This window comes from Leuconostoc litchii, assembly GCF_008107645.1.
Lineage (GTDB): Bacteria > Bacillota > Bacilli > Lactobacillales > Lactobacillaceae > Leuconostoc > Leuconostoc litchii.
On the sequence record NZ_SDGY01000002.1, the window covers coordinates 42,719 to 100,389 of the forward strand.

60 protein-coding genes and 2 other annotated features (1 of these 62 cut by a window edge) are annotated in these 57,671 nt (G+C 36.1%); of the genes, 8 read left to right on the plus strand and 52 right to left on the minus strand.

What is annotated here, in order from left to right; all coding sequences use genetic code 11:
• On the minus strand, positions 1–177 hold a 177-nt coding region (locus ESZ47_RS09610; RefSeq protein ID WP_148605971.1), incomplete at its 3' end, for a KxYKxGKxW signal peptide domain-containing protein.
• A 296-nt stretch (positions 178–473) separates the two neighbouring features.
• Between ESZ47_RS09610 and ESZ47_RS06410 the strand changes: the two genes are divergently transcribed.
• Positions 474–704, plus strand: coding sequence for a helix-turn-helix transcriptional regulator (locus ESZ47_RS06410; RefSeq protein WP_148605836.1), 231 nt, complete (start codon positions 474–476; stop codon positions 702–704).
• Positions 701–1,360: an Rgg family transcriptional regulator gene (locus ESZ47_RS06415; protein WP_280114211.1), complete on the plus strand. Its 660-nt coding sequence runs from the start codon at positions 701–703 to the stop codon at positions 1,358–1,360. The genes ESZ47_RS06410 and ESZ47_RS06415 overlap by 4 nt, the downstream gene beginning before the upstream one ends.
• A 26-nt stretch (positions 1,361–1,386) precedes the next feature.
• Here ESZ47_RS06415 and ESZ47_RS06420 read toward each other — a convergent pair whose 3' ends face one another.
• The 14 genes from ESZ47_RS06420 to ESZ47_RS06485 form a co-directional block, all read right to left on the minus strand.
• Positions 1,387–2,625 (minus strand): PTS sugar transporter subunit IIC, encoded by a 1,239-nt coding sequence (locus ESZ47_RS06420; RefSeq protein ID WP_148605840.1) that lies wholly within the window; start codon positions 2,623–2,625, stop codon positions 1,387–1,389.
• Between the two features lie 143 nt (positions 2,626–2,768).
• A complete protein-coding gene (locus ESZ47_RS06425) occupies positions 2,769–3,764 on the minus strand; it encodes a D-2-hydroxyacid dehydrogenase (RefSeq protein WP_148605842.1) in 996 nt (331 codons plus the stop codon).
• A 177-nt stretch (positions 3,765–3,941) separates the two neighbouring features.
• Positions 3,942–4,829, minus strand: coding sequence for a prenyltransferase (locus ESZ47_RS06430; protein ID WP_148605973.1), 888 nt, complete (start codon positions 4,827–4,829; stop codon positions 3,942–3,944).
• A gap of 74 nt (positions 4,830–4,903) precedes the next feature.
• Positions 4,904–5,542 carry a DUF421 domain-containing protein gene (locus tag ESZ47_RS06435; RefSeq protein WP_148605844.1) on the minus strand — a complete coding sequence of 213 codons (639 nt, stop codon included), beginning with the start codon at positions 5,540–5,542 and terminating at the stop codon, positions 4,904–4,906.
• Positions 5,539–5,982, minus strand: a complete 444-nt coding sequence (locus ESZ47_RS06440) for a DUF3290 domain-containing protein (RefSeq protein WP_148605845.1) — start codon at positions 5,980–5,982, stop codon at positions 5,539–5,541. Before ESZ47_RS06440 ends, ESZ47_RS06435 begins: the two co-directional genes overlap by 4 nt.
• Before the next feature lie 264 nt (positions 5,983–6,246).
• Entirely contained in the window at positions 6,247–7,866 is a 1,620-nt protein-coding gene (gene groL / locus ESZ47_RS06445) for a chaperonin GroEL (RefSeq protein ID WP_148605847.1), read from the minus strand.
• Between the two features lie 28 nt (positions 7,867–7,894).
• Positions 7,895–8,179: a co-chaperone GroES gene (gene groES / locus ESZ47_RS06450; RefSeq protein WP_146956329.1), complete on the minus strand. Its 285-nt coding sequence runs from the start codon at positions 8,177–8,179 to the stop codon at positions 7,895–7,897.
• Between the two features lie 123 nt (positions 8,180–8,302).
• On the minus strand, positions 8,303–9,136 hold the full coding sequence (locus ESZ47_RS06455) for a YitT family protein (RefSeq protein ID WP_148605849.1): 834 nt from the start codon (positions 9,134–9,136) through the stop codon (positions 8,303–8,305).
• Between the two features lie 12 nt (positions 9,137–9,148).
• Positions 9,149–9,508 (minus strand): DUF956 family protein, encoded by a 360-nt coding sequence (locus ESZ47_RS06460; protein WP_148605851.1) that lies wholly within the window; start codon positions 9,506–9,508, stop codon positions 9,149–9,151.
• Positions 9,509–9,582: 74 nt separating this feature from the next.
• A complete protein-coding gene (locus ESZ47_RS06465) occupies positions 9,583–10,497 on the minus strand; it encodes a PTS system mannose/fructose/sorbose family transporter subunit IID (RefSeq protein WP_148605853.1) in 915 nt (304 codons plus the stop codon).
• Positions 10,498–10,511: 14 nt separating this feature from the next.
• The gene (locus tag ESZ47_RS06470) at positions 10,512–11,318 is read right to left on the minus strand and encodes a PTS mannose/fructose/sorbose transporter subunit IIC (RefSeq protein ID WP_148605855.1); all 807 of its coding nucleotides are present in this window, start codon (positions 11,316–11,318) and stop codon (positions 10,512–10,514) included.
• Between the two features lie 39 nt (positions 11,319–11,357).
• Positions 11,358–12,302 (minus strand): mannose/fructose/sorbose PTS transporter subunit IIA, encoded by a 945-nt coding sequence (locus ESZ47_RS06475; RefSeq protein ID WP_148605857.1) that lies wholly within the window; start codon positions 12,300–12,302, stop codon positions 11,358–11,360.
• A 237-nt stretch (positions 12,303–12,539) separates the two neighbouring features.
• Positions 12,540–13,499 carry a type I phosphomannose isomerase catalytic subunit gene (locus tag ESZ47_RS06480; RefSeq protein WP_148605859.1) on the minus strand — a complete coding sequence of 320 codons (960 nt, stop codon included), beginning with the start codon at positions 13,497–13,499 and terminating at the stop codon, positions 12,540–12,542.
• 33 nt (positions 13,500–13,532) lie between these two features.
• Entirely contained in the window at positions 13,533–14,276 is a 744-nt protein-coding gene (locus tag ESZ47_RS06485) for a nitroreductase family protein (RefSeq protein ID WP_148605861.1), read from the minus strand.
• Positions 14,277–14,368: 92 nt separating this feature from the next.
• Here ESZ47_RS06485 and ESZ47_RS06490 point away from each other — a divergent pair, with 92 nt between their 5' ends.
• Entirely contained in the window at positions 14,369–14,851 is a 483-nt protein-coding gene (locus tag ESZ47_RS06490) for an FUSC family protein (RefSeq protein WP_148605863.1), read from the plus strand.
• A gap of 12 nt (positions 14,852–14,863) precedes the next feature.
• Here the strand turns inward: ESZ47_RS06490 and ESZ47_RS06495 are convergent, their stop codons facing one another.
• The 20 genes from ESZ47_RS06495 to folB all read right to left on the minus strand — a co-directional run bounded on the left by ESZ47_RS06495 (position 14,864) and on the right by folB (position 32,404).
• Entirely contained in the window at positions 14,864–15,682 is an 819-nt protein-coding gene (locus ESZ47_RS06495; RefSeq protein ID WP_148605865.1) for an HAD-IIB family hydrolase, read from the minus strand.
• A gap of 66 nt (positions 15,683–15,748) precedes the next feature.
• On the minus strand, positions 15,749–16,786 hold the full coding sequence (locus tag ESZ47_RS06500; protein ID WP_148605867.1) for a lipid II:glycine glycyltransferase FemX: 1,038 nt from the start codon (positions 16,784–16,786) through the stop codon (positions 15,749–15,751).
• A gap of 6 nt (positions 16,787–16,792) precedes the next feature.
• Entirely contained in the window at positions 16,793–17,443 is a 651-nt protein-coding gene (locus ESZ47_RS06505; RefSeq protein ID WP_148605868.1) for a redox-sensing transcriptional repressor Rex, read from the minus strand.
• A gap of 97 nt (positions 17,444–17,540) precedes the next feature.
• Complete coding sequence (tsaD, locus tag ESZ47_RS06510) at positions 17,541–18,557, minus strand: tRNA (adenosine(37)-N6)-threonylcarbamoyltransferase complex transferase subunit TsaD (protein ID WP_148605870.1); 1,017 nt, start codon at positions 18,555–18,557, stop codon at positions 17,541–17,543.
• On the minus strand, positions 18,550–18,960 hold the full coding sequence (rimI, locus tag ESZ47_RS06515) for a ribosomal protein S18-alanine N-acetyltransferase (RefSeq protein WP_148605872.1): 411 nt from the start codon (positions 18,958–18,960) through the stop codon (positions 18,550–18,552). The genes tsaD and rimI (ESZ47_RS06515) overlap by 8 nt, the downstream gene beginning before the upstream one ends.
• On the minus strand, positions 18,938–19,495 hold the full coding sequence (gene rimI / locus ESZ47_RS06520) for a ribosomal protein S18-alanine N-acetyltransferase (RefSeq protein ID WP_148605874.1): 558 nt from the start codon (positions 19,493–19,495) through the stop codon (positions 18,938–18,940). Before rimI (ESZ47_RS06520) ends, rimI (ESZ47_RS06515) begins: the two co-directional genes overlap by 23 nt.
• Positions 19,479–20,189 carry a tRNA (adenosine(37)-N6)-threonylcarbamoyltransferase complex dimerization subunit type 1 TsaB gene (gene tsaB / locus ESZ47_RS06525; protein WP_148605876.1) on the minus strand — a complete coding sequence of 237 codons (711 nt, stop codon included), beginning with the start codon at positions 20,187–20,189 and terminating at the stop codon, positions 19,479–19,481. Before tsaB ends, rimI (ESZ47_RS06520) begins: the two co-directional genes overlap by 17 nt.
• A gap of 118 nt (positions 20,190–20,307) precedes the next feature.
• On the minus strand, positions 20,308–22,023 hold the full coding sequence (gene ptsP, locus ESZ47_RS06530) for a phosphoenolpyruvate--protein phosphotransferase (RefSeq protein WP_148605878.1): 1,716 nt from the start codon (positions 22,021–22,023) through the stop codon (positions 20,308–20,310).
• Between the two features lies 1 nt (position 22,024).
• Positions 22,025–22,294, minus strand: coding sequence for a phosphocarrier protein HPr (locus tag ESZ47_RS06535; RefSeq protein ID WP_148605879.1), 270 nt, complete (start codon positions 22,292–22,294; stop codon positions 22,025–22,027).
• A 257-nt stretch (positions 22,295–22,551) separates the two neighbouring features.
• Complete coding sequence (locus tag ESZ47_RS06540; RefSeq protein WP_148605882.1) at positions 22,552–24,042, minus strand: carboxypeptidase M32; 1,491 nt, start codon at positions 24,040–24,042, stop codon at positions 22,552–22,554.
• A gap of 131 nt (positions 24,043–24,173) precedes the next feature.
• Positions 24,174–25,187: an L-threonylcarbamoyladenylate synthase gene (locus ESZ47_RS06545; protein WP_148605884.1), complete on the minus strand. Its 1,014-nt coding sequence runs from the start codon at positions 25,185–25,187 to the stop codon at positions 24,174–24,176.
• Positions 25,184–26,176 carry a peptide chain release factor N(5)-glutamine methyltransferase gene (gene prmC, locus ESZ47_RS06550; protein ID WP_148605886.1) on the minus strand — a complete coding sequence of 331 codons (993 nt, stop codon included), beginning with the start codon at positions 26,174–26,176 and terminating at the stop codon, positions 25,184–25,186. Before prmC ends, ESZ47_RS06545 begins: the two co-directional genes overlap by 4 nt.
• The gene (prfA, locus tag ESZ47_RS06555; protein ID WP_148605888.1) at positions 26,173–27,243 is read right to left on the minus strand and encodes a peptide chain release factor 1; all 1,071 of its coding nucleotides are present in this window, start codon (positions 27,241–27,243) and stop codon (positions 26,173–26,175) included. Before prfA ends, prmC begins: the two co-directional genes overlap by 4 nt.
• Positions 27,244–27,325: 82 nt before the next feature.
• Entirely contained in the window at positions 27,326–27,934 is a 609-nt protein-coding gene (locus ESZ47_RS06560; protein WP_148605889.1) for a thymidine kinase, read from the minus strand.
• A 193-nt stretch (positions 27,935–28,127) separates the two neighbouring features.
• Positions 28,128–29,048 carry an NlpC/P60 family protein gene (locus ESZ47_RS06565; protein ID WP_148605891.1) on the minus strand — a complete coding sequence of 307 codons (921 nt, stop codon included), beginning with the start codon at positions 29,046–29,048 and terminating at the stop codon, positions 28,128–28,130.
• A 196-nt stretch (positions 29,049–29,244) separates the two neighbouring features.
• A complete protein-coding gene (folP, locus tag ESZ47_RS06570) occupies positions 29,245–30,324 on the minus strand; it encodes a dihydropteroate synthase (protein ID WP_148605893.1) in 1,080 nt (359 codons plus the stop codon).
• Entirely contained in the window at positions 30,311–30,916 is a 606-nt protein-coding gene (locus ESZ47_RS06575) for a non-canonical purine NTP pyrophosphatase (RefSeq protein WP_148605895.1), read from the minus strand. Before ESZ47_RS06575 ends, folP begins: the two co-directional genes overlap by 14 nt.
• 39 nt (positions 30,917–30,955) lie before the next feature.
• Positions 30,956–31,528 carry a GTP cyclohydrolase I FolE gene (gene folE / locus ESZ47_RS06580; protein WP_148605897.1) on the minus strand — a complete coding sequence of 191 codons (573 nt, stop codon included), beginning with the start codon at positions 31,526–31,528 and terminating at the stop codon, positions 30,956–30,958.
• A 13-nt stretch (positions 31,529–31,541) separates the two neighbouring features.
• On the minus strand, positions 31,542–32,021 hold the full coding sequence (gene folK / locus ESZ47_RS06585; RefSeq protein WP_148605898.1) for a 2-amino-4-hydroxy-6-hydroxymethyldihydropteridine diphosphokinase: 480 nt from the start codon (positions 32,019–32,021) through the stop codon (positions 31,542–31,544).
• On the minus strand, positions 32,018–32,404 hold the full coding sequence (folB, locus tag ESZ47_RS06590) for a dihydroneopterin aldolase (RefSeq protein ID WP_148605900.1): 387 nt from the start codon (positions 32,402–32,404) through the stop codon (positions 32,018–32,020). The genes folK and folB overlap by 4 nt, the downstream gene beginning before the upstream one ends.
• A gap of 172 nt (positions 32,405–32,576) precedes the next feature.
• Here folB and ESZ47_RS06595 point away from each other — a divergent pair, with 172 nt between their 5' ends.
• A complete protein-coding gene (locus tag ESZ47_RS06595; protein WP_148605902.1) occupies positions 32,577–33,935 on the plus strand; it encodes a Mur ligase family protein in 1,359 nt (452 codons plus the stop codon).
• Positions 33,935–34,666 (plus strand): type 1 glutamine amidotransferase, encoded by a 732-nt coding sequence (locus ESZ47_RS06600; RefSeq protein ID WP_148605904.1) that lies wholly within the window; start codon positions 33,935–33,937, stop codon positions 34,664–34,666. The genes ESZ47_RS06595 and ESZ47_RS06600 overlap by 1 nt, the downstream gene beginning before the upstream one ends.
• 93 nt (positions 34,667–34,759) lie before the next feature.
• On the opposite strand, the gene ESZ47_RS06605 is transcribed toward ESZ47_RS06600, so the two are convergent.
• Complete coding sequence (locus ESZ47_RS06605) at positions 34,760–35,341, minus strand: TetR/AcrR family transcriptional regulator (protein ID WP_148605906.1); 582 nt, start codon at positions 35,339–35,341, stop codon at positions 34,760–34,762.
• A gap of 169 nt (positions 35,342–35,510) precedes the next feature.
• On the opposite strand from ESZ47_RS06605, the gene ESZ47_RS06610 reads away from it, so the two are divergent.
• Positions 35,511–37,271 carry a DHA2 family efflux MFS transporter permease subunit gene (locus ESZ47_RS06610; RefSeq protein WP_148605908.1) on the plus strand — a complete coding sequence of 587 codons (1,761 nt, stop codon included), beginning with the start codon at positions 35,511–35,513 and terminating at the stop codon, positions 37,269–37,271.
• Between the two features lie 85 nt (positions 37,272–37,356).
• Here ESZ47_RS06610 and ESZ47_RS09385 read toward each other — a convergent pair whose 3' ends face one another.
• From ESZ47_RS09385 to ESZ47_RS06620, 3 genes are all read right to left on the minus strand, one after another.
• Positions 37,357–37,515: a hypothetical protein gene (locus ESZ47_RS09385; RefSeq protein WP_167497054.1), complete on the minus strand. Its 159-nt coding sequence runs from the start codon at positions 37,513–37,515 to the stop codon at positions 37,357–37,359.
• Between the two features lie 54 nt (positions 37,516–37,569).
• Positions 37,570–39,414 (minus strand): APC family permease, encoded by a 1,845-nt coding sequence (locus tag ESZ47_RS06615; protein ID WP_148605910.1) that lies wholly within the window; start codon positions 39,412–39,414, stop codon positions 37,570–37,572.
• Between the two features lie 99 nt (positions 39,415–39,513).
• The gene (locus tag ESZ47_RS06620; protein WP_148605912.1) at positions 39,514–40,644 is read right to left on the minus strand and encodes a PTS sugar transporter subunit IIC; all 1,131 of its coding nucleotides are present in this window, start codon (positions 40,642–40,644) and stop codon (positions 39,514–39,516) included.
• A 419-nt stretch (positions 40,645–41,063) separates the two neighbouring features.
• Between ESZ47_RS06620 and ESZ47_RS06625 the strand changes: the two genes are divergently transcribed.
• Positions 41,064–42,059, plus strand: a complete 996-nt coding sequence (locus ESZ47_RS06625; protein WP_148605914.1) for an AI-2E family transporter — start codon at positions 41,064–41,066, stop codon at positions 42,057–42,059.
• A 34-nt stretch (positions 42,060–42,093) separates the two neighbouring features.
• Here the strand turns inward: ESZ47_RS06625 and metE are convergent, their stop codons facing one another.
• The 12 genes from metE to ESZ47_RS06680 form a co-directional block, all read right to left on the minus strand.
• The gene (metE, locus tag ESZ47_RS06630; protein ID WP_148605916.1) at positions 42,094–44,382 is read right to left on the minus strand and encodes a 5-methyltetrahydropteroyltriglutamate--homocysteine S-methyltransferase; all 2,289 of its coding nucleotides are present in this window, start codon (positions 44,380–44,382) and stop codon (positions 42,094–42,096) included.
• A gap of 172 nt (positions 44,383–44,554) precedes the next feature.
• A complete protein-coding gene (locus tag ESZ47_RS06635) occupies positions 44,555–45,448 on the minus strand; it encodes a methylenetetrahydrofolate reductase (protein ID WP_148605918.1) in 894 nt (297 codons plus the stop codon).
• A 16-nt stretch (positions 45,449–45,464) separates the two neighbouring features.
• Positions 45,465–45,587 carry a hypothetical protein gene (locus ESZ47_RS09575; protein ID WP_280114210.1) on the minus strand — a complete coding sequence of 41 codons (123 nt, stop codon included), beginning with the start codon at positions 45,585–45,587 and terminating at the stop codon, positions 45,465–45,467.
• Positions 45,588–45,660: 73 nt separating this feature from the next.
• Positions 45,661–45,914, minus strand: a binding site (T-box leader).
• A 10-nt stretch (positions 45,915–45,924) separates the two neighbouring features.
• Complete coding sequence (locus ESZ47_RS06640; protein ID WP_148605979.1) at positions 45,925–46,638, minus strand: gamma-glutamyl-gamma-aminobutyrate hydrolase family protein; 714 nt, start codon at positions 46,636–46,638, stop codon at positions 45,925–45,927.
• An 8-nt stretch (positions 46,639–46,646) separates the two neighbouring features.
• Positions 46,647–48,242: a peptide ABC transporter substrate-binding protein gene (locus ESZ47_RS06645; protein WP_148605920.1), complete on the minus strand. Its 1,596-nt coding sequence runs from the start codon at positions 48,240–48,242 to the stop codon at positions 46,647–46,649.
• A 116-nt stretch (positions 48,243–48,358) separates the two neighbouring features.
• Positions 48,359–49,651 (minus strand): O-acetylhomoserine aminocarboxypropyltransferase/cysteine synthase family protein, encoded by a 1,293-nt coding sequence (locus tag ESZ47_RS06650; protein ID WP_148605922.1) that lies wholly within the window; start codon positions 49,649–49,651, stop codon positions 48,359–48,361.
• Between the two features lie 185 nt (positions 49,652–49,836).
• Positions 49,837–50,964, minus strand: a complete 1,128-nt coding sequence (locus ESZ47_RS06655; RefSeq protein WP_148605924.1) for a 5-methyltetrahydropteroyltriglutamate--homocysteine S-methyltransferase — start codon at positions 50,962–50,964, stop codon at positions 49,837–49,839.
• A gap of 424 nt (positions 50,965–51,388) precedes the next feature.
• Positions 51,389–51,865 (minus strand): S-ribosylhomocysteine lyase, encoded by a 477-nt coding sequence (locus ESZ47_RS06660; RefSeq protein ID WP_148605926.1) that lies wholly within the window; start codon positions 51,863–51,865, stop codon positions 51,389–51,391.
• 125 nt (positions 51,866–51,990) lie between these two features.
• Positions 51,991–53,112 carry a vitamin B12 independent methionine synthase gene (locus tag ESZ47_RS06665; protein ID WP_148605927.1) on the minus strand — a complete coding sequence of 374 codons (1,122 nt, stop codon included), beginning with the start codon at positions 53,110–53,112 and terminating at the stop codon, positions 51,991–51,993.
• Between the two features lie 46 nt (positions 53,113–53,158).
• Entirely contained in the window at positions 53,159–54,298 is a 1,140-nt protein-coding gene (locus ESZ47_RS06670) for a trans-sulfuration enzyme family protein (RefSeq protein WP_148605929.1), read from the minus strand.
• Complete coding sequence (locus ESZ47_RS06675) at positions 54,295–55,404, minus strand: trans-sulfuration enzyme family protein (protein WP_148605931.1); 1,110 nt, start codon at positions 55,402–55,404, stop codon at positions 54,295–54,297. Before ESZ47_RS06675 ends, ESZ47_RS06670 begins: the two co-directional genes overlap by 4 nt.
• 21 nt (positions 55,405–55,425) lie before the next feature.
• Positions 55,426–56,325, minus strand: a complete 900-nt coding sequence (locus ESZ47_RS06680) for a homoserine O-acetyltransferase/O-succinyltransferase family protein (RefSeq protein ID WP_148605933.1) — start codon at positions 56,323–56,325, stop codon at positions 55,426–55,428.
• Positions 56,326–56,377: 52 nt separating this feature from the next.
• Positions 56,378–56,679 (minus strand) — a binding site (T-box leader).
• Positions 56,680–56,836: 157 nt separating this feature from the next.
• Here ESZ47_RS06680 and ESZ47_RS06685 point away from each other — a divergent pair.
• Complete coding sequence (locus ESZ47_RS06685; RefSeq protein WP_148605935.1) at positions 56,837–57,163, plus strand: thioredoxin family protein; 327 nt, start codon at positions 56,837–56,839, stop codon at positions 57,161–57,163.
• An 80-nt stretch (positions 57,164–57,243) separates the two neighbouring features.
• On the opposite strand, the gene ESZ47_RS06690 is transcribed toward ESZ47_RS06685, so the two are convergent.
• Positions 57,244–57,671 carry the 3' portion of a S1C family serine protease gene (locus ESZ47_RS06690; protein ID WP_148605981.1) on the minus strand. 439 nt of this gene lie beyond the right edge of the window, so 428 of the gene's 867 nt are visible here — the last part of the coding sequence; its start codon lies beyond the right edge, outside the window; the stop codon is at positions 57,244–57,246.

Consider the following 57,671-nt stretch of genomic DNA (forward strand, 5'->3'; position numbering starts at 1 on the left):
TTTGTCCGCAGTTGCTGCTGCCACAATAACAGCTTGATCACCAGATGTTACATCAGCATGTGCTTGTTGCAAAAAGCTTGTCGTACCGATAATCGAAAGACTTCCAGCTATGACTAACATTTTCCCCGACTTATACATTTTTTTTCGAAAAATGCTTTTTTCACTTCTGAATCTCATACTCTACTTCCCTTCATTTCTTCCCGCTTTAGCATAAATAAATGTTCGTTCTCTCTACATAAAATATTATTTATACTGGTAACCTCATAAAACGACTATGACTACACAACATTGTCACTAACCAGTTTTATAACGTTAATCAATAAGACTAACTATTTTAATATATAATGAAACAAATATTTAAAATAAAATATGCAGAATTGAATAATTAGAAAAAGTTTATTATGTATTAATATATAATAAATAATTACTTTCATAAAAAATATAAATTCAAATAATTACAGGTTATTAACGACATGAACAATAAAAAAGGAACTGCTATAAAAGAAATTCGCAAAACCAGAGGCGTATCTCAACAAACATTGGGTACGCTCATCGGTTCTCAATCAACGGTCTCTCGTATAGAAAACAATAAAACTGAGCCTACAGACCATACTGTTTTACTGCTATGTAACACATTAAACATCTCATTTGAAGAATACTTCAATACTGTTTTTGGGAAAAAAAAAATAATCTACAGATACTGACGGAGACACTTCATCAATACTATGTGGATCGTAACCGAAAAAAATTAAAACATCTTAAAATATCAATCGAAAAAGATATCTCGCAAAATCCCAATTATCCGTTCACGCGTCACTATTTTTTTATGACACTATCCACCTTGTACCACTTAGATTTTTTTCTAGCAACACCTGAACAACAAAATGAATTAATCGATTATTTTTTTAATGTTAATTATTGGCAATTTTATGATTTATGTTTAATGGAGCATGTTGTCAACATGCTCCATGTCGAGAAAATGAGACCCTATTTATCAGATATTCTCAAACAGTACGCCACTGAATCTATGCCTAAAGCTTCTACTGAAATTGTAAACAGAATATTGATTAATACTTTAGAAACAAGCATTATACAAAAAAAATACAGTTTTACAAAATACTTATTAAACAAAATTGCAGAATATCACTTTAATAGCGAAGACTTTTGGTTTCAAACATGGTTATTATTTTGGACTGGTGTATACGAAAAAAATCATAATAAAATTCGTCATGCATATAGTATCCCTACATATTTACATCAAAATAGTACATTACAAAGCTTTGATAATTTTTTAAAGATTACCCACACAGATAATCCATTTATAGAAAATGACAAAAAAAAAACACATGATATCAACTAATGTGTATCATGTGTTTGATTTATATACTATAAGTCTTGTTGAAAATCCATTGGTGTATATAGTTTCAATAATTTACTAAATACAAATTGCGCAATAAACCCAGCAATAACAGGAATAATCAGCCAAGCAAGGATAGCAATAGCTGGATTAATAAAGTGATTCATAACAGTTGTAGGTACTGTTGGATCTTTTACCATTGATTGGATTGGTGAAACTAGACCAATGTAACCAAACCCCGCAGTTGTTGGTGTTCCTTGAATATTAAACAAGGCAACGGGAATACCAGAAATAGCGGATGCTAACAAGAATGATAACATAGTTGCTGGCTTTGCAAATACAGACGGCATCATACCTTTCATAGCCCCCAAGGCTATGGCGACAGTAACACCAGGCTTATTTACCTTCCATGAATTAATCAATAATACGACAGTTGTTGCAACCACACCCATGGCTGCAGCACCTGAACCTATACCTGATAAACTAATGGCCAATGCAATACCAACAGTTGACACCGGCGTAATAATAATAATGGCAAAAGCCATCGCAATTAACATTGCCATAGGAATAGGTGCTAACTTGGTAAATGTCTCAACCAATTGACCAATCCAAGTCGTAACATCGCCAACATATGGCGCAATTGTTTTACCAAACAAACCAACACCGCCACCAACAAGTATTGGGCTCAAAATAATAGCAACTGAACCAAATCCTTTAAGATAACGAGCTACTAACCATGTAACCAAAACAGCAACAGCTGATACAATCATTGCATTAATCACATCACCCGCACCAGAAGCGATATACACATTAGCAGGCGCAACAGAGTGAATACCTGTTACTGGATTCAACCAACCTTTAGGCGCTACTGCCCACTTAATTGATCCTGAAGCAGCAGCTGTTGCTATAGCAACAACACCAACATCTAGGCTCTTCATTTTGAACTGCAAAGCGACAGCCATACCAATCAAAAATGGGATTAATGATGTAAATAACGTTAAAATGGCACTCAAATTAGTACCAAAAGCTGTTGTACCCAAGCCTGAGTACTGAATAATGTATTTCATCACAGCTGATGGTAGAACACCAATTAAAATTCCTTGTGCTGAACCTGATAAAACTTTGAAGAAAAAGTCCTTCAAATGTAAATCAGTTTGACCACTGAAAACAACGGGGGCATTTTCTTTAGCCTTACGTGCGTACTCTTCATTACGCAATTCTTGCGACTCTCGGGCAGACCACTTTTCGCCTTCTGCTTTGATAGACATACTATTGTCTCCTCTTTTCAATTCTTATTTGTCACACAAACACCCCTCATTGTATGACACCCTCCCAGATACTATTTGCTTGTTACTTCACAAATACTCCGGATAAAAAATTCCCAAATAAGTAATCTGGGAATTCCATAAAATTAATATTCAACAGCAATCGCTGGCTTCTCACCTTTAGCAAAAGCAACTGCGGCATCAAATGATTGATGAACCATTTCCAACACGGCTTTTGTTGTATAGAAAGCTGTATGAGGTGTAACCAGTACATTTTCACGTGAAATCAAATCGGCAATCTTAGCATCTGGGAATTCTTTACCAGACCAATCTTCGTTGAACAAACCAACTTCATTTTCATATACATCCATACCAAAATCAGAAATCTTACCAGAATTTAAGCCATCAATAATAGCATCAATATCCATCAAGTTTCCACGAGCAGCGTTCATAATAACCACGCCGTCCTTCATTTTAGCAATAGCTTCTGCATTGATTAAATGATGGTTTTCAGGAACACCTGGAACATACAATGAAATAGCATCAGCTTGTGCGTATAATTCATCTAATGTGTCGACATACAAACCTTCAGCTTGTAATTCAGCATTTGGGTATTTGTCATAAGCGATGACTTTTGCGCCAAATCCTTTTAAGATATTAATTGCTACACGTCCAATATGTCCTGTACCAATAACACCAACTGTTTGCATACGCATTTCGCGACCAATTGTCGGTGCCCAACGCAAGTCATGTTTAGCAATCTTAGCATCCAATGCCTTAGTACGACGGAGCAAACGTGATAGTTGAATCATTGAGTGCTCTGCAATGGCATTTGGTGAATAAACAGGAACATTTGAAATATTGAAGTTAAATTCACGCGCTGCGTCAAAATCAATATTATCTGTACCAACATTACGTAAAGACAAGTTAGTTACACCAACATTAGCTAATGCTGTCAATGTTTCGCGAGTGTAATCTAATTGTTGATAAACAACAGCTGAATCTGAACCTTCAGCTAATTTAGCTGTATCAGGTGTTAACAACTCTTGTGTATAATCTACTTCAATCTCTGGGTTCGCCGCTTTCCACTCTTCTAGTGATGGCTTTTCATCATCACGAATGCCGTAAGCAAAAATCTTCATAAGATCCTCCAAAATTTTATTTCACCTACCATTGTACCCTATTTCACGAGCTAACGCACGCTCTTAACCCTATATATCACACGGATTTAGAAAAAATTTTATATTGCTAGAATGCCAATCGTTGAGCAATCTGGAAAGCATTCATATTTTTTGAACATAACCTATTCTTAAATATTTTTACAAAAATATTCCTACAAAAATCGTAATCATCATCCCCAAAAAAACAATTAATAAATTTTTAATTGCTAGAATAAATGTCGTTTTTTTGTCGGGATAATTAACAAATTTATGCGCATTTGAAAGTACGATTGGTAACAAAATAATTAGCGCAAAAGAGGTTAGCGGTAGCCATCCTACTAAAGTAACAATAATAATTTCCACAAAACTCAAAATGATAGCAAGTATGTATATTTTTTTTGCATTTTCTAAACCAGTGTAATGTACCAAGGTATGTCGCTTGTTTTCTTGATCTTCATCATAATCAGCGATATTATTGGCTAACATTATTTCTGCTATAAAAAAAGTTAGCGGTAAACTAACAATAAACCATTGAAATAATACATTAGTATTTGGTAATAAAGAAGTATTCACATAAACTTGAGCAACAAAAATAAAATATCCCATTGTTATGCCTGACACAATTTCACCAAAAGGAGTGTTCGTAATTGGCTTTGGACCGGCTGAATAAAAATAACCAATTAAAAAACTAACAATACCAATAATCCATGTTATATAACTTGTACGTATAGCTACTGAAATACCAGCGATGATTGCAATAACTGCTAATACTTCGGCAACATGGAGAACTTGCTTATCAGTAATTATTTCGTTATCAGAATAATCTCGCAAAAACTTATTTTCTTTTTGTCGTTTGTCATCTTCATAACGATTAAATGTATTCACTGCTAAATGAATCGCTACTGTAGCAATAATAAGCAGTAAAGCATTAATCCAATTGATTCGATTATATTGCCATTGACTATATGCTAATGCTACTAATAATGGTGCAACACTTGGTACTACAACACGAATTTCTACTAAATCTAAAAACTGCTTGAATGTCATCATCTATAAATCCTCTGTCATTTATTGTATCAAAAAATTAGACTGACACGTCTAAGTATCAGTCTAATAATTTATTATTTACTTTCATAGGGAGTTAAACGCACTTTACCGTCAATGTATTCACCAACAAATATATCATTTACACCCTCAAATCCCTGTTTTTTTACAATGTTCGTTAACCAAAATTCGTCATGATCAATAACATCAAGCACATCCATATTAATTTGACCATCAAAAATAATAGGATATTTCATATTTTCTTCGCCATTTAAAATAACAGTTAACTGTCCATTTTGCTCAAGAACTGCTCTTTTGACTTCTGCTAAATTATAAACACCTTGCGAACGTAATTTAAACATCAAATCATTGGCTGATAAACCAGCCGATAAAGTATTTTGAATATCAACCTTTCCTCGTTCAATGACTACTTTGGGTTGCCCATCAATAAGCGCTTTGACGTAACGATTATGTTCTTTCAAGAATTTAAAGGTCATCACTAACATGGTCCAAATAATTAAAACAATCGTAAATTGAAATACTGTAATGGTATCAGAATAAATCACAGCGCCAATAATACCACCAAGCACATAGTTTTGTACTTGATCTAATGCATTAGTTGGTGCTAAATTTCCTTTCCCCATAATGTTGATTTGAATAATTAAAGCCACTAAGCCAATAGCAAGCTTAGTTAATATGGGTAGATAGATACTCATTTAACCACCTTCACTTCCGAATTAATAAGATATGCACGTGTCAAGCTATATGATTGCTGGTCAGTACTAATTGTAAGCTTATAATATTTTTGCTCGATTTTCACTAACATACCATCACTTACCGTTGTCGAGTTAAAGTATATTTTATCTTTTGTTACCCCTTGGTTTTTAGCAAATTTTGTCGCAAAAGCTGCCATTTGAGTTTTTTGATCATCTTGTGACTTAGCTTGCTTATAATCCGTATATCTTGCACCAGCTAGAAACAAAAATAGTAACAACGCTATAATACTCAACTCACGATAACGTGTTTGTAAACGATTTCTTACTGAAGCAACAGCTCCAATAGCCATCAGTACGAAAACAATAACCATCAAATACTTACCAATTGTGTCATTAATATTGGTTTGTTTGACTAAGTAGTCAATAGAATAAAAATTCATTCAATAATCACCTCGTTAATCATCATACCATATCTCAAAAACGCATTTTCCCCCTTGATACTATAATAAACAACAGATTAAACTAATTAATCTGTTGTTTATAAGATTTTATGATTTAAATATCGACTGTTATTTTTGATAAGTACTTTATTACCTTATTTTGTCCTTTATCAAGCAAACAATAACAAAACTAGATTTTAAATTTATGCTTAATATTTTCACCACAAAAAAACAAGCTAACATTAGCTTGTTTTTCCCATGATCTTACATCATACCTGGCATACCACCTTGTGGCATAGCAGCTGGTGCATCATCTTTTGGTTCTTCAGCAACGACAGCTTCTGTTGTCAACAACAATGCTGAAACAGAGGCGGCATTTTGCAATGCTGAACGTGTTACCTTAGTAGGATCCACAATACCAGCGGCAATCATGTCTACCCACTCATCAGTAGCAGCGTTATAACCAAATCCTTCTTTTTGTTCTTTCAACTTGTTAACAATCACTGATCCTTCTAAGCCAGCATTTTCAACAATTTGACGAACCGGTGCTTCCAATGCCTTAATAACAGTATTGATACCAGTTTGAACATCACCTTCTTCTGACAAAGCTGAAACAGCAGCAATAACATTAACCAAGGCTGTACCACCACCAGCAACGAAACCTTCTTCGACAGCAGCACGCGTTGCATTCAAAGCATCTTCAATGCGGTACTTACGTTCCTTCAATTCAGTTTCTGTGGCTGCGCCAACGTTAATAACAGCGACACCACCAGCCAACTTTGCAAGACGTTCTTGCAACTTTTCACGATCAAAATCAGAGGTTGTTTCGGCAATTTGTTGCTTGATTGTGTCAACACGTGTTGCAACAGCAGCTTTGTCACCAGAGCCCTCAACAATAGTCGTATTGTCCTTAGTGATATTAACCTTTGAAGCCTGACCTAGTTGTTCAATCGTAACATCCTTCAAGTTCAAGCCAAGATCTTCAGTAATTACTGTACCACCAGTTAAAATAGCGATATCTTCCAATTGTGCCTTACGACGATCACCAAATCCTGGTGCCTTAACCGCAACAACATTGAATGTACCACGCATCTTGTTCAAAACTAATGTTGGCAAGGCTTCACCGGTAATATCATCAGCAATGATCAACAAAGCACGTCCTTGTTCAACAACACTTTGCAATACTGGCAAAATATCTTGAATATTACCAATCTTCTTATCGGTAATCAAAATATATGGATTATCTAGGTTAGCTTCCATTTTGTCATTGTCAGTCACCATATATTGTGACATGTAACCACGATCGAATTGCATACCTTCAACAACATCAAGTGTTGTTTCAATACCCTTTGATTCTTCAATGGTGATCACACCGTCATTACCAACTTTATCCATTGCTTCAGCAATCAATTCACCTACTTCTTCATTGGCAGCTGAAATTGATGCAATTTGAGCAATTTCATCTTTAGTATTAACTGTGTGTGACATTTCATGCAACTTTGCAACAGCTGCTGCAGTTGCTTTTTCAATACCTGTTCGGATGCCAACAGGATTAGCACCAGCTGTCACGTTTTTCAAGCCTTCACCAACAATAGCTTGAGTCAAAACAGTAGCAGTGGTTGTGCCATCACCCGCGATATCATTTGTCTTTGAAGCAACTTCAGCTACAAGCTTAGCACCCATATTTTCAAAATGATCTTCTAATTCAATTGCTTTAGCAATTGTTACACCATCATTTGTAATGGTTGGTGCACCGTATGATTGTTCCAAAACAACATTACGACCTTTGGGCCCAATAGTCGTTTTAACTGTATCAGCTAACTTATCAACGCCAGCCTTCATTTTTGCGCGTGCGTCTTCTGAAAACTTTAATTCTTTAGCCATGATTTAAATATCTCCTTTGATTTGATAATTATTCGACAACTGCAACTATGTCTTTTTCGTGCAATGCTAAGTAATCTTGCCCTTCAAATGACACTTCTTGTCCTGCATACTTATCAAACAAGACTTCATCACCGACTTTAACTGTCAAATCACGGATTGCGCCATCATTCAAGACATAACCCGTTCCCGCAGCTACAACTTTACCAGTAACAGGCTTGTCTTTGGCATTACTTGCCAAAACAATCCCACCGACAGTTTCTTCTGCAGCTTCCGTTACTTCAATAATCACACGATCACCCAATGGCTTCAACATGGATTCATACCTCCGAGATTTTCTTTTTAGCACTCTTTAAACATGAGTGCTAATTACAACTATAAGTATAACACTATCGCATAAAATGTCAATAAAAAAGACATGATATTTGCTATCATATCTTTAAAAAAAGGTGCCCCCATGGGCTTCCGAAATGTCATACGCAATTGTAAAAGCTTCAGGGTCTACTTGATGTATACCACGCAAAAAATGATTATATTCATGATTGTCAAGAACTACCATTAGCATTTCACGGCCATCCCCCATATAACCACCACGAACATCCATAATTGTAAATCCTTTATCGCCTTCACTTAAATACTGCTTCAAATCATCAATACGGTCATTAGTAGTAATATAAACCATTTTTCGACGATCTAAACCAGTCTCAATGTAGTTCATGACAACTGCAGTAATCACTAACGAAAACAATGCTAAAATTAATGCTTCTAGTCCTTCAGTAGCTAAGTTTCCTAGTGAAACTACAGTATCAATTGCCAACAAAGATATCGCCGGGGAAATACGAAAATATTTTTTTAAAATCATCGGTGGCACTGCTGTACCACCACTAGAAGCGTCAATTCGATATAATAATGCAACACCAACTGCAAAAATACTGCCACCAACTAAAACTGAAAACGTTCTATCGTGTAACACTTGAAAACTCGGTGTCATTTTCAATAAAATCGGTAAAACTATACTACCGAATGCAATTCGAGCCGTTGTTCCCCTGTCTAAAAAGATACTTGCTAAGATAATCATAATCAGATTAACAATTAAAACGGTTACAGCACGATCAAAGCCGATCAATTCGTTCATTAAAATCGCTATACCCGTTGCCCCGCCTGCTGCAACTTTCGCGGGTGCGTAAAAAAAATTGATACTTATTGCCACGATTTCAAGTGCCATGACAATAATGATATATCGAAGTGCTTGATAATTCTTAAGTAATTTCATTCAGTCTCCTCATTATTTATATTTGAAACGTGAACGTATTTTATCCCACAAAGAAGAGCTTCGTAATATTTTGTCATTGCCCAAATGTTCACGCATGATTTTTAGTAATTTACCAGATGATTTCGAAGAAAAATTTAAATCAATCTTATCTGTTTTAATTTTAAAACGGCGGCTAACTTTATCCCCAGATATATGTGTGTAAACAGCTATAACATTGGTCCAAGGAATTTGAATGTAGTCTTCAATATTATTATCATTGAAGAATTCAAAAGCTTTATCTCCAACCAAAATTTTTCCGTACTTCGCCCCCATGCCAAGATAAGAAATACCCTGTGTTGCAAGTTCGGCTTTCGTGTTCAAAGATTGAACCATAATTTTCCCCTGACTTCTTATGTATTAACAAAAATGCTTGCCCTTATCGACAAGCACTTTTATCATAAAATTTGTTACATTATCTTCAATGCATGCATTACGATACCAAAGATAAAGATACCGATAATCATAGTGATAGGTGAAACCTTCTTTTTCAAAAGCCACATTGCCAAGAATGTTAACAAGAGTCCCATCAATCCTGGAATCAAGCTATCCAAATTACTTTGTAGTGTATTTGGTGCTAACTTTGTTAATGACAATCCAGAGGCTTGTTCACTTAAAATTCTTTGTAACTCTGTACCACTAACATTACCATTTGGGAACTTAATATAAGCACCCTCAGACAACTTTTTAGCGGGCAATCCAAGAATAAACTTAATAGATACCCAGCGTTCAACCAAAACAGCCAAGATAAACATACCAAGAATTGAAGCGCCTTTGGTGATATCTTTTAGCAATCCACCCGACAAATCTTGCGTAATTGCACTACCTGCCTTGTATCCGAATTCTTGTGTATACCATATAAACGCCATACGAATAATGTTCCAAAGAACGAAGAACAAAATAGGTCCAAGAATATTACCACTCATTGCTAACGACGCACCAAGTGCCCCAAGGATTGGACGAACAGTGAACCAGAAGACCGGATCACCAATTCCAGCCAACGGCCCCATCATTCCAATTTTAACTCCTTGAATAGCGGTATCATCAATAGCTGCACCATTGGCACGTTCTTCTTCTAAGGCCAAAGTAACACCCAGAATTGGTGAAGCAACATAGGGATGCGTATTAAAGAATTCCAAGTGCCTTTGCAACGCTGCTGAACGATCTTCTTTTGATTTGTATAACTTTTTTATCGCTGGAATCATGGCATACGCCCATCCAACGTTTTGCATACGTTCGTAGTTCCATGATCCTTGCAAGAATTGCGAACGCCAAGCAACTGACATACGATCTTTACGTGTTAGTTCAAGTTTTGTTTCAGCCATCATCTTGCCCCTTTCTAATACTTGTTCAAAATGTCGCCGACAGGATCGCCGCCACCATTTGAACCGCCGCCATTATTGTTACCACCCATTTTTGACAAGTTGATATAAATCAAAGCAAGTGCAAGACCAATTGCACCTAATGCAATCAATGTCAACTGACTGACAGCAGCAAGAGCAAATCCAATAGCGAAGAATGGCCATACTTCTCGAGTAGCCATCATATTAATAACCAAAGCATAACCAACTGCAACAACCATACCACCACCAATGGCCATACCACCAGTTAACCATTCTGGCATAGCAGTCAAAGCAGACCTTACTGCTGAAGCTGGTACTGCTATCAACAATGCAGCCGGAATAGCTATACGCAGTCCTTGCAACAATAAAGCAAATAAGTGTAATCGTTCTATCGTACTAATTTTACCTTCCTTAGCAGCTGCATCGGCACCATGTGTTAGTCCAACGGCAATGGTACGAACCAACATAGTTAAAAAGAGACCAGCAACAGCTAATGGTATAGCAGATGCGTAAGCCACTGCTATACCTGTACCAGAGAAATCACCACCCTTAACCATGATAATGGAAGAAGCTACTGAAGCCAAGGCCACATCAGGAGCAACAGCCGCACCAATATTAGCCCAACCTAAGGCAACCATTTGTAGCGTACCACCTAAAATGATTCCTGCTGTAAGATGACCAGTTACTAAACCAATCAGCGTAGCTGATACTAGTGGTTGATGAATTTGAAATTCATCCAGAATACCTTCCATACCTGCAAAGAAGGCAATAATTACGACTAAAACTATCGCAATAACAGACATATTAGACACCTTTCTTAATTAAACATTTCGCATGTAAAATTATTTAACATTTGCTTTCTTAATTAACTCAAACAAGTTAGCCTTACTATCATTAGGAACTTTTCGAACATCAAATTCAACACCTAAATCACGCAATTTTTCAAAAGCTGCAACATCAGTTTTATCCATTGACAAAACTTTGTTCACCATTGTTTTCCCTTCAGAGTGCGCCATTGAACCAACATTCAAAGTTTTAATTGGCACACCACCTTCAACAGCTCTCAAAACATCTTCAACTGTTTCAAATAATAAGAATGCATCTACACCGCCAAAGCGATTGTCTTTTGCAACTTCAATCATTTTACTGATCGGCACGATGTTTGCTTTGACATTATTTGGAGCAGCTTGCTGAATTAAACTTTTACGCAATTCATCCTTAGCTACAGCATCTGAAACCACAATAATACGGTTAGCCTTTGAGTCCGGTGTCCATGCAGTAGCTACTTGACCATGAAGCAAGCGTGTATCCAAACGTGCCAACTTGATATTGACATGCCCCTCTTTCAATCCAGCACTCGTTTGAGTGGCTTTAACTGTCGCCTCTTCTTTAGCTTCAGGTACAGATTTGACGCCATCCTTGGAAACGGGTACCAAATATGTTGCTAATCCTGCCGCAGTATCCTGACTAAGACGTCCGGCGTAGGCTTCAATTAACATTGGTAAATTCAATCCAGCAACAATCGCCATTTTTTCTGGGTTTTGCTTTTGAATCAAGCTAGCGCGATTAAAAGGTGAACCACCCCATAAGTCTACTAAAAACAAAACTTGATCATCATTGTCAAATTTGGCTAGTGCTTCTTGATAATGTTTATCTAAATCATCTGGACCTTCATTAGGTAAAAATGTAACAACTTCAACATTTTCTTGTTCACCGAAAATCATCGAACCTGACATCAGTATCCCTTTTGCAAAGTCTCCGTGACTGGCAATAATTAGATTAACCATCCGGTTATCTCCTTCTCAATAAAATACTTACTATATGATTATAACGGAACACGAATATTTTGTAAACGCTTTCAGATAACATTTTTGTTACCGTTTACATATATAATTATAATCCTAGTTTCGTTAAAAAAACAAGTTTTCACTCTTTCTTACATAAAATATTGTTTCTTTTCATAAAACGACATTTCTTAGTTGGCAATTTGATGTAAAAAATCACAGTATCGAACCAACTAGGCTTTACCGAACCAACAAATTCTGATTTAAATTTTTCGAAGTCACAAAGCTACGCATGATAGTCATATCACCATTTAATTGATATTTTTTGACATCGTCTAGTAAGATAAAGCTATCACCTTTTTTAATTTTATCATCATTAATTTCCCCTTTCCCAGCAATAACGGTAAATAATTCGTAATGATTTATCTTTTTAAATACTGAAAGCCCTCTAACAAGTAGTTTATCAATAGTGAATTGTCTTGACACTACTAGCTGCTCAATTACTGTTTGATCATTAATAGTCGTATTTTGAACTAAAATAGGGTCTGTATGTGGAACCGTGGTAACCGCCAATGCCTCTTTAATTTGTAATGGGCGTTTTTCACCTGTATGAACATCAACACGATCAAAATCATAAAAGCGATAGGTTGTATCAGAACTTTGTTGAATCTCAAGAGCAACAATACCTGCTCCTAGTGCATGAAATGTACCAGATGGCACATAAAAGAAATCACCAGACTGCACAGGAATTGTACGTAGCAGTTGTTGCCAATCTTTTTGTTCTACCATCTTTTCAAGTTCTTGTCTTGTCTTTGCATGATGCCCATAATATATTTTTGAATCTGATTTTGCATCTAAAATATACCAGCTTTCTGTTTTACCAAACTTTTCGTGTGATTGTTTATCATTTGGATGGACTTGAATGGACAAATTTTCATGTGCATCCAAAATTTTCACCAATAACGGAAAAGATTCATTATTTTCATGTCCACCAAATAATTCTGGTTGTTTTTTCCAAATGTCGTCTAACCCTTGACCTTCAAATTGACCATTGGTTATGATTGAACGACCATTTTTATGAGCCGCAATCGCCCAAGCTTCTCCGGTATGGTTATTTTTAATTGGATAATTATATTGTTTTAAAGCGCTGCCGCCCCACATTTTATCATGTAACTCTGCTTTTAAATGTAATATAGTCATAATGTAATCGCTTTCATTTATATTTAAAAAAATTTACTCTAAGTTAAAGCCCTTATCTTTAGCATATTTAGTTAGTAACGAAGAATTTTTTCGTTGTGCAGTCAGCATTCTAGCATTATTTTCCGTCCAAGAACGCCGAATACCACGATTAGCATAATACCCAACCATAACTTGATTATAATCTGCAACAGCTTCTTCTAACTGTGATTGATTGTAGTTATCAGTCATCAAGCATCCTTTTTCACCTAATTTAGGCTTAATCCCTGGATTATCCGCTGGATACCCAATTGAAAATCCCATCACAGCCTTAACATAACGTGGTAAATTAAGGTATTCTTCATAGATTTCAAAAGCACCTAACGCACCTGCCATTGTAACGCTACCAAGTCCTAAGGACTCAGCTGCAACTTGAGCACGTCCAAGAGCAATGCCAGCACTGATTATACCACCCTCAAGTAAAGCATAACTCTGTATATTCTTTTCTGCAAGTTTCTGTTGTTCACTGTCTAAACCAATTAAATCTTTATTATAATCAACAGTAACAACGAAGTACCTAGCTGCTGTTTCAATATATTTCATCCCCACTTTATCAGAAATATCTGCCTTGATTTTCTGTGAGGTAATTTCTATAAACGTGACAGGTTGATAATTATTCATATTTGGTCCGGCAGTGGCCGCATGAATAATTTCTGAAACTTGTTGATCTGAAACAGTTTCGTTAGTGAAAGCACGGATGGACATATGCTGATTGAGAATATCTAAAGTTTGATTCGACATAAGAGAACCCCTTCATGAAGATAATTATTGTTCATATCTAGATAGTACCATAAAATTATGATAAAATAATAAAATATTCATTGGAGAAAATTATGCAACTCGGGAGATTCCGATTAGGATTACGTACATTAAAAACAGCATTAGCTGTTATGTTAATTATCACATCTTTTTATTTTTTTCATCGACCGCCATTTGTCGCTTGTTTAGCAGCTGTTTTTGCTTTGCGAGAGAGCTGGGATAAAACATTAAACTTCGCTAAAGTTCGTTTAATTTCTAATACCGTTGGTGGTATATTTTCATTGTTTTACTTTCTTGTTCATCAAGCAACACACCAAGCGGCTTGGGTTTCAATGATTCTTCTTCCTTTGCTTGTTATTATTGTGATTGTGCTATTAGACGGATTTAATTATAATAGCGGTGTTATTGGTGCTATGGCGGCCTTACTGATGATTTCTCTTAATATTCCAGCAGGAGCAACTATCATCTACGTTATTGACCGCATTATTGATACTTTTATCGGTGTTGTAACAGCTATCATCATTAATAGATTTTGGTCACCAAAAAAAGCGACTTAAGTCGCTTTTTTTTTAAATGCCTAAATACTGCTCAATAGTTTTTAAAACACCATCATTAGTATTTACATCCACAGCTTTTTTATGAACTCGTTCTTGCATAAACGCCTCTGCATTAGGCATCACAAAACCATGTTCATATTTAGTCAGCATTTCCAAGTCATTACCGTTATCACCAAACACCATCACTTCACTATCTAAAACATTATAATAGTCTTGTAAAACCTGTAATCCAGCAGCCTTATCAACACCTTTTCCAAGAACATCAACTGATCCGAACCCTGACCCAGTAGCATGTAATTCATCACCAAAAATATTTCTAAGTGCTGCTACGTGTTGTTGCACTTCGTTATTAGGCCACACAAAAGTGATACCTAAAATACGATCATCAACCTGCATCAGTTTTTCAACTTGTTTAACATTGGGATAAAATTGGAATACCATCTCTGCAACTTGCCCAGTAGCATGATTAGAAACATATGTTCCTTTGTCTCCGGTCATAATAATAATGTTCTCGGCAGATTCTGGATTTTTAGCATTCCATTCAATTACTTTTGATAATTGTTCAGCAGATAAGTGAACAGAATATAATTGTTCTTCAAATGTAGAAACAACTGCACCGTTAGAACCAACGTAGTCTAGTGTGAACCCATTATTAATTGTTGGTGCAAACAACTGTTGTAAATTTTTAACTTGACGTCCTGAAGCTGCTACAAAACGCATCTCACGTTCTTTCATCACTGATAAAACACGTTCAAATCTTGCTTGACTATACTCATCATTTGCGGTTAAAAACGTACCATCCATGTCTGACGCAATTAATTTAATTGACATTATTTGTCTCCTACTCGTAAGTAATATCTTTCAATTGTACCAAAAAAGCGCTGCTAAGCGCTAATTTCATTCAAATTGTTTAAGATATTCTTGATAACCAGATTCGTCAACCACCCAATCTAGTTCGCCAATATATTCCGCATGCGGATCATGATAAGCAAATTCATGTTTAAACTTATACAATCCATCTGAATTATCAAATTCCCCAATACCACCAAAGTCGTATTCGACTTTTCCTAGTTCAAGTCCCCATTTGAGCATTTCATATTGAATAGCAGCCGGTGCATTATGCTTACCGAATTCACGATATGATCCAGCATACATGTACCAAATTTCATCACCATAAGAGAAACCTAATCCACTTGCAATGACCTGACCTTCAAAATGTGCTAGATAAACGCGGAACAATCCTGTTCCATCCCATAGCTTTTGCATGCGTAAGAAGTAATCAATTGGACGATGCGTAATACCATGATTTTTAGCCATTGAAACATAAGTATCAAATAAGGCACGCACATCTGCTTCACTATCACCATGAGTTATAGTAACACCATCACGGAAAGCACGGCGAATATCATTTCGAACTTTTGGCTTAAAGTGTAACATCAACTCATCTTCGTTCGTAATGGGTTGGGCACCTTCACCACGGCCATCATAATACAGAACAACATTCTTACGTGGCTGAATGTTCCCATGCATATGCTGCACTTGCTTATTTCTAGTTTTAAAACCAGCATCAATATATTTTTGGTTTAATTCATCAGAATATGCTACTTCTGGGTCCATACGTACTAAGAATACGTTATCTGGTAAAGCTTCCAAAGCTTCTGCAATTAAAGACTTAATTAAATCAATGTTTTCAACATCAACTACTGGGCCACGTCCAACGTAGGCTAGTAGTTTTCCTGGAACTGCTTCAACAGTTAAGACAGACATCACTGCATCAATTTGTCCATCGGTTTCATGGTAAACATAAACATGTCCCCAATTAGATTTCAACTCTCCCCATAGAGGGTCTTGTGTGACTTGCCCGCGAGGATTTTCACGCACAAATTTTTGATAAGCCGTTACTTTTTGTGAATCATCTAAATTTAATATCGTCATATGAAATTATAGTCCTGTCGTAATTGAGCCGTAGTTTTCAATAAAATAAACTAACGTCTGTAATTCGTTCGTCAAATCAACATTTTGTACTCGAACACCTGTAGGAACAGTAACACGTACAGGTGTGAAATTCAAAATTCCTTTTACACCAGTTTCAACTAATTGATCCGTTATCTCCTGTGCAACGCCTTGCGGAACAGTTAGAATCGCAATGTTAATGCGTTGTGCTGAAATTTGTTCCTGTAGCTCATCCATTGAGTAGATTGGCACACCAGATAAGATTGTACCCGTACGCTTTTCATCAGCATCAAATGCTGCAGCGATACGCATATTTGAAGATTGATGAAAATTAAAATTCAATAATGCTTGCCCAAGATTACCAGCACCAATCAATGCCACATTAATCAAACTATCTTGATCCAAAACATTCGCAAAAAAGTCGAGTAATGCCTTCACATCGTAACCATATCCACGTTTGCCTAGTGCGCCAAAATAGGAAAAATCTCGACGAATAGTTGCTGCATCAAATTTAATAGCCTCACTCAATTCTGAAGAAGAAATACGCTCTTTACCAGCATCGTGTAAAAATGTTAAATATCGAAAATATATAGGTAACCGCTTGGCAGTTGCCCGCGGTATTTTAGGTTGTTGCGTCATAGTTATCTCCATTATCTGTACTTGTGAACTTTTGCATAACTAGTATACCATATATACAAAGCTTTTACCAAAAGATAGTGATTTTTTCACAATGGTGTCATAATTGTAATAAATCAAAATCCAATCCTGGATCTGTATTTAAATCTAAATCAGCAAAAATCTTTTGCTTATAATTCCAATATCCTGCTGCACCAATCATTGCTGCATTATCACCAGTATATCGAATGGGCACCGGAATAAATATGGTCTCTGAAAAATCATTGAGCAATATAGTCAATTCTTCACGTAGTTGGGAATTAGCTGCAACGCCACCTGCTAATATAAAACTTTTGACAGAAAAATTTTCTAATGCACGCTTTGTTCGACCGATCAATGCGTCAACAACAGCATTTTGAAAGCTAGTTGCTAGATCATTTTGATTAATTTGCTCACCTTTTTGGTCAGCGTGATGTACATAGTTAATAACTGCACTTTTTAGACCTGAGAAGCTAAAATCATAATTATCTTCATGAGCCATCGCTGTCGGAAACTTAATCGTTGCTTGTCCACGATGAGCCATTTCATCAATTGTTTTTCCAGCAGGATATGGCAAATTTAATAGTCGCCCAACCTTGTCGAAACTTTCCCCAGCAGCATCATCACGCGTCTCACCAATCACTTCAAATTGATTTTCTTTACGCATTAATACTAGTTCTGTATGTCCGCCAGAAACCATTAATGCCAAAGCTGGGTATTGTACACTTTGATTAAAATTAGCAGCCGCAATATGACCAGCTAAGTGATTCACCGGAATAACTGGCAAATTATGTGCTAAGGCGAACGTCTTAGCACCCATTAATCCAACCAAAAGGGACCCTACTAAACCAGGACCATATGTCACCGCAACTGCATCCAGTTCATTTGGCTTAACATCAGCTGTTTTTAAAGCGTCATTTAACACACGTGTAATCCATTCAATATGATGTCGACTAGCCACTTCTGGTACAATACCACCAAAACGTTGATGCGAATTAATTTGTGTTGCCACACTGTTACTTAACACAACGTGACCATCTTCAACTATGGCGACACTGGTTTCGTCTGCACTTGATTCAAATGAAATTATTTTAGTCAATTTTTTTCTCCATCATTATCGCATTATCACCGTTGCGATAATACTTTTCACGACGATGATACGCTGTAAAACCTACTTTTTGATATAAAGTTTGCGCCGCAATATTTTGCTCTGATACTTCCAACAAAAAACGTTTTATCTGTTTCATGTCAAAAATGTAATTTAACAGTTCTTGTGCAACACCTTGATGCTGATGCCTTGGATGTACTGCGACACTAACAATCTCTGCCTCATCTAAAATTGTAGTGACCCCGACAAAGCCACCATTACCAACATAATAAACTGTTCTGGGACTAGTTAAATCGTGTTCAAAAACACTTTTAGGCCATGGAGAGCTACCAAAAGCCTCATTAGCAATATCCCAAATTAAATCAATATCCTTAGTTGTCGCTTGTCGAATCATCAAAATTTAACACCATCGATACTGCATCTTCGCGATTATCGAGATAATATCCCTTCTTAACACCTGTTTGCCGATACCCTAAACGTTCATATAAAGTGATTGCCTTCACATTGGATATACGTGCTTCTAATGACATCGTCACTACATTTAGTTTTCTCGTGAGCTGATATAATTCTTTTAATAACGTTGTACCTAAGCCATTACCTTGCCATACTGGAACAATAGCAATATTAGTAACATGTATATCATGAATATCATTACGTAATGCTGCACCAGCAAAACCAATAATTTGGTCACGACGTTCGATAACTAAATAAAGGCGTATATGTGGACGAGATAGTTCGCTAACAAAATCGCGTAATAGCCATGGTGCTGAACCATTATAAACAGCTTCCTCTATTTTTATCAGCATATCAATGTCTGACATTGTAGCACGCCTAAGGACGAAAGTTGACCCTTCAATATCAACTGTTCTCTTATTATATTTTGGCAAACTATCTAATAAATACTTTGATTTTTTAAACTTCGAAAACATAATTCTCTGGTTTATCCTCACCAGGATGTGCAGCAATCCAGTTCAACTCCGCTTGTGTTTTGCGGAGATAATTTGGATTAAAATGTTCAATATCCTGTACGGGTTGTTCCTGCAGTCCTAGTGTTACAATCCCCAGTCCATTGGGAAGGCTTTCTTCTGGTAACAATATTGTGGCACGCTCACCAAAAAGTGATTGTATCTCTGTCACAAATTCTGTTGTATCTCCCATAAAAGTAATCGATTCGTTACGTCCTTTTAGAAAGTCAAATAAATTGATAATTGGCTGATGAGACTCAGCAAAAATGATTGCTCCATGTTGATAAACACCGGCAAATACATTTTTATTCCGTGCATTAAACAACGGCACCACCAAACCATCTGTTGTCACTTGTTCGGCTAAGATGGCTAGACTAGAAACACCACATAATTCAGCATTCAGTGTATCAGCCAGTACCTTTGCCACTGTGACACCAATTCTCAATCCGGTAAATGATCCTGGACCTTGGGCAACAATAATACGATCAATATCTTGTAATAACCAGCCTTCTGCTGCCACAATATCTCTCACGGCTGGTAACAGTTGAATTGAATGATTGCGAGCAACGTTCGTGGTAAACACGTTTTTTACTTTATTATTTTCCGCCAAACTCACTGTTAGTGGTTGGTTACTTGTATCAAATGCTAAAATCTTCATAAGTTTAATTTTATCACAAATAATAACAATTAAATGCTAATTGTTATATGAATTAATAACTTTTGTGCTAACTACAAATGACAAAAAAAGACGCTTCACAGCGCCTTCCCTAAATATATTATTTTGTAGCATCGACTACTAACTGAATTACTTCATCATTAGTCTCGGCATCTAAAGCTTTTTCTGCCAAAACCTTCATCTCAGCTGTATCAAGCTTTTTCATGAGCGAACGTGTCTGCAAAACAGATGGCGCACTCATTGAAAACTCATCTAATCCCATGCCAACCAATAATGGCACAGCTACGGGATCTCCAGCCATTTCACCACACATTGCTACAAATTTGCCTTCTTTATGGGCAGCCGCAATAACTGTGTTAATTAATCGCAAGATAGATGGGTTATAGGGTTGATACAAATAAGCAACACGGTCATTTCCGCGATCAGCAGCCATTGTATAACCAATAAGGTCATTGGTTCCAATCGAGAAGAAATCAACTTCCTTGGCAAACTTATCAGCCAGAACAGCTGCAGCTGGTATTTCAATCATAATACCTAACTTGATTTCACCTATAGTTGTGCCAGCTTTTTCAAGTTTAGCACGTTCCTCAAGGTAGATCTTTTTAGCAGCACGGAATTCCGCCAATGTTGCAATCATTGGGAACATAATCCATAAATTACCAAACGCTGACGCACGTATTAAAGCACGTAATTGCGTACGGAAAATATCAGTTTGATCTAAGGAAATACGGATTGCTCGATAGCCCAAGAATGGGTTCTCTTCTTCAGGTAATTTCCAATAATCAAGATGCTTGTCTCCACCAATGTCCATTGTACGAACTGTAACAGGTTTTTCACCCATTTTTTCCACAACAGCTTTGTAGGCGTCAAACTGCTCATCTTCTGTTGGTAAGTGATCAGATTCCATATATAGGAATTCTGTTCGATACAAACCGACCCCTTCAGAACCATTGTCCAAAACAGCCTGCATATCTTTTGGTGCACCAATGTTCGCACCAACAATAAACTCTTTCCCATCAGCAGAAACAGATTTTTCGTCTTTCAACTTAGCCCACTCAGCACGTTGTGCCAAGAAATCAGCTGATTTCTTTTGATAAGTGGCCAACGTATCTGCATCTGGATTAACGACAACATCCCCAGTTAAACCATCTACAATGACGATGTCGCCATTGGAAACTTCAGATGTAGCTTGATCAGAACCCACAACAGCAGGAATTTCTAACGTACGCGCCATAATTGAAGCATGTGCTGTACGTCCGCCAAGATCTGTCAAAATACCTTTCACAAATTGGCGGTCTAGTTGTGCAGTATCAGAAGGTGTTAAATCTTTTGAAACTAAAACAACTTCTTCATTAATTAATGCTGGATTAGGAAGTGAAACCTGTAACAAATGTGACAAAATACGCTTAGTAACATCACGAATATCGGCCGCACGTTCTTGCATATATTCGTTGTCTGTCATTGCATCAAACATGCTAATATACATGTCTGTCACTTCTTTAACAGCTTGCTCCGCATTAATTTTATCATCTTCAATTTTTTGTTTAATTGCACCAGACATTTCAGGATCAGCCAACACCATGAGATGTGCTTCGAACACTTCAGCTTCTGCAGCGCCTAAGTTTTCAGTAGCTTTCGCCTTAATCAATTGAACATCATTACTAGAAGCCTTCAAAGCATCGTCGACACGTGCTTGTTCAGCCGCCACATTCGTTATTGTTGTCTTTTCAAAAGACAAATCTGGATCAACTAACAAATAAGCTTTAGCAATTGCTACGCCATTACTTGCCGCGATTCCTTTGAAGTTTTTCGTCATTTTACTCTGCTAGTCCTTCTGTTGCCATTGCTTCAGCAATTGTTGTCATAGCTGCTTCTTCATCAGAACCTTCTGCTTTGATTGTAACATCTGCTCCTTGACCTACACCTAATGACATCACACCCATGATTGACTTCAAATTAACATCTTTACCTTGATATGATAATGTAACATCTGATGCAAACTTCGAAGCTGCTTGTACCAACAAAGTAGCTGGACGTGCGTGAATACCTGTTTCTGCTATGATATGAAAGTCTTTTGATTGTGCCATGTTTAAATTTCTCCTTTGTGCTGTTAATCAGCTTCTGAATATAGTTTATCAAAGCGCTTACAAAATATCAAGTAGAATATTGCACAAATCATTGTTATATCAGGCAATAACGCACAAAATGCCTATTTATCGGCCTTTTCATTGAAACCGGTTACATTTACTTGACGTTTGCTTTTCTGAAAAAAATATTGATAATATTTGAAACAACTCATGGTGCATAAAAAAGTATTGCCCGAACAGACAATACTTTTCTAAGATTAATTATAATAGCTATACAACCTAGTTACGAAATCCAACCAATATTGCGGATTCAAAGCCTCGCCTGTTGCTTGTTCTAAAATTTCGTTTGGATCAACAGCACCACCATATTGCCAAATATGAGATTTGCGCCATTCAAAAATTGGTGAGTAATCCCCCGATTCAAATATATTTTTGAAATCTAAGGTTTTCGTCATTGTTGCTCTAAATTGAGCTGCATACAGATGTCCTAAAGCGTAACTTGGGAAGTAACCAAATGAGCCACCTGCCCAATGAATGTCTTGTAAAATACCAGTCAAATCATCAGGAACATCTAAATCAAGGTATTCCTTGTATTTTTTATTCCATAAGGCCGGCAAATCTGCTACGTCAATATGATCATTAAAAATAGCTTTTTCAATTTCATAACGAATAATAATGTGTAGCGGATATGTCAATGGATCTGCTTCAGTTCGAATAAACGTTGCTTCTGTTTTTAACCAACCTTGGTAAAACTGATCAAAACTAATATCATTCAACGTTGGTGCTACTATTGACTGTAGCTTTGGATACTCGACTACCCAAAATTCTTTTGAACGCCCAATCATAACTTCATTAAAAAGCGATTGTGACTCATGAATACTCATACTAATTGGCAATACAGAACGTAAGTCATCATATTTTGAATCAACATTTTGTTCAAATAAACCGTGTCCCGCTTCATGAAGAATACCCAAAACAGCCATTTGAAAATTATTCTCGTCCCATCGCGTAGTAATACGAGCATCATCACGATTTAAAGCCTCCATAAACGGATGAATTGTATCATCTAGACGGCCTTTATCAAGATTATATCCAAGCCTTTGCGCAGCATCCATAGCATATGTACGCTGTTGTTCTTTTGTTACTCTTCGAGATAAAAATGAACTGTCAACTATTGATTCATTCTCAGCAATTTTTTTACGTAATGTGGTTATTCCTGACTTAACTTGGTCAAATATTGTATCCAACTTTGCTACTGTTAACCCTGGCTCGTACTGGTTCAATAAAACATCATAAGGTGTTTTCTCATCTTTTCGCCACAGTGGGATGAATCGCTGTAAATAGCCGATAATTTTTTCTAAATAAGGTTGATAAATTTTGTAAGCATTAGCTTCTCGTGCTTGTGCCCAAAAATCTTGTGCTTCAGATAGTGTTTTTTGAAAATCAACAAAATCTTGCTCTGGAATATTGCCAGTCATATCAAAATCCTTACGAGCTTTTCGAAGGACTAATTGTCCTAGTTCATCTAGTGATGCGCTATCTTTTTCTAGATCTGTTAATATATTTTTTCGATTGTCTCCAGTTGAAACTTGAAATAATTTTTCAGCTAAATAACCATCTATTTCTGCCCGAAAATGCCCTGAATCTTTAGGCATTCCAGTTAGAGCATCCCAACCTGAGAGGGCCGAAATTTGAGAAAGAAGGGTCTGTTCTTTAACCGAGTTGAATAAATCTTTCTGTGTTGTCATATAAAACTCCTCATATTTTTTTCAATTAATCATTATTTTATCATTTAATTTAGAATAATGTTTTGTATTTGTTAACTATTTTTGTAAATAATTAATAAAAAAGCTACAACACCCTAGTGTTGTAGCTAAATTTAAAATTGAAATTCTTGATTTCCAGCTGCCTTACCCAAACGGTTATTAAACGCTTTACCAATACCAATTGGTGGCATTTTTTGAACATAAATTGTTGCTATTTGCGGTTCGTCATCATAAAAACGCAATCCTGCAAACAACTGCTCCGTAGCCGTTTCTAAGGTTTCTCCCAATGACCAAGCTTGGTTATTCTTCAGTGACATGCTATCAATGACATGATCTTGTGCTATTACTACATCCTTTAAGTCCAGAATGTGTTTTAAATCTAATGCATCTAGTTCATCAAACATTACCACATTTTTGTCTGGAGCATAATGACGATATTTCATCCCTGGTGCTTTAGGCGTAACATCACTCGCAACTGATTCTGTACTTGTAGCATCGACAACTTTTACCTGAAGCACTTCTTCTAACTGCTGTTGTGTCACAGCACCTGGACGCAAAATAATAGGTGTTACTACTGACATATCCACAACCGTAGATTCAACGCCAACCTGTGTCGGACCATCATCAACAATACCGGCAATTTTATTTTTCATATCGTGCCATACATGCTGTGCAGTTGTTGGGGATGGCTTACCTGACGTATTAGCACTCGGTCCGACAATTGGTCTACCTGCATTACGAATTAGTTCTCGTGTGGCATCATTATCTGGTAACCGAAAAGCTACGGTTTGCAGCCCGCCAGTAACCATCATGGATACTTGATTCACTTTAATAGGTAATATAATCGTCAATGATCCCGGCCAAAACTTATCCATCAATTTTTTGGCTTGTTCAGAAACTGTTACGAATTTATCTAATTGGGACACGTCTGCAACCGTCATAATCAAGGGATTATCAGCTGGACGTCCTTTGGCGATAAAAACTTTTTTGATTGCTACTTCATTGGTTGCATCAGCACCAAGACCATAAACTGTCTCGGTTGGAAAAGCCACAACCTCACCCTGACTAATTAACCTACTTGCCTCTTCAATATCATTCTTAGTTGTTTTAAAAATTTTTGTATTCATTTTTCTACTCGAATCATGCGATCAAGTCCAGCAAAATCTTGACGCAATGTAATTTTAGCATTGGGCAGTACCGTCTGGAATAGCTCTTGTACTGCAGTGCCTTGCTTATAACCAATTTCAAAGTAAGCTCTACCATGATCAGCTAGATGTTCATTTAACCCGCAAGCAATTTTTTCATAAATTGCCAGCCCATTATTGTCCGCAAACAATGCCATGTGTGGTTCAAACAACATAACACTCTCATCTATTTCTGCTTGATCGTCATTAGCGATATATGGCGGATTACTGACAATGAGATCAAACTTCAAATCACCTAACGCACTATAAACATCACTTTCAACAAAATGTAAATTTAATAAGTTAAAACGTTGAGCGTTCATTTCAGCTACTTTTAAAGCTTCTGAAGAAATATCTGCTGCAAAACCTTTTACTCTGCTATTTTCGAGCATAAGTGTCTCAATAATAGCACCACTACCCGTACCAATATCTAAAACAGAAACAGGATGCTCAGAATGCCCTGCATCTTTTAAAATCCACTCAACAAGCTGCTCTGTTTCTGGTCTAGGAATCAGCACACGTTGATCTACTATGAACTCACGTCCATAAAACGGTGCATGTCCCAAAATGTATTGCGGTGGTGTATGATGAATTAATTCTGATACCCATCCCGGCCAAAGTGCTGCTAAAACAGACGGCATTTGTCGAGACATATTAGCTCGCAGCATACCATAATTAACATTCAGTGCTCCACTAAGCATAAAATCAATATTATTTTTGGCTTCATCATCTGGTATACCAGCACTTGTTAATTCCAAAATAGCCCATTTTCTGGCCTCTAACATTGATATTTTTACCGTAGCAGGATTAATCGGCTTTTTAACATCATCCCACTCAAACCACCTTGGTGCGTTCAACTTGCTAGGGGTCACTTCCCGCTTATCATTATTTTTGTTAAATTGATCCGGTGTTTCAAAGCGTTTTCCCGTCATTTGTTTAATTCCGCCAACTTTGCTGTCTGATCTGCGATAACAAGGGCATCAATAACTTCACCAAGATCACCGTTCATAATACGGTCCAATTTATTAAGCGTCAGACCAATTCTGTGATCTGTCACACGGTTTTGTGGATAATTATAAGTTCTGATTCGTTCTGAGCGGTCACCAGTTCCAACTGCTGATTTACGCTGTGCAGCATATTCTGATTCATTTTGTTGTGCATAAAAATCGTAAACACGACTAGCCAATAATTTTCGTGCCTTATCACGATTCTTAATTTGTGTTCGTTCTTCTTGCATTTTGACCATAATACCAGTTGGCTTATGGATCAGACGAACCGCTGTCGAAACCTTATTGACATTCTGACCACCAGCACCACCTGAACGGAAGAATTCTTCTTCTAAATCTGATTCATTGAGTTCAAAATCAATTTCCTCGAACTCAGGCATGACACCAACTGTGGCAGTTGACGTATGTACACGTCCTTGTGTTTCAGTAGCGGGTACACGTTGGACACGATGCGCACCAGACTCAAACTTCAATTTAGAATAAACATTATCGCCAGTAATCATAACAGCAACTTCTTTATAACCACCAACTTCAGTCGTTGTCTCATCGATAATGCCTATAGACCAATTTTGACCTTCAGCATAACGTCGATACATATCTAGTAAATCAGCTGCAAATAATGATGATTCATCGCCACCTGCTGCACCACGAATTTCCATGATAATATTCTTATCATCGTTAGGATCCTTAGGAAGCATTAATATTTTAAGTTGCTCCTCAAGTTGTTCTTTTTCAGGTCTTAAAGAACTAAGATCCTCTTTTGCTAAAGGTGCCATCTCATTGTCGCCTAAGAGTTCTTCAGCATCCTCAATATCTTGAATAACCTGCTTATACCTTGTATAGGTTTCAACCGTTTGACGTATTTCACCAGCTTCTTTAGAAAGCTTCATATAATTTTGACCATTATTCATAACTTCAGGATCAGCAAGCTGTTCATTAAGCTCATCATAGTGGTCAACAACTGTTTGTAAGGATTGAAATATTGGATCCATTTTATTCTCCAGTAACTGTATTGCGCAACATTAATAGCACAAATTCTTTTATGTACAAGGGTACCCTAACCTCGTATTATTTTCATTCTTGCGTTTGAGGGAACATCTCAGTAACTTTATCTTGGTCAGGATGAAACCAATGATAACGGCATGTAGGAATATAAGCTTCATCACCACCAATAAACACTTGTGCACCCTCACGTTGTGGCTTACCGTCAACAATACGTAATTGCGTCGTTGCTTTTTTTCCACAGAATGAGCAGATTGTTTTCATTTCTTCTAATTTATCAGCCAATTCTATCAAACGTTTTGACCCTTCAAACAAATGATTAAAAGCATCTTGTTTTAAGCCAAAAGTCATGACCGGAATATTTAAATCATCAACAACGTAAGCTAATTGATCAACTTGTTCAGCAGCTAAAAACTGTGCCTCATCAATTAATACTACTGCTAAATTATCATTATTCATACTTTTAATAAATTGATATAAATCTTGTTCCGGTTGCACCTTTACAGCCTCTCGAGATAATCCAATTCGACTTGCAACAATACCAACACCAGCTCTTGTATCTGTAATTGGTGTCATTAATAAAACTTTACGCCCTTGAGACTCATAATTATGTGCTACTTTAAGGATTTCAATCGATTTTCCGGAACTCATTGCGCCATATTCAAAAAATAATTGTGCCATACTTTTACTGTGTCTAACTATGTGCTGTAAACACGTATTCTCCTTTTCTCCAATTTGCAATGAAGCCATGTTATCATCACACTATTATATGTAACCTATGTATCTATACTAAAATATAGACACTACTAATAACATTATAGCAATATTTACGATAACAAAAAAGCCACTATATATGCGGCTTAAGAAAAGATTGCTATTCTGTTACCTCACGTCGGACGGTTCCGGGTTTCAATAAGTCAGCCCATGTTAGCGTTTTAGAAGATTTATAATTTACTAATTCATTCAAACGACTAATTGCTACTCCATCAGTTGGAGCAGCATCATGAAGAATGAATCCGTTACCAAGATAAATTGCTGTATGTAAACGATCTTCAGTGTAAGTATTTGGGGTGACTAATACATCCCCTCGTTTCATGTCTGACCAGTTAACTGCTGTACCTGTCTGCGCTAATAAAGTTGTCGATGCAGCAGATTGCACCACTAATGGTAATCCTGCTTTTCGATAAAACCATGCAATGAACGATGAACAGTCAAACTCATTTTTTGCTATGGAACTACTCGTACGACCACCGCCGTAGGAGTATGCACTCTTCCCTACCAATGCCATACCACCTGAAATAACTTTTTCAATGGTTGTATTGTCACTCTTAACCGAATCGGCAACTTTTTGATAGGCAGTAACTGAATTATTCGCACCATCTTCATCAAAGTAATAAAAATAACCATCAATTTTTTTTAGACCATAAACCATTTCACCATTCGTAGGCGAAAAATAGTATTCTTTTTTACCAATAGTTTGCAACCCCGTTAATTTTTTTTTGGTCTCATCTGAAATTAAGTAAGTTTTCCCAAAAGTGGTTGTCTTCATTGTAACTTTTTCACCAGACACGGTTGTAAAATTTTGTGATTTATCCTTCAAGGAGACTGTTTTTAGTAAGGTTGTGCGCAATACCTGAGTTGGAATTTCTTTGATATTTTTTGGTAAGCTAATAACATTGTTAACAATCAATAGCCCCATAAAAAACGCAACGGCTGGTATCACAATGACTAACGAGTGCATGTGATTCTTGCGCTTTCTGACCTTATATCTTGATGCTCTTCTTTTTAATTTCATTTATCTTAAATTCCTTCATCATGTTACGCTCCTTCCTCATCATAACAAACCTACCTTATAACAAGATTAAACTATACTTAAATTAGTAAAACCGACTGAAATTAGCATAGTTATTATCGTGAATCAATGCCTTTATTTTTGACACTAGGGATTTAAAAAATAAAAAACAGGCAAGGCGACTAAGTATCCATTAATGTCAATATTTTGACCAAAAACTACCAGCTATTGCCTGTACAACCGTTGTCATTTGTTTGGCAGACTGCACATCGTGCACTCTTAAAATACGTGCACCACGATTAAACATTTCTGTAGCTGCCACCAATGAAACATCAGCTCTTTCATGTTTTGGTAGATTCAACAAAAACTTAGCCCAACCTTTATTAGATACGGCAGTCATGACTGGACGTTTAAAACGTTGCAAATTGTCAATACTATTCATCATCGCTAAATCTTGATGCATATCTGAGTTTTTCGTGTAGCCAATACCTGGATCCAAAGCAATTCGTGACACATCGATTCCCGCTAGATGCATTGCCTTTAAATTTTCCTCAAACCATTCACCCATTTCAGAAACAACACTTTTCACACTATCTGCACGCGGATTCCACATCGTTAGCAAACCAACTGATTTGCTAGCTAGAAATGGTAATTTACGACTATCATCTGTAAAACCATTGACATCATTAATTATATCAATCCCCAAATTAACAGCTTCAACCATAACCTCATATTTGTAGGTATCAATTGCTAACACCGAACTTGGAAACCTTTTTTTGATTTCAGTAATATAAGGCGCAATTCGCTCAATCTCAGCTTGCGCATTTAACTCCAAACCTGCTTCAACATATCCCGGCTTAGTTGTTTGACCACCTATTTCAATAACATTTGCACCTTGCTGAATCATTTGTTCAACACGTAGCAACATAGTTTCTAAATCAGCAACATCCTCACCATTATAAAATGACTCGGGGCTAACATTCAAAACGCCATAAACAATGCCACTTTCATCGTACAACTTATGATCATTAACTTGCCACAAATAATTATTTTGATTCAGCCAATCTACTAATTCTGGACTGTCTATTCGTTCATTCAATGCTTTAATTGCACCACGACTCAACCAATAACCTGAATCACTTGAAACAGCTTGAACCTCAAATAGGAACTTTTTCATTGAATCATTTAATTGATCAATACTAATTAAAGCTCCTTTTCCTCTAGATTGTGCTTTAGACAAAACAGCGTGATTAGGTAATAAAATTTCAATTTTTGCCATAGCATTCTCCTAGTTCCCCTAATAATTTTTTCGCAGCACGGCCACGATGTGAATAATTTACCCGCTCTTTCATCGGCATTTCTGCAAATGTTTTACCATTTTCTGCTTCAAATAACGTATCAAATCCTACAGAGAAATTACCTCGCTCTTTAGTAGCTAATATAACGCCTCCTCGTCCAATTGCTTGATGAACCTGATTATCTGGTGTTAACAAGATAAATAAAGCTTCTAAGTACGCACTGCGCTTCATTTCAGGTGTATATAAGTGCAACAAATATTCATCTTCTTCGCTAATAGATTTCAAGCCTAGTTGTTTAAATTCTCTAGCAATCGTTAGTCCAAAACGTTCAGGAAATGCCTCAAAATAAGCACCAGTATCATCAGCTAATATCCATTCATTTGGCAAAAAATTTTGCACGAAACGAGCCTTGGCTAACGCATTTTCGTATTGATTATCAGTTGTTTCAGGTGGAAATATCTGCTCATCAATCAACGAACGGTAGTTCAATACCTCAACACCAAATTCGGCGAACACTTGCTTAATTTCACGTGTTTTTGCTGAGTTATTAGATGCAATTACCAATCTTTGCATAATGATCCCCTTTAATAATATAGCCTTGTTAATAATAAACTACTGGTTAACGCGATTTATGAACTGTTGGCGTAACATCATATCTGTTTTTAATATGTCTCTAAACACGCTACTAGTTGTTTGCGTTCCAGGGCGGTTTATGCCACGCATTTCCATACACATATGACGTGCCGTAATATTAACAGCAATACCTTTGGGTGACAAAATTCGCGCAATTTCATCAGCTATTAATGTTGTTAAATTTTCCTGAACACTTGGACGACGAGCAGCCCAATCGACTAAACGTGGTAATTTACTTAATCCAATAATTTGACTGTCTGGCACATAAGCAATATCAGCCGTTCCAAAAAAAGGCAATAGATGGTGCTCACACATTGAATAAAATGGGATATTTTCAACAACAACGATATCCGCATCATTGTCGGTAGGAAAAACTTTGTAATCTTGAAAATTTTTTTCGTTAGTATGAGCAAATATTTCAGCATAAGCCTTAGTTACACGTGCCGGTGTTTCTACTAAACCATCCCGTGTAACGTCATCCCCAATAGCTGCTAATACATGTTCAACATCTTTTTCCAAACGTTGACTTGTTTTAATATCAAATATCTTCATAAAAACTCCTAACTTATTGATTACTTACTTGACGTATCCAATTTTTATCTGTTGTTGCTGATATCAGTTGTTGAACTTCGTGCTTTCGTTCAGGTAAAACCACATCTAATAATGGTGTTAAAACAAAAAGCCGGTTAGCCATTTCACGATGTGGAATTGTCAAGTTATCTGTTGACCAAGTTTCATTTCCAAAAAGTAAAATATCCAAATCAATAGTTCGCGGTCCCCAGTGCTGGATACGGACCCTTTTTAATGTCTTTTCAATGTCTTGCAATACAACTAATAAAGCAGAAGCATTTAAAGAAGTGTCTACACGAGCCACAACATTATAAAAATCATCTTGAACAACACCGCCGACTGGCTGTGTTTCATAGATAGGGGACACAGCTTCAACAGTAATGTTAGATTTCTCCTGCAATAATGTTATGGCTTGCTTCAAATTATCTGCACGATTTCCCAAATTTGATCCCAAACTCAAATATACAATTGTCATATCTGTCCTCTTTTTACTAAATCAGCCTGTGTACCACTTACCGTAATAACAAATGGATCATAAATTCCAGGTAAAGGAATGGCATGCTTTTTAACAGCTACTAATACTTTTTCAGCTTGTTTAAATTGCGCTAATAAATCAAATAATATGTCATTTGCAAGTGATTCTATCAAATTAACTTGCGTATTGTTTACTCGTTTTTCAACTGCTTGATAGATATCAACATAAGAGATGGTCGTATTCAAATCATCATCGTGAACAGCGACCTCAATTGGATAAGTCACTGTTGCATCAATAGAAAGTGGTTGTCCTAGCTGTTTTTCAGCAGAAAATACCCCATTATAAGTGTAAAAGCGCATATTTGGTAAATGAATAGTCCCCATTGTTTGTCTCCTTTGCAATATAGCTCCTATTTTACCACGCGTTTTACAGTTGCTAGCGATGTAATTTATATAGCATCAACAAGATAACCATAAAATGACATCGAATACATATTGAAATTCCCCACCACTTACTGGTTCATGGTAAAATTATAAACATGAAAGTGGGGATATTATGACACTTAAAAGTTCAATCGCACGCGCCACGGCAAAAACGACATATTGGTTTTTAAGAAACATTTTGCATCGTGGTGGAACCAGCTTGCCAGGTAAACTAGCTGTTTCAATCGATCCTGATATTTTAAAAACCATTCAACAAGATTTTGATTTAATTATTGTTACAGGGACGAATGGTAAAACACTCACAACAGCTCTCATCACTCGTGTTTTAGAATCCGGTGGTTACCAAGTCATTACAAATCCCTCTGGATCAAACATGATTCAAGGCATTACTGGCACATTGGTAACTACTAAAGTTAAAACATCACCGAATGGCAAAAAGCCATTAGCCGTACTTGAAGTTGATGAAGCTAATGTGGAAAAAATTACAGCAGCAATTCAGCCAAAAATGTTTGTTTTAACCAATATTTTTCGTGACCAAATGGATCGTTATGGTGAAATTTACACAACTTACGATAAAATTGTTACCGGAATTAAAAATGCACCTGAGTCACTCGTCTTAGCTAATGGTGACTCACCTATCTTTATGCGTGGTGATTTTACCAACCCACGACGGTACTTTGGTTTTAATCATGTTTCACCAGCTAATTATCAACCTGATGTTGCTCCTATTAACACTGATGGTATTTTATCGCCAACTGATAATTCAGTGTTGCACTATGATTTCATCACCTATGCTAATCTAGGGCAGTATTTTAGTACCACAGATAAATTTTCTCGCCCTAAACTTAACTATCAAGTAACAAGCATTGATGACTTAACACCACGATATTCAACTTTTAGCATTGACAACACACCCTTGCGTATTGAGATTGGTGGTTTATATAATATATACAATGCTTTAGCAGCCTTTTCCGTAGGGCGTGAATTTGGTGTCGCTCCTGAACAAATCAAAAAAGCATTTGAATCAAATGCTCAAATTTTTGGCCGTCAAGAAGCTATTAATGTTGATGGTAAAGATGTGATCATCGTATTGATTAAGAACCCCGTCGGTACAAATTCAGTAATTGACATGATGCTCAGCGAAAAAGATGAATTTTCTCTTTTGGCGCTGTTAAATGCAAATTACGCAGATGGCATTGATACTAGTTGGATCTGGGATGCCGAATTTGAGAAATTACATGATACAAACATACAAGCCGTAGCTACTGGTGGCGAACGGTATAAAGATTTACAGGTGCGTTTAAAGATGGCTGGTTTTACAGAACAAGCCGTTTATGAGGATCTTTCAAAAGTCGTGACAGCTATCAAGTCACTACCAACCAAAAAAGTTTACATTGCTGCCACTTATACGGCAATGTTACAATTGCGCGAACAATTAAGTACGAAGGGCTACATAAAAGGAGGTTTCTGATGGCGAATTATGATATTTCTGTGGCTCATTTATACGGCAATCTAATGAACACGTACGGTGATTATGGTAACATTATTGCCTTAACTTATTATGCTAAGCAAATTGGTGTATCTGTTGACTACCATTTGGTATCTCTCGGGGATGAATTTGATGCTATCGCATATGATTTCGTATTATTTGGTGGTGGACAAGATTATGAAGAAACTATTGTTGCCAATGACTTGAAATCAAAAACAAATCAATTGCACGACTATATCGAAAATGATGGGGCTTTATTAGCAATTTGTGGAGGTTTTCAATTATTAGGTAAATACATGATTATGGCAGATGGTACTAAGGTTGATGGTATTGGTGTGATGGATCATTATACAACCAATATGTATGATGATAAATTAACGACACTAACAGGTGAGCGATTAACAGGTAACATCGTCATTAAAAATAATGAAACTGATGAAACATATCATGGATTTGAGAACCATCAAGGACGTACTTTCTTAGGTGAAAGTGAGCGTTCTTTAGGCACAGTTATCTCTGGTAATGGCAACAACGGTATGGATAAAACCGAAGGTGTAATCTATCGTAATGTCTACGGCTCATATTTTCATGGACCTATTTTCACACGGAATGGTAATTTAGCAAAACGAGTTTTGATAACAATTTTAAATAAGAAGTACCCGACTATTGATTGGCACAGTATGTTAGAGGCTGTCGAAACAGAAACGTTTTAACAATGAATAAATTATAGAAACCCCCTAAGTTAAAAAATTTTAGCTTAGGGGGTTTTTACAGTAAAGAAAAGAACATACAATGAATAAGATTCATCAGCCTTCTCTACTATCCATATTATTTTTATTTTTTATCATTCTAAATGATTGAATGAGTATCTTCACCACTTCATCTATAGTTATGTTTTGACGATCAATTGCAAGCCATGATCCATACACATTCCAAAGTCCCCCCACCCCATAACGGGTTGTGTAAAATACCTCTCGACTATCCTTCTCTTCATCAATGTGCCATGGTACAGAATTTGATGTATAAAGTTCAGCAATAACTTCATTAAATTCATTCAGTACATAAGTGAACAAACCAGCTTTTTGTAAAATAAACAATTGTTTTTCAAAATGATTCCAATAATGAAAAAAATAGGCAATAAATGACTCGAAATTTTCTAAATGTTGTAAACGAATTTCATCACCATATTTTTTAATTAGATTTTGAACATATTCTGACAATATTTCTTCCTTTGAATTATAGTAACGATAAAATGTTCTCCTAGATACACTAGCCCGCTCACTAATATCTTGGATAGTGAACAACTTGATATTTTCTTTTTCATCTAGTAGCGCAAGAAATGCACTACATATTGATTCTCTTGTTTGCACTGACATTCTATTATTCATATTTGCCCTCATCTCACTACTGACACAAACATTTAGATTTGTGTCAGTAGTTAAAACTTCCTAGTGGATATTCCATTTTAAATCTTTTTGGGATATCTTTATATTAAAGTGTTTGACACACTTGTGTCAATAATGAGAATTAATTTGTAAATATAAAAGGAGAATACGTATGCACAGTACAAAAAAAATAAAAATCATTGGATTTATTGGTCTAATTTTAGCCGTCTTCATGGGTGCTCTGGATGCAACGATAGTCAATATTGCGCTTCCTAATATCATGACAGATTTAAATGCAAACCTTACTAATGCCAGTTGGGTAGCAACAATATATGTTTTAGCCATGGCTTCATTCATAATTACTGCTTCAAAGTTAGCAGACATTTACGGTCGTAAAATCGTTCTACTCATCGGTATTATTATTTTTGGAGGCTTTTCGTTTGCCTGTATGGTAACTAATTCTCTATCACTCTTAATTATTTATCGGTTTTTCCAAGGTATTGGCGGTGCGGTCATGACACCAATTGTCTTACCAATGGGTATTGAGTTATTTGGTAAAAAAAATAGCAGTAAAGTAGCAGCAGCCATTGGCGCCTTTTCAGCATTGGCTGCTGCCGCTGGTCCTGCTATTGGTGGAATTATTATCAATTCTTTTAGTTATCATTGGATTTTTGGAATAAACATTCCTATTGCCATAATTTCTTTTATTGCTATTTTATTTGGTACGAAAGAATCATATGATTACTCTGTTTCGAAAAATGTCGATTTATTCGGAATAATTCTATTAATTATTTTCATGGGAGGATTGAGTTTTGGACTATTGGAGGGTAGGGACTACGGGTGGTCTTCAACAACCATTCTTGCCTCTTTCACAATTGCTGTAATCAGTTTAATTTTATTTATTATCACCGAATTAAAAGTAAAAGCCCCCACAATTGACCTACATCTCTTTAAAGAAAAAACATTTACCGATTCCAGTATTGTTTACGCAATTTTTGGATTTGCCATCATTGCACCTTCATTAATATTAAATTATTTTTTACAAAATGTACGTCAATATTCAGCACTCCACGCTTCTTATCTAATTATTCCAGCGTCTATATCAATCGCTGTTGGCATGATTGTAGCTACAAAAATATATTATAAAATTTCTGCTCGTCTACTAATAACTATAGGTCTTATAGTAACTACTGGTGGCCTGTTCATGCTCAGCTTAATAAATTATGAGACCCCTTCTAGTATAATCATTAGTTGCAATACCATTATCGGTTTAGGATTAGGATTCACAGCAATGTCTTTTACAGCATCTGTCAAATTTCTGCCTGTAAATAAAACTGGTATCGGTTCTGGTATCGTAAACGCATCGCGGTATGTTGGACAAGCTATCGGCATGGCACTTTTAGTAACCACGTTGAACAACAACATTGCTACCGCAAAATCAAATATCAAATCCGAAGCATATCGTCAAATTAAAACACGAAACTTATCTAAAAATGTCAAAAATGTATTCAATAATGAGATAAAAGAAAATTTTAAATATACCAAAAATAGCAATAATATTTCTGGAAAACAAACAACAATGAAATATCAAGTAACAAGAGCAGCCAAAGAAACGTACGGCTTACCACTACCTAAACTTCATTCTGATTACCGAAAACTTTATGACGCTAATACTAAAATCAATGACGGTATCAAAAAAATCGCAAACATACCACAATTAACGACTACTGTTACACCATTAGTCGTTGGGCAACATCAGATGATGACTTCAATTAAATTATTGGCTCAAAAAGATGAATTAACCAGTACTTTAAATAAAATCAAAGAAACTAAAAATAATGAAATATCAACTGCCTTTGGTAAAGTATTCTTACTAACTGGTACAATAACACTAATTTGTATACCATTGTCTGCTTGGACAGATAAAAAATGACATACTTTATTTAGTAAACCTTCTAATGTGAATATTAAAAAAACAACAGTTACTCCAAATAGCTGTTGTTTTTTGTGCTCATACACTAATTATTTAATTTTTGATGTTCGTCAGCTTGTTGCTTTTTTACCTTATTCACTTCCCTATGATACCAACGTATGATCATGACCAAGCCAACAGTTGAAATCAGCATGGCAATGACTACCCAAATAAAAAATAAAATTAATTTTGTATCTTGTGACATCTGATTATAGCTAACACAGATTATTCATTAATCCATGCTTTCATCCCTTCCTAATTATTCTGATAAATGATAGTAATATGTTGATACAGATATATCTGTACGGGCTGCAAATGCTGCTCGTAAACGCAAAGAGTTTTGGTTATGCAAAATATTTTGCCATGGTTGCTTTGGTACAAATTGTGGAATTAAAACGGTTACTGAATGGTTTCGCTTCTCTGCTTGTTTTACCACAGCGTCAACAAAACTTAATGACGGCTTAACAATTGAACGATAAGATGAATGAATATCAACATAACGTACATCGGGAAAGTCTAATTTGAATTGATTTGAAGTTTTTAATTCTTTTTTAGGATTAACATCAAAACTAACATGCATCGCCACAACATAGTCACCAATAGACTGAGCATAATCTATCGCTTCCATAGTTACTTTAGTAATATTTGAAACTAAAACAATGACCGTAGCGCCATCGTAATGGTGGCGTTCAGCATTATCATTTTTGAGATATTGTAAACGTAATTGTTTTCCAATACTCATATAATGATGCTTAATTTTCAAAAACATAAATAAAACGATTGGCATAATTAATAAATATGGCCACACATGTTCAATGCGCGTCGCAAAAAGCGTAATCACTAAAACAGCAGAAATAAAGGCGCCAACAAAATTAATAATCGCTTTAACTAACCATTTTTGTGGCTTTTTACGCCACCAATGAATAATCATTCCTGATTGCGATAAGGTAAATGGTACAAAAACACCTACGGCATATAATGGAATCAAAGCATCTGTTGAACCGTGGAAAATCATTAATAAGATTATAGCCCCAAAAGCCAGTGAAAGAATACCGTTTGAATAGCCCAATCGATCACCTTTATCCATGTAAAGGTGTGGTAAGTATTTATCACGTGCCAAATTTAAGGCAAGCATTGGAAAAGCCGAAAAACCAGTGTTAGCTGCCACAGCTAAAATCATAGCTGTAGCCAATTGAACAATATAAAAACCAATATTGTAACCACCAAAAGTTGTCGCAGCAATTTGTGATAGAACTGTCGACTTACTATTTGGCATGATCCCTAACCAATAACTTAAAAAGGTAATACCACCAAAGAATAGTGCCAAAATTGCCGCCATAGTAGCAAGTGTTGCTGCTGCATGCTTTTCTTTTGGTTCCTTAAAATTAGGTACGGCATTTGAAATGGCTTCAACACCTGTTAATGATGATGAACCACTTGAAAATGCGCGCATAAACAAAACAAGCGATAACCCGCCAAAACTTGTACCAACCTTTGCCGCAGCATGATAAGGTAACTGTCCAGTTATGGCCTGGACAACACCCCAAGCAATCATTACTGCTAGTACAATAATAAAGAAATACACAGGTACCATTAGGAAGTTAGCACTTTCACGCAATCCACGTAAATTCATTCCAGTCAGCAATAAGACAATAACAACTGATAACGGAACTGTAAATGGTAAAATGGCAGGAAATGCAGCTGTAATAGCATCAGCTGCAGCTGATGCCGAAACAGCCACTGTCAACATATAATCGACAAGTAGAGAACCGCCAGCAATTAAACCAGCTTTAGCGCCCCAATTTTCACTGGCAACCGCATAGGCACCCCCACCAGATGGATAAGCATGAATAATTTGTCGATAGCTCATAACAATGGCAGCTAATAGAACCAATACAAGTAGTGCTATTGGCAACTGTAGCCACAAAGCAACTGCTCCTGCGGCTAGTAAAGCAGTCGTAATAGATTCAGTACCGTACGCAACTGAAGATAAAGCATCAGAAGACAGTAGTGCCAAAGCCTTTGTTTTGGATAGCGATTGTCCACCCTCATCAAGTGTTTTTAATGGCTTTCCAATCAAAGTTCGTTTGATATTTTCAAACATATCGTTTCTCTCAATACAATTATTTATTACTCAACATATTCTACGCCATTTTGTGTAGTAAAAAAAGCCGTCTATATGACGACTTCATGACAAATTTATTTAGACAACATCTAAATGTAAATCGTTTTTCTTTGTTTTACCAAGCTTCTTCAAAGCATAGTAAAATACAAGACCAGCTAATGTTGGCACAACTACTCCGAAGATCACCATTAAGGCAAAACCACGTGGATCAGTTGTTGCCAACGCAATTGGTGCGATAAATCCATTTAGTCCTAAACCAGCAATGGCATAAGGCACTTTAAAGTCGAAGAAACCAACAGCCAATACAGCTGAGATACCAGCAATAACAGCTGGACCAAAAAGCAATAATGGGCTTTTCAATAAATTAGGGAATTGCACTTTTGGTGTGACAATTACTTGTGCCAAGTTCGCACCCAAATCATTTTGCTTCCACCCCATAGCTGTATACATTACAAATCCTGCAGTTGTACCAACCAAAGCTGCTCCACCTGACAATGGATCCAACATAACAGCAATTGCTAAAGCTGCAGATGATGCTGGCGTCATCAAGAATAAAAACCAAACAACAGCAACAACAAAGGCACCTAGGAACGGATTAATTTTCATTGTAGAAGCAAGTTCTTCAGAAACCCAATTTAAGAAAGGTGTTGTAACAGAAGCAGTAGCTAAACCGAAGAATGTCCCTACTAGTACAGCTCCTAACGGAACTAACATCATATCTAACGGTGTTTTCCCAGTTAACCAATTACCAACTAATACTGCAACTAAGGCTGCTAATACGGCTGATACAGGTTGTCCAGAGGTCATGACCAATGAACCAGCAGCCTGATCAGCAACCCATCCGGTAGCTGTGTGCGTTGCTGGCGCAACAGCTGAAGTAAAATAAACAGCATTTGATCCCACCGTTGCAGCAATCAAAGCCGCTCCTGTTGTCAAAATATTTGCTCGCATCATCATCGCAATACCAACGCCTAAAGCTGGTGCCAACATCTTTTGACCCATTAAACCGGCTTGGATTAACGGCGTGTAATGAAAAATATTTCCAATTGATGACATCAAAAGTCCCATACCAAGAACCGCCAAAATGGCATTTGAAATTCCTTGTGAAACATCGAAAACAACTTCGCTCATCTTACGTGGCTGTGCTTTCATATCACTTACTGTTTTGGCCTCTTCTTTGGCCGGTGTTGCAGACAATGGTGCATCCATGGTACTATCCTCCTGTATTATGAACAATAATTTATTTAACGATTGTGACAAAATTATAAGAAAAAAAGGAAGCACTAGATATACTAGCGCTTCCTAAAGTATGTCGAAAAAATTCAACAACTCCACGCCAGCCTTTTTTCAAGGCTGGCATCAAAAAGTAGACCAACCGAGAAGTCAAATAATAATGACGACGTTGATCTTAATGACTTGTGTGAAGTTAGTTGAATTTAGACTTTTCATAATAATCTTTTCCCTTTAGTTAATAAAATTATTATGACACGGGAAAACATAAATGTCAATAGTCTAATTTTATTAATCATAAACACATTTAACAAAATTAAAACCATTTCTATAGACGTAAACTATTTTTCTAAAATTCCTTTATAATGAAATAATACGATTATTTAGGGGGAAATAACATGAATCTATTAGAAACAATCCAGAAACGTATCCCGTATAGATATGGTGTCTTACTAGTCATTATTTTATTAATTATTGGCTTGAAACAATTTATGCCTTTATTATTATTAACGATTATTTTTGCTTATTTAGCAATGAGTGTGGCTAAACCCGTAGCTAAATTTTTAAAAATTTCACGAACCTTATCTATTGCATTAGTCTATATTGTCTTTGTTACTGTTGTGGCCCTAGCAATTGAGCATGGTGCCTCAACATTAATTCAACAAATCAAAAGTATGGTTACTTTAGCCATGCGCTGGAATTGGCAAGATAATACATTATTGCAGGATATTTATAAAAATGTAAATCAATATACTTCTTTCTTCAACAGTAATCACTTAATTTCAGAAAGTTTATCGCAATTAAATCATATTGGTCATATTATATATCAACTAGTATTAGCCTTATTATTTAGTTTTATATTCAGCATGACCTATCCAAAATTAAGATTATGGAGTATGAACTTTCTTCATAGTCCATTCAAAAAATTTTTTGGTGAATTTTATATAATCGTGCATCGTTTTATTATTATTTTAGGTAAATTATTTGAAATTCAATTAATTATTTGCATGATTAATACAACGCTAATGTTCTTTGTGCTAACATTTCTTCATTTCCCTTACCTATTAGGGTTCACCATTTTAATTTTTGTTCTTGGCTTAATACCAGTGTTCGGTGTCATTATCTCGTTAATCCCACTAACTATTACAGCCTTTATTATTGGAGACTGGAACACCGTCATCATTATTATTATCGCCGTTGCATTAATTCATTTGTTTGAATCTTATTTTTTGCATCCTCATTTAATGTCACAAAAAACACATATGCCAATTTTAATTATTTTATTAAACTTAATTATTATGGAACATTTCTTTAGTGTCTGGGGACTAATCATTGGTCTACCAATACTAACTTTCTTACTTGATTTTTTTCAAATACAAAAATTTAATCAATAAAAAAGGCGATCAAACTATTGATCGCCTTTTTTATTTATAATTCAGCAAGCACGATATTACGAGCTTCTTCCAAATTTTTTAGTGCTTCGAGTGTTTGTTCTTCATTACGGGTTTTTAAACCACAATCTGGATTAACCCAGAATTGTTTATGATCGATTACCTTCAAACCACGACGAATATTGTCAGTAATTTCTTTAACAGACGGGATACGAGGCGAATGAATATCATAAACCCCTAAACCTATTTGTTTATCATACTGTGCATCTTCAAATGCTGAAATGATTTCACCATGTGAACGTGAAGTTTCAATAGAAATCACATCAGCATCTAATCCGGAAATTGTACTGATAATATCTTCAAAATCTGAATAACACATATGCGTATGAATCTGTGTTTCATCACGCACTCCTGTAGTTGTAATTTTAAATGAGTATATGGCTTCATCTAAATAATTTTGCCAATTGCGTTGTTTTAATGGTAATCCTTCACGCAAAGCAGGTTCGTCAACTTGAATAATCTTAATACCAGCTTTTTCTAAATTAATCACTTCTTGGCGCAAAGCTAAAGCTATTTGATTTTGAACTGTAGCTCGAGAAATATCATCACGCACAAACGACCAATTGATAATCGTCAATGGTGCAGTAAGCATTCCTTTCACAGGTTTACTAGTCTGTGCTTGTGCAAAAGCAGATTCTTTAACAGTAATTGGTTCAGTATAGGCAACATCTCCAAAGATAACTGGTGGCCGAACGCCACGCGATCCATAGGATTGAACCCAACCATTTTGCGTGGCAAAGAAACCAGCTAATTTTTGCCCAAAGTACTCCACCATGTCAGTACGCTCAAATTCACCGTGGACAAGAACATCTAAATCAATATCTTCTTGTAGCTGAATCCAACGCTTTGTTTCTGACGCAATAAAGTCATTATATTGTTTATCAGACAAATCACCTTTACGCCACGCTGCTCGCTTAGCCCGAACTTCTGATGATTGTGGGAATGACCCAATCGTAGTAGTTGGTAGTAGTGGTAAGTGCAAATTGTCTTGTTGCTTCTTCGAACGTTCAGAATATTTTGAATGACGTTCAAAATGTTCCTTTGACAGATGCTTAATGGCTTCTTGAACATTTTTATTATTACGAGCTTGTGAATCATTCAATGCTTTTATATCGTCTGCGTTCTTAATAAATTCTGCTGATACGTCATTACCATTTAATTTTTTAGTTAAACTTACCAACTCTTGTAACTTTTCATCGGCAAATGCTAGACCACCAAATAGCTCAGGACTAGCCTTTGTTTCAAATTTTTTGGTGATAGGTACATGTAGCAAGCTGTTAGAAGGTTGTAACCATAGCTTTGGTGCAAATGTATGTAATTCTTCCGCTAGACTAGCCTTTTCTTGCAAATTAGCTACCCAAATATTATGACCGTCAATTAATCCAGCTACCAAAATCTTATCATCTGGGAATCCAAACTGACGAATATTGTTCAAGTTTTCACCCTTTCCATGAACAAAATCTAAGCCAATTGCCTGTACAGGCAATTTTACTACTTTCTGATAAGGGTCAATCGAATCAAAATAAGTTTGTAATTCAATATTTAACTTTGGTGCTACTTCATGTAAGTATTTAGTGGCGCGATAATAAGGCTTTATATCATCATCCTTTTCAGTTTTTACCAGCGTTGGTTCATCTAATTGAACCCATTTAACCCCAGCATTTTGTAATTCCTCAAATACTTGTCCATAGAGTGGCAAAATTTGGTCTAATAATTGATTAATATCTTTCTCAGATTCAACATATTCACCATTCAATTTTCCTAGCTTGATCAACGTCACAGGGCCAACAATAACTGGCTTACCGTCGATTCCTAATTCATTTTTAGCTTCCTGCCAATATTTTAGCCAACGATTTTCTAACAAACGTGGCTCTGTGTTATCAAATTCAGGAACAGTATAATGATAATTAATATTAAACCATTTTGTCATATCGGCAGCCACATTATCTTTATCACCACGGGCCACTGCATAATATTCGTCTAGGGTTAGCGGACGTTTATAATTACCAAATCTTGTTGGAATCAGATTAAATGCAGCTGTTGTATCTAGCACATGATCATAATTCGAATTATCAGCAACTGGGATAATATCTATTCCAAATTCAATTTGCTTTTTTAAATTCTCTAGTCGCAAAGATTTAGATGTTTCACTAAATTGCTTTTCATTTATCTTACCTTGCCAGTAAGATTCAAGTAATTTTTTCCATTCGCGATGTTCACCGAGTCGTGGATAGCCTAAATTTGATGATTTTACTACACTAGTCATATTTTTCTCCTATTTTTCTCAAAAGTGCTGGCAACTAAAAGAAAAATTCACCTGAATCTATCGACAGAACCGCTACCAGTAAGAAAAACGGCCGTCAAATTTTTATCGGCATGTAAATAATAAACTTTTCGGCAGGCTATTTTCATAGATTTCTTCTTTCACTTAATTTTTGTTACCTTGTGAGTTTTTTAGATTGAATATACTCATTAATTTTCGGTAGCATCGTCTTCAAAACTTTTGGTTGATTCATGGCATATAAATGAATGCCATCAACGCCATGATCTAGTAAATCATATATTTGTTGCAGAGCGTATTCCATTCCAGCTTCTTGTAAAGCTTCCGGATGATCACCATATTTGTGTACTATCTTCGTGAGTCGAGCCGGTAAGGATGAACCAATCATATATGTAATACGTTCAACTTGTGCACGACTGATAATTGGCAAAATACCAGCGGATACTGGTACTTTGATGTAGTTTTCTTTCAGAGCTTCTTGCATATTATAAAAAACACTATTATCAAAAAATAGTTGTGAAATTAAAAATTCTGTACCATAAATCACTTTTTCTTTGACACCATTTACACTAATTCCTGTTATTGGATTATCAACATGCCCTTCTGGATAAATGGCCGCACCAACACTAAAACGGCCATCTTGTTTTATCTCTTGGATCAAGTCCTTTGCATATGGATAGTATTCATTCACATAATCAGATGATGGTAAATCGCCACGCAACGCAAATATATTTTCAATGCCTGCTAACTTAATTTCAGCAAGATTTTCTTTCAAAAGTTTTGGAGTCTGGTTAACGCCCGTTAAATTATGTAAGGCTGTGATATCACAATTCTTTTGAATGTAAGAAGCAATCTCTCGTGTTTTTTCATGATTATCACTTCCTCCTGCACCATATGTGACACTAATATAATCAACGCCGACATGTTTCAAATCAAGCTCACCTAATGTTTTATACAGTGATTCAATTCCGCCTTCTTTCTTTGGGGGAAATACTTCAAATGATAGTACTGGAGCTGGTTTTGTTTTATAGATTTCTACAATCTTAGTCATAATTATCCTCTCAATTTCAGTTATATAAACCAAACTGAGAAAACATAATTGCATCTACTGCCCCACTACCATTTAGATAAACTGCTGTTGTAATTTTATCAGCATGCAAATAATAAACTTTTTGATGATTTACCTTCACAGCCTTCTCCTATCTGAACTATTTTTTAAAATTTAAAATCAAAATAAAATCCCGCAATCTAAATAAAATTAGATTGCGGGACGATTATTCGTGGTACCACCCGGTATTTATACACTATTTTAGTGCACCTTATGTCATTTTTTAATATTAAAAAAATGAACGTGCTATATCGGACATTAACCGATTACAATTCACATCATAGCAATTAATACGAGCTCATCATAATAATAACTCCAAGACCATCTTCATGTTTTCACATACTTGTTTTCACCAAATACAAGCTCTCTAAAATGCTCAAGACACTACTCATCTTTTCATCGTTAGTCATATTATTTTTTTAAATCTTTTCAACAAATAAATTAAACAATTTTTGCGCATCTGGATTTTTCATAAGCAACATTTCAGGATGCCATTGTACGGCATAAATATGTCGTATCTCATCAGAAAATGCCTCTACAACATTATCTGAACTTACAGCATCAATTTGTAACCCATTTGCTAATTTCTTTACTGCTTGATGATGAAATGAATTTACTAGTGCTTCTTTATCAAACAGATTACTCAACCAGCTTTCACGTTTTAATATTAAGCGATGGGTAGGTATATACCACTTAGTTGGATATTGATTATGTTTTACAACCAAGTTTTGATACTGACTATTTAAATCCTGGTATAGTGTACCACCCAAAGCTACATTAATAATTTGCAAGCCACGACAAATACCCAAAATTGGTTTGTCTTGTTGAATGGCTTCTAGTACTAAGGCTACTTCAAATGCATCACGATCCTGATCCGTCTCATGTAAATTAACATGTGGATCTTCACCAAAGTACTCTGGTGAAACATCTTGTCCACCTGCTAATATTAAAGCATCAACAGAATTAATATATTCCTTCGCTAGGCTGGGACTCCCTATGGGAAATACCATCGGCAATGCTGATGCATCGATAATACCATCTATATAATTCTTTTGGATATAGTCAACATAATTCGTTCCAAAATGAGCATTTGGATGAAGAAGATTATTACTTGAAATACCTACTTTTTTCATCATTTTACTCACTTTGCATATTTATAATTTTGGTAACCTATCAACGGGTAATCCAAATTTTTAACCGAAGAGCGTAACAAGTGAACGTTAGACACTTGATACAATGGTGTCACACCATTTAGTTCATTATTCAATTTAGCAGCTTTTTGCTCTAATTCATAACGTTCATTATTTGCTTCGTGTTGATTAGAAATATCACTAATTAACTTTTCATAATCTGAATTTGTCCAATTTGTAAAGTTAATAGCACCCTTAGAATAAGCAATATCCAGAAAATCAATTGGATCATTGTAATCTGTAGACCAAGTCAACGTTCCTGCCTGAAAATCTTTATTATTAAAAGCAGCAATTTCAGCATTTAGAGGTAATTGTTTTAAATTAATGGTCACGTCAGGTAAAGTAGCTTCAATACTTTGCTTTAGGTATACACCCAATGCCTTATACGCATCAGTATCAGCAGTATTCAGTGTAATTGTAATCTTTTGTTGATTTAACTCTGATTGTGCTGATTTCAAATACTTTTGAGCTAATTCTTTATCATAAGGCAATGATAAATTAGCATTGAAATCCTTACCATTTACGGTAACCTCACCGCTCGGAACAATAGACTTAGCAGGTGTTGAACCATCAGCTAATGTTGATTGAGTAAGTTCTTTCCGATTGATTGCCAAACTTAAAGCACGCTTCAAATTTGTGTTGCTAACTGTTTTATCAGTAGCATTCCAAACAATAAAAGCTACACGCCCTTTTTGCGTTGATTTAATATCAGCAGCATTTGTTTTCTTCAAGTCAGTTAATATCCCACCAGAAATTTCTGCTTCATCAACTTTCTTAGACAAATACTGTTTAGACGCCAATGTTGCATCAGTCACTTGAGTAGCCTTAATTGTGTCATAATGAACACTATCAGCTCCGGCATAATACTTATTTTTTACAAATTCCCACGTAGTCGAAGACTGATTCCATTTTTTAATAGTATAAGCGCCATTAGAAACTGTTGTTTTTGCCGTTTGACCATATTTATTACCATATTCTTTCAGCTTAGCTGAATTAATCGGATACAATTCGTTGGCTAATATAAAATTAAAATAAGGTACTGGGTGAGACAATTCAATTTTCACCGTGTATTTATCGGGTGCACTAATGCCTAACTTATTGATATTTTCCTTATTATTATAAACAGCATCATATCCCGCAATATCTTTAAAATGGTTTGCACGAGTTGATTTTGTTGCTGGATTAACTTGACGCTTAACTGAGTCAACAAAATTAGCTGCTGTTACAGTTGACCCATCGGACCATTTTTGATTCTTTTTAAGCTTAATTGTATAAACTTTACCATCTTGAGAAGGTTCCACTATTTTTTTAGCAATTCCTGGAACAATTTTACCTTTCGCAGATGTGGTATAGAGTCCTTCAAGTGTTTGCACCTCTGCCCAATTTGCGCCAACTTGATCTGCTAAATTTGGATCAAGTGTTGAGATATTATTCTGTACAGCAACTTTCAAAGTGTGGCTTCCGGCCGATTTTGATGGTCGTGTCGTAGCATAAATTCCAGCAACGATGATAACAGCTGCCGCACTAATGACTATTTTTTTGTTCATGTTCTCTCTCGCTCTCAATGCCTTAATAGTGTTATTTTAACATGCTCACATTTTAATGGAAGTATAACAACTATTATTCACTGTTAAAATTCTCTCATGATAGTAGAAAAGACTACCTATTTAACATGTGCAAGAGCTTCATCTAGTGCCTTAATTAAATCATCTACATTTTCGATACCAATTGAAATGCGTATCAAGTCTGGCGTAATTCCTGCTGCAATCAGTTGTTCATCACTTAATTGTGCATGGGTTGTTGATTTCGGATGAATAATCAAAGACTTTGCATCCCCAACATTAGCTAACAATGAGAATATATCAAGGTTATTAATTAATGTTTCTGCCCCAACTTCACCCGCTTTTAAACCAAATGTGAAAATTGAGCCAGCACCATGCTTAAAATATCGATCAGCTAACACTTTATATGGTGAATCATCTAATTCAGGATAACTTACCCAAGCTACCTTATCATTATTATTTAAATACGATACGATTTTTCGAGTATTTTCTACATGTCGCTCAACACGCAATGACAAAGTCTCTAATCCTTGTAATAAATAAAATGCTGATTGTGGTGATAACGTTGCTCCTGTATCACGTAAGTGCTCTGCACGAATTTTAGTAACAAAAGCACTACCTTTTAAATCAGCCCAAACAATCCCGTTATATGAGGGTGTTGGTGTTGTAAAATCAGAGTAACGACCAGAAGATTCATAGTCAAAATCACCTTTCTCAATTACTACGCCACCCAGAGTTGTCCCGTGCCCACCAATAAATTTAGTTGCTGAATGTACCACAACATCAATACCATGTTCTAGTGGTCGAACTAAAAACGGTGTTGCAAAAGTTGAATCTACAATAGAGATGATACCGTGTTTTTGGGCAATTTCGGCAACAGCTTCAAAATCAGTAATATTAATCTTTGGATTACCTAAACTTTCAAAAAAGATTGCCTTTGTATTCGATTTAATCGCTTTCTCAAAATTTTCAGGATCATCAGGATCAACAAATGTTGTTTCAATAGATAATTTCTTCAATGTTTCTGAAAATAGTTCTACCGTTCCGCCGTATAAAGTTGAAGCAGCAACGATATGATCTCCAGCTCCAGCAACATTTAAAATTGCAGCTGTAATAGCTGCTGCACCAGAAGCTAACGAAATAGCCGCCGTACCACCTTCTAAAGCCGCAATTCTAGCTTCAAAAGCCGAATTGGTTGGATTCGTCAATCGACCATAAATGTTTCCAGCATCCGTTAAGGCAAACCGTCCAGCTGCTTGTTTAGCATCTTTAAATACAAAAGAAGTCGTTTGGTAAATTGGTACCGCCCGCGCGCCTGTTGCTGAATCTGGTTCTTCTTGTCCGGCATGAAGCTGTAGTGTTTCAAATGCATATTTCTTCTCTGGATTAGTCATAATTTTGTCCTTTTATATGTTATTTTTACTCAATCATTTATCAATCATTAAATTTTCTAACACATTCGACTTTGTACTAATCCACAACCAAGAAGTGTACTTAATGCACGTGTCATCTCAAAAAATCTATTGGGCATTGTATTTTGCATTTTTCTACTCCTGACAATGTTATTTGTGAAAGGTAGTTAACCCCAAACTTCGTCTAAAATTTCTTTAACAAGAGCTAATTTAGCCCACTGCTGTTCCTCTGTCAAAATATTACCTTCTTCAGTTGAAGCAAAGCCACATTGCGTTGATAACCACAAACGATCAAGTGGTAAATATTTTTCTGCTTCATGAATGCGTTTAATAATGTCTTCTTTGTTTTCTAACTCACCGGTCTTACTCGTGATTAAACCAAGGACAACTTTTTTATCTCCCGATACCTTAGCTAAAGGCTCAAAACCACCTGCACGTTCTGAATCATATTCTAGGAAATAGCTTGAGACATTCTCTTTCCCAAATAATTCATCGGCAACGGCGTCATAGCCACCCGCAGCAGCCCAATCCGAATGATAGTTTCCACGGCAAATATGTGTATTAATTGTCAAATCTTCTGGTAAATCAGCAATTGCACCGTTATTAAGATCAAGATACAAGTCTTTCAATGACTGAATATCAAATCCGGCGCCTGCCATCTTTTCCCAGAAATCAGGATCTACCAGCATGCCCCACGTACAATCATCAAGTTGAACTGTTCTTGCACCGGCTTCGTATAGAGCAAGAATTTCTTCACGATATACACGTTTAACATCAGCAAACAGTTCTTCATTTGAATCATAGAAATTTGACACAACATCAGCATTTGTTCCACGTGCTAGCTCTGCATAGAATTGTGCTGGAGCAGGAATCGTAATCTTAGCTTCAACACCAGCTTCGTCAGCTAAATCCTTTAAAAACTTAAAATGTTGAATAAAGGGATGTACTTTAGCATCAAAACTTAGTTTTCCATTTAAGCGTGCCGAGTCATCACGTGTTTCCTCATGAGCAAACAAGTAACCTTCACCATAGCTCAATCGTTCAACACCGCCAAATCCCCAGAAATTATCCAAGTGCCAATATGAACGACGGAATTCACCATCTGTTACCACTGTAATTCCAGCAGCAACCTGTTGATCAACTAAATGTCCAATTGCTACATTTTCAACCCCTTCGAGCTCTTCTTGTGTTAATTTACCATTTTCGAAATCTTGGCGTGCTTGCTTCAACTTAGCTGGTCTTAAAAATGAACCAACGTGTTGAAATCCCAATGCTTTTAATGTTTGTGTTGCCATAATTTTTCCCCTATAATTTCCTTATTTATTTAGATGGTTTCAAAACAATAAAAAAGTCCCACAGTCTAAATATTTTAGACTGCGGGACGACTTGTCGTGTTACCACCCGGTGTTTATGTGTTGGCAAAAAGCCTACACACCTCAATATCAATCATCTCTACAATGCTTCGAGAACATCTGTACACAGTGTCAAGAATTGATGTCGCTATATCGGGCTCTCCCGGTTATCACTTGCGTCGTTTTAATAAATGAATCAGCGTGCGTTCGCAATAACAGTAACTCCAAGACCATTTTCATGTGCTCACGTTGTCTACTTTCACCAAATGTAAACTCTCTTGCTAACGCTAAAACACTACTTATCTTTTCTTCGTTAAAATAATCATACTATTTTATAATAATTTGTCAATAGTTTTATTATTATTTTTTAAACAATTTTACGTTCAAAAGCATCACTAGAAATACCTTGTGCTAAGATGATTTTTGCCCACTCTTTAGCTGAATGTAAACTATGGTCTTTAAAGTTCCCACAACTTTCGATTTCTGCTGCTGGTACTTCAGTCACTTCATCACTAACAATTTTTTCCAATACTTTTTTGAAAACTTTAGCCAATGTTTCCGAATCATAGTTTACCCATGAAATAACATGAAACCCTGTACGACATCCAAATGGTGACATATCAATAATACCATCGATTTCATCACGTACAAGCCCAGCAAATAAATGTTCTAATGTGTGTAACCCACCTGTTTCAATAGATGTTTCATTGGGCTGTGTTAAACGCAAATCGTAGTTTGTAATGCTGCCGCCATTAGGACCAGCTTGTGTTTCAATAACGCGTACATAGGGTGCCTTAACCTTTGTATGATCCAACGTAAAACTTTCAACAACTGTTTCTGACATTTCTTTTCTCCTTTTAAGATAAGATAACAACATAGTAAATTTTACATTTATGCCGTAGTCACTATAATATTAACATTTCTACGTTCTTGATTGTTAATATATTCATAACAAACGCCATTTTTCTTCTAAGCAAATTGCTCATCAGCAATTTCTTTAATCAGTGCCAATTTTTTCCATTGATCCTGAATTGTAAGAATATTACCTTCTTCTGTTGATGAAAAACCACACTGTGTAGATAATGCTAAGTTAGCTTTGGGTACATACTGCTCTGCTTCTTTTATTCTTGCAATAATTTCAGCTGTATTTTCTAAGTCTGCTGATTTTGAGGTGAATAATCCCAATACAATTTCTATATTGTCACGATTATTAAATATAGCACTTAATGGTTCAAATCCACCTGAACGATCATTATCATATTCTAGGAAAAATGCATCATAATTTAATTGGCCCAAGTACTTAGCAACCGGCTCATAGCCTCCTTCAAATAAATAAGTAGATTTAAAATTACCACGACAAATATGTGTCGATAATTTTAAATCTTCTGGCAAACCTGATAATGCTTTGTTAATCACATAAACATCATCAGTTGCTGTTTTTTCAAACTTAACCCGCTCATCAAGATTATCAACATTTGCATTCAATTGATTAATTAAATAAGCCCAAGTAGTATCATCCAGTTGCACATAACGTGCACCTAAATCATAGAACTTTTGCAAAGTATCATGATAAGCTTGTGCCAAATCATCCAAAAATGCTTCCCAGGTATCATAGTACTTTGACCACAAATCAGAACGATGATCACGATTAATAATCAAACTAGGTGAAGGAATCGTTTGCTTAGGTTCAACACCAGCCGGTGTCACTGATTTTAGGTATTTAAAATCATCGAAAAATGGATGATTGAGGTTGGCATGTACTTTCCCGTTTAATCGAATGTTTGTTGAACGTGTTTTTTCACCATGAAATTTATATGAATCATTTTGATCATAAAATTCGAAACCGCCTAGTTGACCAAGAAAATCCAAGTGCCACCATGAACGATTGAATTCGCCATCAGTAACTGCTTGCAAACCAACTTTTACTTGTTCAGCAACTAACTTTTTAATTTCTTCATGCTGCACTTTCATTAATTCTTCGTGTGAAATTTCACCATTTGCAAATTTTTCACGTGCTTTTTTAAGATTTTCTGGACGCAAATATGATCCTACTTGATCAAAACGATAAGTTAATTTCTTTGTATTTGCCATTTTTTCTCCTTTGATTGTAGCAAAATAGTCTGTGTACGCTATACCCTTAAATTAATGCCAATGCAGCATCTAAATCAGCAATCAGATCATCTGTATCCTCTAATCCAACCGAAAAGCGTAATAATCCTGGCGTGATACCAGAGGCCGTTAACTCTTCTGTATTCAACTCTGCATGACTCATTTTGGGTGGATAGCTAATAATACTTTCGACTGCACCTAAACTCACTGAAAAAACTGGAATTTTTAAGGCGTCAACTAATTTCTTTGCATTTTCCTTACTGCCTACATCAAAACTCAGTACAGCGCCACCATTTTTAGCCTGTGTAACATGAATTCTATATCCTTTGTGTGTCTGTAAACCAGGATACAATACATTGAGAACTTTCGAATGAGCGTTTAAATGTTGTGCTATTTTTTGGGCTGATGCACTGGCGTGCGACATACGGACTCCTAGCGTTTTAATGCCTCTTAATAACAGCCATGTATCTAAAATTCCTAGTGTGGCTCCCACCGCATTTTGAATAAAATAAATTTTATCAGCTAGTTTTTTATCGTTAACTACTACCGCGCCAGCCAAGATATCAGAATGTCCGGCCAGAAATTTAGTTGCAGAATGAATGACAATATCCACACCTAAGTCTAATGGATTTTGTAAAAACGGCGATAAAAATGTATTATCGGCAATTGTAAATAGCTGATTCTTTTTTGCAATATTAACAACAGCACGAATGTCAGTAATATTCAAAACTGGATTCGAAGGTGTTTCAATATACAAAGCTTTCGTTTCCGGTCTAATCGTTGCTTCAATTGCATCCAAATCACTAAAGTCAACAAAATCATGCCTAATACCCCATCGTGATAAAATGTCTTCTAACACTCGGAAGGTACCACCATAGACATGCTTGCTAACAATAATATGATCACCAGCAGACAAAGTGAAAAGCACACTGCTAATCGCTGCCATGCCTGTACTAAATAAATACCCGTATTGTCCATGTTCAAGCTGTGCAATCGCTTTTTCCCCGGCAGCACGAGTCGGATTCCCGGAACGAGCATAATCATATTGACCAAAGTCTTCAAAACTTTTTTGGTTAAATGTTGAACTTAGCTGAATAGGTGTATTAATTGCTCCAGAAAGTGGATCATTTGTTGTTGATGCATTAATAATATTGGTCCACTCACTCATATTTTAGCTCCTTCTACTGCTTGCTTTAAATCAGCTAGTAAATCTTCTTTATTTTCTAACCCTGCGCTAACACGCACCAATTGATCAGTAATGCCAAGATGCTCTCTTTGTTCTGGACTTAAATCACGGTGTGTCTGGACCGCGGGAATTGTGATTAATGTTTCAGGGCCACCCAAACTTTCAGCAAACGATCCAATATTCAACCCTCGTAAAAAAGCATTCACATCATAATTTTTTGATAAATAGAAACTAATCATGCCGCCAATGCCAGCATATAAAACCTTGTCTATACCATTAATACGTGGTAATTGTTGTGCTAAATATTGTCCGTTTTCGTTATGCCTTTGCATACGTAAATGTAAGGTTTTTAAGCTACGCAAGAGCAACCACGAACTAAAAGAATCTAAAACCTGGCCGCGTGTCATTAGTGATGTTTCTAGTTTTTCAGCCAAATTAGCACTATTTACAATCACCACACCAGCTAAAATATCGTTATGCCCGCCAAGATATTTTGTTGCAGAATGAACTACAATATCAGCCCCTAAAGTCAAAGGTTGTTGAAAAATTGGCGTTAAGAATGTGTTATCAACAGCAATTAAAATATTCGGATCAATCTCTTTTATTTTTTGACACAGTGATTGAATATCAGTCACCTTCATCGTAGGGTTAGATGGTGTTTCCAACCAAATTAATCGCGTTGTTGGTTTGATAAGTTTCACAATATCTTCAGAATCACGCCAGACATCATAGCTGACACCACTTTGCTCAACAATGGCATCAAAATAACGATATGTACCACCATACAAATCATCTGACGCAATAAAGTGATCACCCGTTTTAAGTAATGAAGCAAACACAAGATCAATAGCTGCCATACCTGAACTTGTTGCAAATGCTTGTATTCCTTGCTCTAATTCTGCCAACTGATCTTCTAATATTTGACGTGTTGGTGTTTTTGAACGTGCGTAATCAAATCCCGTTGATTCACCAAGACCCGGATGCCGATAAGCTGTGGAAAAATATAACGGACTGACGACTGCACCTGTTTTAATATCATCTGTTCCATTTCCACCTTGTGCCAATATTGTATCAATACTAATACTCATAAATAATTACATCGCATGGCCTTAAGCCAAACTTTTCCTCTCTTGATTTAACTTTTCTATTAATTCAACTTTTTCAGTTGATAAAACAGTATTTTGTACTAATAATTTACCCCAATTCGCATAAAAAACTTCAGCAATATTTAGCCAAGTATTAGTTGGTTTACCTTGATAAAAGTAATTTTGTGGTTTTTTTGTGTTTGAATCTCTCTCTTTATCACGTATATACTCATTTGCTAGTGTCGCTGTGTCATATTCTAAATGCCCTGTTATGTAGGTTGAACGTAGTTGCTCATCTCTTAAAATAAACGCACCTAATATATCATGCCCAGCAACTTTTAAACGTCTCGCGACACCAAGATTTGGAATCGTAAAATACCGAGATTGTGGCATCATAATTTGATCGATACCTTTTATTAACGCTTGTCGCTTAACTATTTGATTAGCTTGAAAAACACCAGATACTTTCTCCGACAAGGACTTAACAGGAAAATTACGTTCAGCGTAACCTGCGCCGTAGGCTGACCAGCAAGCAAACAAACTTTCTGACACATGCGTTTTTCGCCACGAAAGTAAATGCAGAAATTCATTCCAATAATCAATATGTTCAAAATTCATGCGATCGACAGGAGCACCGGTGACTATCATACCATCGTACTTTTTGTGCCAAATATCACTTAGTTTGACATAATTAGCAGTAATTTCTTCACTATCATGACGTATTTTATGTTCACTTGGAATAGCAAACGTAATTCGAACATTGACTGGTAGACGATCCAACAGACGTATAAATTGTTTTTCTGTTTGTAACCGATTAGGCATTAAATTAACCAACAAAATATTTAAAGTGGGTTCTAATATTTTAAAACGACCAACAACAAAATTCTCACGTTTTAGTAAGCCATTATTTAATATAACACTCATATTTCACCTCCAAATTCTAAAATAATAAAAAATCCCGTAGTATCAAAAGATACTACGGGACGTTAAAGAGACGTGCTACCACCCAGTGTTTATGTAAGCCTTAACAACTTACACCTCCAGACGTACGCCAGCAAGAATTCGTCGAGAACATCTGTGAAATCCTGTGGTTATACGCTGTCCAGTAACGGGGGCGCCCGATTTCAACTTACTGCGCGACACACATGAGTGCCCGCTTGCTCGTATCCGTAAAAAACTCCAAGACCATTTTCCATCTAAATTATCTTACCCGTTCACACCATACACGGGCTCTCTAACTAAGCTTTAAAGATGTACTTATCTTTTCAACGTTTATATTGATTATTACTATAACTTTAAATTTTGTTTATGTCAATAGTTTTTAATATTTCTCATTAAATTAATAATATAATTTTCAACGTTCAAATGCTTGATCAAAGCATTTTTTTACCTGATATGGTACAATTTTACTTAAAATTTAGTGAGGACAAAAGCTATGTATGAACCAACGCATAATTCAAATCAAGTTATTGAAGAAAATATCAACAAACCTGGACGTCACGTAATGTTTCTTTCAGCAGATTGGTGCGGTGATTGCAAAGCCATTAAACCATTTATTCAAGACATTAAAAACGAAGTTGAACAAACTGCATCATGGTTTGATGCAGATAGAGATATGAATATCGAAGTTGCCACAAAGTATAATATGCGTGGCATTCCCTCATTTGTTTTATTTGAGAATGGTCAAGAAATATCACGTATCGGCCACGGTGAGCGCCTTACACCAAAAGAAATTTTAAACTGGTACCAAACAACATTGTAATTTCTATTTAAATAAAAAACGCCTGAACGTCTGAAAGTGTTTTAACACTTCAAGCGTTTAGGCGCTTTTTTATGCATACATTATTTTTCAGTGTTCTTAATAAATGTCTGAACAATATCTGCCGGAATAGCAAACCCCATCCCCTCAACACTAGTTCCATCAGTTGAAGAAGCTATCTTTGATGAATTAATACCAATGACTTGACCTTTTAAATTGATAAGTGGTCCACCGGAATTACCCGGATTAATTGCCGCATCAGTTTGAATAGCAGTTGCGGCTTTGGAACCAGTTTCTTCAGCGGATAACGCACGTCGTGGTGCTGAAACAATCCCACTAGTTAAAGAAGTGGCATAATCAGATCCAAGTGGTGACCCAATCGCTAGTACCTGTTGCCCAGATTGCAAATTTTTTACGTCACCAAAAGAAGCTACAACCTTGATATCAGTTGTTTTAGCTTTCAACAAAGCTAAATCTTTGTCAGAATCAGTTCCCACAACAGTTGCTTCAA

Bases quoted from the DNA above. Each gene is read 5' to 3' on its own strand.
- ESZ47_RS06410 (WP_148605836.1), top strand. From the start codon at position 474: ATGAACAATAAAAAAGGAACTGCTATAAAAGAAATTCGCAAAACCAGA.
- ESZ47_RS06420 (WP_148605840.1), bottom strand. From the start codon at position 2,625: ATGTCTATCAAAGCAGAAGGCGAAAAGTGGTCTGCCCGAGAGTCGCAA.
- ESZ47_RS06425 (WP_148605842.1), bottom strand. From the start codon at position 3,764: ATGAAGATTTTTGCTTACGGCATTCGTGATGATGAAAAGCCATCACTA.
- ESZ47_RS06430 (WP_148605973.1), bottom strand. From the start codon at position 4,829: ATGACATTCAAGCAGTTTTTAGATTTAGTAGAAATTCGTGTTGTAGTA.
- ESZ47_RS06435 (WP_148605844.1), bottom strand. From the start codon at position 5,542: ATGAGTATCTATCTACCCATATTAACTAAGCTTGCTATTGGCTTAGTG.
- ESZ47_RS06440 (WP_148605845.1), bottom strand. From the start codon at position 5,982: ATGAATTTTTATTCTATTGACTACTTAGTCAAACAAACCAATATTAAT.
- groL (WP_148605847.1), bottom strand. From the start codon at position 7,866: ATGGCTAAAGAATTAAAGTTTTCAGAAGACGCACGCGCAAAAATGAAG.
- groES (WP_146956329.1), bottom strand. From the start codon at position 8,179: ATGTTGAAGCCATTGGGTGATCGTGTGATTATTGAAGTAACGGAAGCT.
- ESZ47_RS06455 (WP_148605849.1), bottom strand. From the start codon at position 9,136: ATGAAATTACTTAAGAATTATCAAGCACTTCGATATATCATTATTGTC.
- ESZ47_RS06460 (WP_148605851.1), bottom strand. From the start codon at position 9,508: ATGGTTCAATCTTTGAACACGAAAGCCGAACTTGCAACACAGGGTATT.
- ESZ47_RS06465 (WP_148605853.1), bottom strand. From the start codon at position 10,497: ATGGCTGAAACAAAACTTGAACTAACACGTAAAGATCGTATGTCAGTT.
- ESZ47_RS06470 (WP_148605855.1), bottom strand. From the start codon at position 11,318: ATGTCTGTTATTGCGATAGTTTTAGTCGTAATTATTGCCTTCTTTGCA.
- ESZ47_RS06475 (WP_148605857.1), bottom strand. From the start codon at position 12,302: ATGGTTAATCTAATTATTGCCAGTCACGGAGACTTTGCAAAAGGGATA.
- ESZ47_RS06480 (WP_148605859.1), bottom strand. From the start codon at position 13,499: ATGACTATATTACATTTAAAAGCAGAGTTACATGATAAAATGTGGGGC.
- ESZ47_RS06485 (WP_148605861.1), bottom strand. From the start codon at position 14,276: ATGTCGAATCAAACTTTAGATATTCTCAATCAGCATATGTCCATCCGT.
- ESZ47_RS06490 (WP_148605863.1), top strand. From the start codon at position 14,369: ATGCAACTCGGGAGATTCCGATTAGGATTACGTACATTAAAAACAGCA.
- ESZ47_RS06495 (WP_148605865.1), bottom strand. From the start codon at position 15,682: ATGTCAATTAAATTAATTGCGTCAGACATGGATGGTACGTTTTTAACC.
- ESZ47_RS06500 (WP_148605867.1), bottom strand. From the start codon at position 16,786: ATGACGATATTAAATTTAGATGATTCACAAAAAGTAACGGCTTATCAA.
- ESZ47_RS06505 (WP_148605868.1), bottom strand. From the start codon at position 17,443: ATGACGCAACAACCTAAAATACCGCGGGCAACTGCCAAGCGGTTACCT.
- rimI (WP_148605872.1), bottom strand. From the start codon at position 18,960: ATGATTCGACAAGCGACAACTAAGGATATTGATTTAATTTGGGATATT.
- rimI (WP_148605874.1), bottom strand. From the start codon at position 19,495: ATGTTTTCGAAGTTTAAAAAATCAAAGTATTTATTAGATAGTTTGCCA.
- tsaB (WP_148605876.1), bottom strand. From the start codon at position 20,189: ATGAAGATTTTAGCATTTGATACAAGTAACCAACCACTAACAGTGAGT.
- ptsP (WP_148605878.1), bottom strand. From the start codon at position 22,023: ATGACGAAAAACTTCAAAGGAATCGCGGCAAGTAATGGCGTAGCAATT.
- ESZ47_RS06535 (WP_148605879.1), bottom strand. From the start codon at position 22,294: ATGGCACAATCAAAAGACTTTCATATCATAGCAGAAACAGGTATTCAC.
- ESZ47_RS06540 (WP_148605882.1), bottom strand. From the start codon at position 24,042: ATGACAACACAGAAAGATTTATTCAACTCGGTTAAAGAACAGACCCTT.
- ESZ47_RS06545 (WP_148605884.1), bottom strand. From the start codon at position 25,187: ATGAATACAAAAATTTTTAAAACAACTAAGAATGATATTGAAGAGGCA.
- prmC (WP_148605886.1), bottom strand. From the start codon at position 26,176: ATGACGGGAAAACGCTTTGAAACACCGGATCAATTTAACAAAAATAAT.
- prfA (WP_148605888.1), bottom strand. From the start codon at position 27,243: ATGGATCCAATATTTCAATCCTTACAAACAGTTGTTGACCACTATGAT.
- ESZ47_RS06560 (WP_148605889.1), bottom strand. From the start codon at position 27,934: ATGGCACAATTATTTTTTGAATATGGCGCAATGAGTTCCGGAAAATCG.
- ESZ47_RS06565 (WP_148605891.1), bottom strand. From the start codon at position 29,048: ATGAAATTAAAAAGAAGAGCATCAAGATATAAGGTCAGAAAGCGCAAG.
- folP (WP_148605893.1), bottom strand. From the start codon at position 30,324: ATGGCAAAAATTGAAATTTTATTACCTAATCACGCTGTTTTGTCTAAA.
- ESZ47_RS06575 (WP_148605895.1), bottom strand. From the start codon at position 30,916: ATGCAAAGATTGGTAATTGCATCTAATAACTCAGCAAAAACACGTGAA.
- folE (WP_148605897.1), bottom strand. From the start codon at position 31,528: ATGAAGATATTTGATATTAAAACAAGTCAACGTTTGGAAAAAGATGTT.
- folK (WP_148605898.1), bottom strand. From the start codon at position 32,021: ATGACAATTGTATATTTGAGTTTGGGATCAAATTTGGGAAATCGTGCA.
- folB (WP_148605900.1), bottom strand. From the start codon at position 32,404: ATGGGGACTATTCATTTACCAAATATGCGCTTTTACACTTATAATGGG.
- ESZ47_RS06595 (WP_148605902.1), top strand. From the start codon at position 32,577: ATGACACTTAAAAGTTCAATCGCACGCGCCACGGCAAAAACGACATAT.
- ESZ47_RS06600 (WP_148605904.1), top strand. From the start codon at position 33,935: ATGGCGAATTATGATATTTCTGTGGCTCATTTATACGGCAATCTAATG.
- ESZ47_RS06605 (WP_148605906.1), bottom strand. From the start codon at position 35,341: ATGAATAATAGAATGTCAGTGCAAACAAGAGAATCAATATGTAGTGCA.
- ESZ47_RS06610 (WP_148605908.1), top strand. From the start codon at position 35,511: ATGCACAGTACAAAAAAAATAAAAATCATTGGATTTATTGGTCTAATT.
- ESZ47_RS09385 (WP_167497054.1), bottom strand. From the start codon at position 37,515: ATGTCACAAGATACAAAATTAATTTTATTTTTTATTTGGGTAGTCATT.
- ESZ47_RS06615 (WP_148605910.1), bottom strand. From the start codon at position 39,414: ATGTTTGAAAATATCAAACGAACTTTGATTGGAAAGCCATTAAAAACA.
- ESZ47_RS06620 (WP_148605912.1), bottom strand. From the start codon at position 40,644: ATGGATGCACCATTGTCTGCAACACCGGCCAAAGAAGAGGCCAAAACA.
- ESZ47_RS06625 (WP_148605914.1), top strand. From the start codon at position 41,064: ATGAATCTATTAGAAACAATCCAGAAACGTATCCCGTATAGATATGGT.
- metE (WP_148605916.1), bottom strand. From the start codon at position 44,382: ATGACTAGTGTAGTAAAATCATCAAATTTAGGCTATCCACGACTCGGT.
- ESZ47_RS06635 (WP_148605918.1), bottom strand. From the start codon at position 45,448: ATGACTAAGATTGTAGAAATCTATAAAACAAAACCAGCTCCAGTACTA.
- ESZ47_RS06640 (WP_148605979.1), bottom strand. From the start codon at position 46,638: ATGAAAAAAGTAGGTATTTCAAGTAATAATCTTCTTCATCCAAATGCT.
- ESZ47_RS06645 (WP_148605920.1), bottom strand. From the start codon at position 48,242: ATGAACAAAAAAATAGTCATTAGTGCGGCAGCTGTTATCATCGTTGCT.
- ESZ47_RS06650 (WP_148605922.1), bottom strand. From the start codon at position 49,651: ATGACTAATCCAGAGAAGAAATATGCATTTGAAACACTACAGCTTCAT.
- ESZ47_RS06655 (WP_148605924.1), bottom strand. From the start codon at position 50,964: ATGGCAACACAAACATTAAAAGCATTGGGATTTCAACACGTTGGTTCA.
- ESZ47_RS06660 (WP_148605926.1), bottom strand. From the start codon at position 51,865: ATGTCAGAAACAGTTGTTGAAAGTTTTACGTTGGATCATACAAAGGTT.
- ESZ47_RS06665 (WP_148605927.1), bottom strand. From the start codon at position 53,112: ATGGCAAATACAAAGAAATTAACTTATCGTTTTGATCAAGTAGGATCA.
- ESZ47_RS06670 (WP_148605929.1), bottom strand. From the start codon at position 54,298: ATGAGTGAGTGGACCAATATTATTAATGCATCAACAACAAATGATCCA.
- ESZ47_RS06675 (WP_148605931.1), bottom strand. From the start codon at position 55,404: ATGAGTATTAGTATTGATACAATATTGGCACAAGGTGGAAATGGAACA.
- ESZ47_RS06680 (WP_148605933.1), bottom strand. From the start codon at position 56,325: ATGAGTGTTATATTAAATAATGGCTTACTAAAACGTGAGAATTTTGTT.
- ESZ47_RS06685 (WP_148605935.1), top strand. From the start codon at position 56,837: ATGTATGAACCAACGCATAATTCAAATCAAGTTATTGAAGAAAATATC.